Annotated in this window: 32 protein-coding genes, 3 tRNA genes and 4 pseudogenes; 15 read left to right on the top strand and 24 right to left on the bottom strand. The window is 69.2% G+C overall.

All coding sequences use genetic code 11. The features are described from left to right. Nucleotides 1-565 precede the first annotated feature (565 nt). Complete coding sequence (locus IPG61_14160; GenBank protein MBK6735191.1) at nucleotides 566-5,098, top strand: T9SS type A sorting domain-containing protein; 4,533 nt, start codon at nucleotides 566-568, stop codon at nucleotides 5,096-5,098. Nucleotides 5,099-6,361: 1,263 nt separating this feature from the next. Here IPG61_14160 and IPG61_14155 read toward each other — a convergent pair. After that, nucleotides 6,362-6,508, bottom strand: a complete 147-nt coding sequence (locus tag IPG61_14155) for a hypothetical protein (protein ID MBK6735190.1) — start codon at nucleotides 6,506-6,508, stop codon at nucleotides 6,362-6,364. Between the two features lie 508 nt (nucleotides 6,509-7,016). Between IPG61_14155 and IPG61_14150 the strand changes: the two genes are divergently transcribed. Further along, nucleotides 7,017-7,724, top strand: a complete 708-nt coding sequence (locus IPG61_14150) for a hypothetical protein (protein MBK6735189.1) — start codon at nucleotides 7,017-7,019, stop codon at nucleotides 7,722-7,724. Nucleotides 7,725-7,975: 251 nt separating this feature from the next. Here the strand turns inward: IPG61_14150 and IPG61_14145 are convergent, their stop codons facing one another. From IPG61_14145 to IPG61_14125, 5 genes are all read right to left on the bottom strand, one after another. Then, the gene (locus IPG61_14145; GenBank protein MBK6735188.1) at nucleotides 7,976-8,695 is read right to left on the bottom strand and encodes a hypothetical protein; all 720 of its coding nucleotides are present in this window, start codon (nucleotides 8,693-8,695) and stop codon (nucleotides 7,976-7,978) included. 577 nt (nucleotides 8,696-9,272) lie between these two features. Beyond that, on the bottom strand, nucleotides 9,273-11,735 hold the full coding sequence (locus IPG61_14140; protein MBK6735187.1) for an alpha-amylase: 2,463 nt from the start codon (nucleotides 11,733-11,735) through the stop codon (nucleotides 9,273-9,275). A gap of 774 nt (nucleotides 11,736-12,509) precedes the next feature. Beyond that, nucleotides 12,510-12,582: transfer RNA gene (locus tag IPG61_14135), tRNA-Glu, on the bottom strand. Nucleotides 12,583-12,632: 50 nt separating this feature from the next. Beyond that, a tRNA-Gln gene (locus tag IPG61_14130) sits at nucleotides 12,633-12,706 on the bottom strand. 109 nt (nucleotides 12,707-12,815) lie between these two features. After that, nucleotides 12,816-14,381 (bottom strand): alkaline phosphatase family protein, encoded by a 1,566-nt coding sequence (locus IPG61_14125; GenBank protein MBK6735186.1) that lies wholly within the window; start codon nucleotides 14,379-14,381, stop codon nucleotides 12,816-12,818. A gap of 299 nt (nucleotides 14,382-14,680) precedes the next feature. Here IPG61_14125 and IPG61_14120 point away from each other — a divergent pair, with 299 nt between their 5' ends. After that, on the top strand, nucleotides 14,681-14,899 hold the full coding sequence (locus IPG61_14120) for a hypothetical protein (GenBank protein MBK6735185.1): 219 nt from the start codon (nucleotides 14,681-14,683) through the stop codon (nucleotides 14,897-14,899). 69 nt (nucleotides 14,900-14,968) lie between these two features. On the opposite strand, the gene IPG61_14115 is transcribed toward IPG61_14120, so the two are convergent. From IPG61_14115 to IPG61_14105, 3 genes are all read right to left on the bottom strand, one after another. Further along, nucleotides 14,969-16,465 (bottom strand): glutamate--tRNA ligase, encoded by a 1,497-nt coding sequence (locus IPG61_14115; GenBank protein MBK6735184.1) that lies wholly within the window; start codon nucleotides 16,463-16,465, stop codon nucleotides 14,969-14,971. An 80-nt stretch (nucleotides 16,466-16,545) separates the two neighbouring features. Continuing rightward, nucleotides 16,546-17,586, bottom strand: coding sequence for a hypothetical protein (locus tag IPG61_14110; protein MBK6735183.1), 1,041 nt, complete (start codon nucleotides 17,584-17,586; stop codon nucleotides 16,546-16,548). Between the two features lie 10 nt (nucleotides 17,587-17,596). After that, entirely contained in the window at nucleotides 17,597-19,345 is a 1,749-nt protein-coding gene (locus tag IPG61_14105; GenBank protein ID MBK6735182.1) for a tetratricopeptide repeat protein, read from the bottom strand. 191 nt (nucleotides 19,346-19,536) lie between these two features. Here IPG61_14105 and IPG61_14100 point away from each other — a divergent pair, with 191 nt between their 5' ends. Together IPG61_14100 and IPG61_14095 are read left to right on the top strand one after the other, a co-directional pair. Further along, nucleotides 19,537-20,352: a ribonuclease Z gene (locus IPG61_14100; GenBank protein ID MBK6735181.1), complete on the top strand. Its 816-nt coding sequence runs from the start codon at nucleotides 19,537-19,539 to the stop codon at nucleotides 20,350-20,352. Then, on the top strand, nucleotides 20,349-21,290 hold the full coding sequence (locus IPG61_14095) for an alpha/beta hydrolase (GenBank protein MBK6735180.1): 942 nt from the start codon (nucleotides 20,349-20,351) through the stop codon (nucleotides 21,288-21,290). The genes IPG61_14100 and IPG61_14095 overlap by 4 nt, the downstream gene beginning before the upstream one ends. A gap of 16 nt (nucleotides 21,291-21,306) precedes the next feature. Here IPG61_14095 and gmd read toward each other — a convergent pair. Then, nucleotides 21,307-22,268: pseudogene (gmd, locus tag IPG61_14090) on the bottom strand (GDP-mannose 4,6-dehydratase). Between the two features lie 136 nt (nucleotides 22,269-22,404). Here gmd and IPG61_14085 point away from each other — a divergent pair. Then, nucleotides 22,405-23,943 (top strand): aromatic amino acid lyase, encoded by a 1,539-nt coding sequence (locus tag IPG61_14085; GenBank protein MBK6735179.1) that lies wholly within the window; start codon nucleotides 22,405-22,407, stop codon nucleotides 23,941-23,943. Nucleotides 23,944-23,964: 21 nt separating this feature from the next. On the opposite strand, the gene IPG61_14080 is transcribed toward IPG61_14085, so the two are convergent. From IPG61_14080 to IPG61_14065, 4 genes and pseudogenes are all read right to left on the bottom strand, one after another. Continuing rightward, nucleotides 23,965-25,674, bottom strand: coding sequence for a bifunctional diguanylate cyclase/phosphodiesterase (locus IPG61_14080; GenBank protein MBK6735178.1), 1,710 nt, complete (start codon nucleotides 25,672-25,674; stop codon nucleotides 23,965-23,967). Between the two features lie 105 nt (nucleotides 25,675-25,779). Continuing rightward, a complete protein-coding gene (locus IPG61_14075) occupies nucleotides 25,780-26,724 on the bottom strand; it encodes a methylenetetrahydrofolate reductase (GenBank protein MBK6735177.1) in 945 nt (314 codons plus the stop codon). Nucleotides 26,725-26,740: 16 nt separating this feature from the next. Further along, nucleotides 26,741-30,419: pseudogene (gene metH / locus IPG61_14070) on the bottom strand (methionine synthase). A gap of 201 nt (nucleotides 30,420-30,620) precedes the next feature. Beyond that, entirely contained in the window at nucleotides 30,621-31,214 is a 594-nt protein-coding gene (locus IPG61_14065) for a hypothetical protein (GenBank protein MBK6735176.1), read from the bottom strand. A gap of 404 nt (nucleotides 31,215-31,618) precedes the next feature. On the opposite strand from IPG61_14065, the gene IPG61_14060 reads away from it, so the two are divergent. Then, complete coding sequence (locus IPG61_14060; protein MBK6735175.1) at nucleotides 31,619-34,906, top strand: glycosyl hydrolase; 3,288 nt, start codon at nucleotides 31,619-31,621, stop codon at nucleotides 34,904-34,906. Nucleotides 34,907-34,955: 49 nt separating this feature from the next. Here the strand turns inward: IPG61_14060 and sthA are convergent. Both sthA and IPG61_14050 read right to left on the bottom strand, forming a co-directional pair. Next, nucleotides 34,956-36,390, bottom strand: a pseudogene (sthA, locus tag IPG61_14055) (Si-specific NAD(P)(+) transhydrogenase). A gap of 22 nt (nucleotides 36,391-36,412) precedes the next feature. Further along, on the bottom strand, nucleotides 36,413-37,471 hold the full coding sequence (locus IPG61_14050; protein MBK6735174.1) for a type II secretion system protein GspG: 1,059 nt from the start codon (nucleotides 37,469-37,471) through the stop codon (nucleotides 36,413-36,415). 236 nt (nucleotides 37,472-37,707) lie between these two features. Here IPG61_14050 and IPG61_14045 point away from each other — a divergent pair, with 236 nt between their 5' ends. Further along, entirely contained in the window at nucleotides 37,708-39,378 is a 1,671-nt protein-coding gene (locus tag IPG61_14045; GenBank protein ID MBK6735173.1) for a methyl-accepting chemotaxis protein, read from the top strand. A gap of 40 nt (nucleotides 39,379-39,418) precedes the next feature. On the opposite strand, the gene IPG61_14040 is transcribed toward IPG61_14045, so the two are convergent. The 5 genes from IPG61_14040 to ilvC all read right to left on the bottom strand — a co-directional run bounded on the left by IPG61_14040 (nucleotide 39,419) and on the right by ilvC (nucleotide 45,106). After that, nucleotides 39,419-40,657, bottom strand: a complete 1,239-nt coding sequence (locus tag IPG61_14040; protein ID MBK6735172.1) for an ABC transporter permease — start codon at nucleotides 40,655-40,657, stop codon at nucleotides 39,419-39,421. Continuing rightward, entirely contained in the window at nucleotides 40,650-41,879 is a 1,230-nt protein-coding gene (locus IPG61_14035; protein MBK6735171.1) for an ABC transporter permease, read from the bottom strand. The genes IPG61_14040 and IPG61_14035 overlap by 8 nt, the downstream gene beginning before the upstream one ends. Then, complete coding sequence (locus tag IPG61_14030) at nucleotides 41,876-43,204, bottom strand: efflux RND transporter periplasmic adaptor subunit (protein MBK6735170.1); 1,329 nt, start codon at nucleotides 43,202-43,204, stop codon at nucleotides 41,876-41,878. The genes IPG61_14035 and IPG61_14030 overlap by 4 nt, the downstream gene beginning before the upstream one ends. Nucleotides 43,205-43,228: 24 nt before the next feature. Beyond that, nucleotides 43,229-44,014, bottom strand: coding sequence for a YIP1 family protein (locus IPG61_14025; GenBank protein ID MBK6735169.1), 786 nt, complete (start codon nucleotides 44,012-44,014; stop codon nucleotides 43,229-43,231). 72 nt (nucleotides 44,015-44,086) lie between these two features. Further along, on the bottom strand, nucleotides 44,087-45,106 hold the full coding sequence (gene ilvC, locus IPG61_14020) for a ketol-acid reductoisomerase (protein MBK6735168.1): 1,020 nt from the start codon (nucleotides 45,104-45,106) through the stop codon (nucleotides 44,087-44,089). A 98-nt stretch (nucleotides 45,107-45,204) separates the two neighbouring features. Here ilvC and IPG61_14015 point away from each other — a divergent pair. The 5 genes from IPG61_14015 (at nucleotide 45,205) to IPG61_13995 (ending at nucleotide 50,727) form a co-directional block, all read left to right on the top strand. After that, nucleotides 45,205-45,281: transfer RNA gene (locus tag IPG61_14015), tRNA-Met, on the top strand. A gap of 104 nt (nucleotides 45,282-45,385) precedes the next feature. After that, a complete protein-coding gene (tilS, locus tag IPG61_14010; GenBank protein MBK6735167.1) occupies nucleotides 45,386-46,822 on the top strand; it encodes a tRNA lysidine(34) synthetase TilS in 1,437 nt (478 codons plus the stop codon). Continuing rightward, nucleotides 46,819-48,906, top strand: a complete 2,088-nt coding sequence (gene ftsH / locus IPG61_14005; protein MBK6735166.1) for an ATP-dependent zinc metalloprotease FtsH — start codon at nucleotides 46,819-46,821, stop codon at nucleotides 48,904-48,906. The genes tilS and ftsH overlap by 4 nt, the downstream gene beginning before the upstream one ends. 110 nt (nucleotides 48,907-49,016) lie before the next feature. Then, nucleotides 49,017-49,793, top strand: coding sequence for a dihydropteroate synthase (gene folP / locus IPG61_14000; GenBank protein MBK6735165.1), 777 nt, complete (start codon nucleotides 49,017-49,019; stop codon nucleotides 49,791-49,793). Nucleotides 49,794-49,872: 79 nt separating this feature from the next. Next, the gene (locus IPG61_13995) at nucleotides 49,873-50,727 is read left to right on the top strand and encodes a TIGR00159 family protein (GenBank protein MBK6735164.1); all 855 of its coding nucleotides are present in this window, start codon (nucleotides 49,873-49,875) and stop codon (nucleotides 50,725-50,727) included. Nucleotides 50,728-50,757: 30 nt separating this feature from the next. On the opposite strand, the pseudogene aroC reads toward IPG61_13995, so the two are convergent. Continuing rightward, nucleotides 50,758-51,836 (bottom strand): annotated as a pseudogene (aroC, locus tag IPG61_13990) (chorismate synthase). Nucleotides 51,837-51,971: 135 nt separating this feature from the next. Next, nucleotides 51,972-52,274 (bottom strand): antibiotic biosynthesis monooxygenase, encoded by a 303-nt coding sequence (locus IPG61_13985; GenBank protein MBK6735163.1) that lies wholly within the window; start codon nucleotides 52,272-52,274, stop codon nucleotides 51,972-51,974. A 260-nt stretch (nucleotides 52,275-52,534) separates the two neighbouring features. On the opposite strand from IPG61_13985, the gene IPG61_13980 reads away from it, so the two are divergent. Both IPG61_13980 and IPG61_13975 read left to right on the top strand, forming a co-directional pair. After that, the gene (locus IPG61_13980; GenBank protein MBK6735162.1) at nucleotides 52,535-53,356 is read left to right on the top strand and encodes a hypothetical protein; all 822 of its coding nucleotides are present in this window, start codon (nucleotides 52,535-52,537) and stop codon (nucleotides 53,354-53,356) included. A gap of 156 nt (nucleotides 53,357-53,512) precedes the next feature. Then, entirely contained in the window at nucleotides 53,513-55,120 is a 1,608-nt protein-coding gene (locus IPG61_13975) for a carboxypeptidase regulatory-like domain-containing protein (protein ID MBK6735161.1), read from the top strand. A gap of 93 nt (nucleotides 55,121-55,213) precedes the next feature. On the opposite strand, the gene tadA is transcribed toward IPG61_13975, so the two are convergent. Beyond that, nucleotides 55,214-57,671, bottom strand: a 2,458-nt coding sequence (tadA, locus tag IPG61_13970; GenBank protein ID MBK6735160.1) for a Flp pilus assembly complex ATPase component TadA, incomplete at its 5' end; no start/stop codon positions are given.

Raw genomic sequence — 57,671 nt, 5'->3', positions numbered from 1 at the left:
ACTCGCTCCCGACCCGATGATCGTCAGGTTGTCCGCGGTCACATTCGCGTAGGATTCAACGTCGCAATTCCACTGCGAAAGCCGCCGTGTCGTGTTCGAGATACTCCCGGCCCGATCAGAATCGAGTCGCCGTCGGCTGCGGCATCCAGGCGGGCTGGATCGCCGCGTAGTTCCTTGCGCCGTCGCTACGAAGCGGTGATCGTTGCTGCGAGGCCAGGGTGGGAGGGAATCACCAGTACGGCCAGATAGGCCAGCGCCTGGAATCTCATCGGTATCACCTTGCCGGCATCGATTGCGTCACGGTAGCTGCGCGATTCGCCTCCAATGATATCAGGGTTTCACCGACTGAAGCTCAGGTGTTTTCGGGCGCCAGGCCGAAGAAGTGCCGGCCGACATGGGCTCTGCGCAGCCTTCCCTCCAGGCGTGACGGCCGAATGACCAATTGACACAGTACATGATATCTGGATAGAATTAGTATGGTATCAAGGACCGCGCTGCCGGAATCCCGGAACGCTGGCGCAGCAACGAGCTGCGCCGACCCCTATTCCGAGAAGGTGGAGAGATCATGCCTGCCCGTTTCCATGAGATCCACGAACCGCTGCCCGCGAACGTGGCCGGCGTGGCCCGAATGCTGGTCCTCGGGCTGCTGCTGATCACCTGTCTGGCGCCGGCGATTGCCCGTGCGCAGACGGCACTGTTCCGGGTCAACGCCGGCGGCGACGCCCTGGCGCCGCTCAACGGCGGAATCGGCTGGGATGTCGACACGGCCGCCGCGCCCTCTGCCTACCATGTGGCCGGCAGCAATGTCGCCGCCTTTGCCGGCGGCACGTTCCACCCGTCCGTGCCGGCCGGAACGCCGGCGGGCATCTTCGACACCGAACGCTGGGATCCTTCCGGCGGCGACGCCATGCAGTGGAACTTCCCGGTGGGCAGCGCCGGCACCTACGAGGTGCGCCTCTATTTCAAGAATGGCTACACGGGGAACTCGACCGTCGGCACGCGCGTGTTCAACGTCCTGATCGAAGGCGTACCGGTGCTGACGAACTACGACATCATCGCCGATGTCGGCCACCAGGTGGCGGTCATGAAGTCGTTCGTGGTGACGAGTGACGCCAACCTCGATATCGATTTCCAGCACGTGGTCGAGAATCCGCTGATCAACGGCATCGAGATCGTCGCCGTGTCCACGGAGGGCTACCTGCTGGCCACGCCGTCCGCGCTCGATTTCGGCATGGTCGAGGTCGGCGCGCCGGCAGCCCTGCCGCTGACGCTGCGGAATCTCGGCAGCACGACCGGGATCGCGATCGATCCCTTCACCGTCGCGACCGACTTCCAGGCCTCGTTCGGCGGGATGGTGCTGGCGCCGGGCGCCAGCACGGTCGTCATGGTCACCTTCGACCCCGCCATCGGCTCGGGCGCCACGCAGGAATCGTTGGCCATCGCGCACGACGGCAGCAACAGCCCCCTCGGCGTGCCGCTGGGCGGGTTCTCCTTCGACCCCGGCGCCGCGCCCATCGCCTTCAACGGCCACACGCTCGGCGGCACCGGTTCGAATAACCCGACCTCGCTGGAATTCGGGCCCGACGGGCGCCTGTACGTCAGCCAGCAGGACGGCCTGATCAAGGTCTACACCATCGCGCGCAACGACAACGCGGGAACCATCTCGTACACGGTCACCGCCACCGAGACCATCAGCGTGGTGCAGGCGATCCCGAACCACAACGACGACGGCAGCGCCGCGCCCGGCATCACCACGCGCCAGGTCACCGGTCTGGCCGTCGCCGGCGACGCCGCCAACCCGGCCATCTACGTCGGCTCTTCCGATCCGCGGATCGCGGTCAACAACGACTCGGGACTGGACACCAATTCGGGCATTATCTCGCGACTGACCTGGACCGGTTCGGCCTGGGACCACGTGCAACTGGTGCGGGGCCTGCCGCGTTCGGAAGAGAACCACTCCACCAATGGCCTCGATCTCGACGAAGCGGCCAACGTCCTGTACGTCATGCAGGGCGGCAACACGAACAAGGGCGCCCCGAGCAATAATTTCTCGCGGTGTCCCGAGTACGCGCTCTCGGCGGCGCTGCTGGCCGTGGACCTGGACAGGCTCGCGGCCATGCCGGTCCTGGTCGACGGCTTCGGCAACCAGTACGTCCTGGACCTGGCCACCATCGACGATCCGACGCGTCCGGGCAGCCCCGACGCGAACGACCCCTTCGGCGGCAACAACGGGTTGAACCAGGCGATCTGGGATCCGACCGGGCCGGTGCAGGTCCATTCGCCCGGCTACCGCAATGCCTACGACGTCGTGTTGACGCAGAACGGGCGGCTGTACACGTTCGACAACGGGCCCAATGGCGGCTGGGGCGGCCTGCCGGTGAACGAAGGCACCATGAACGTGAACAATGAAGCCAACGAGGCCGGTGACACGGGTTACGGCGACCAGTTGCAGTTCATCAGCGGGCAGGGCTTCTACGGCGGCCATCCCAACCCGACGCGGGCCAACCCGACCGGCTCGGACATCTTCACCTACCAGAAGATCTCCGGCACCTGGACCCTTACCGGCACCTACGACTGGCTGGCCGATTTCCCGGCACCGCCGGTGCCGGCCGCCCTCGCCAACCCGGCCGAAGGCACCTACCTCGTACCCGGGGCCGACAGCAGCCTGTTCACCGTGGGCGCTTCGACCAACGGTATCTGCGAATACACGGCCGGCAATTTCGGCGGGCAGATGACCGGTCAATTGCTCGCGGCGTCGTTCAACGGCAACGTCATCCGCTTCAAGCTGAACGGCGCCGGCACCATGGTGCTCGAGAGCGCCAGCGTAGGAAACCTGGCCACGCCACTGGACGTGACCGCCCAGGGCGACTTCGCCGTCTTCCCGGGAACGATCTGGTCGGCCGACCACGGTTCCAGCACGATCTCGGTCTACGAACCCGTCGACTTCGGCGGCGGCGGCGGCGCCTGCACCGGTGCCAACGTCTCCAACCTGGACGAGGACAACGACGGCTTCAGCAACGCCGACGAGATCGCCAACGGCACCAATCCCTGCGCGAGCGGCAGCTTCCCGGCCGACGCCGACGGCGACCAGCTCTCCGACCTGGTCGATCCCGACGACGACAACGACGGCCTGCCCGACACCAACGATCCGTTCGCCATCGATCCGGACAACGGACTGACCACCGGCCTGCCGGTCAACTACACGTTCTCGATCAATGCCGGCGACCAGGTTCCCGGCACGTTCTTCGAGCTGGGCTTCACCGGCCTGATGAGCAACGGCGCCACCGACTACCGGGACCAGTTCGACACGGGCAAGCTGGCCGCCGGCGGCGCTGCCGGTTTCTTCACGGTCGAGGACGTGCCGACCGGCGATGCGTACCAGGCCGGCAACAGCCAGCAGTACGCGTTCCAGTTCGGGATCGCGGCGGACACGAGCAGCCCGCCGTTCACGGCCCACACGCGCCTGCAGCCGCCGTTCTTCGGCGGCGTGACGCCGACCAACTACCAGTCGTTCGGGCTGCAGCTGGGCACCGGGCACCAGGACAACTACCTGAAGATCGTGCTGACGGCCAACGGCGGCGCCGGCGGCGTGCAGGTGCTGCTGGAACAGGCCGGCGTGGCGACGGAGGCCACCTACGGCGTCGGCGTCACGGGGAACGTGCTCGCCGCCGGCACGGTCGACCTGTACGCCGACGTCAACCCGGCTGCGGCCACGGTGCAGCCGCGCCTGTCCATCGACGGCGGGACCACGGTCATCGACCTGGGCTCACCGCTGGCCATCCCCGCGACCTGGCTGGCGCCGGCCGACGACCGCGGGCTCGCGGTGGGGATCATCGCCACATCGTTCGGTTCGCCGACGCCGTTCAACGCGACCTGGGACCTGATCGAGGTCACGGGGCCGGCCAGCAACGCGTCCGCCGCGTTGACGGTCACTGCGGGCGCCGGCCTCAACGCCAGCACCTACAGCGGCAATTCGTTCCTCCTGAGCAACACCTCGCCCTCGGGGCAGAAACTCACCCGCGCGATCATCGACCTCGGCAGCGGCCTGATCAATGACATGGCCTTCGACCCGGCCGGAACGGCAGGCGACCTGACGGCCAAGCCCTTCACCGTGGATACAAACCCGGGCGTGGGCACCATCTCGCACGCCCTGTCGGTCCCGCGCGGCAGCGGCGGCTTCGAGGTCCTGACCATCGACTTCGCCGGCGGCGCCTTCGACCCCGGCGAGACCTTCGGCTTCTCCATCGACGTCGACCCGACGAGCATCCAGGGCGTCGGCGCGCCCGGCCCCGGCGACTCCGGCAGCGTGTCCGGCCTGGAGTTGGTGGGCGCCACGATCACCGCCCAGTTCAGCGACGGCTCATCGCGCACGGCCAGCCTCTGGTCCGACGGCAGCCTCGGCGGCGGCACGGCGACCCTGAACCAGGCCGTGGCCCCGGCGCCGGGCCTGGCGGTCGTGGGCCTGACGCCTCCGGTGTCGGTGGGGTCCGCCGCCCAGACCGTGCGCATCACGGGCCCCGCGGGCGCGACGGCCCGCCTGCTGCTCGTCGAAGCGGCCCTGTTCGAACAGCCGGGCGGCGGCGTCGACATCCAACCGTTCGAGGCCAACTGCGCCATTGCACGGCAGGAGATCACGGGCATCGTCCTGAACGGCAGCGGCAGCGCCGACGTGACGGTGACCATGGTGAAGTCGAATCCGGACGGCGGCCTCTTCCACCTGATCGCGGTGTTGAACGGCACTTCGGTCCTGGCCTCGCCGACGCTGGTCGTCGAAGTGGGCGCGTTCATCAGCGCGGTCGACGGCTCGGACGAGTTGCCGTCGCGCGTCGAACTGGCGGGCGCCTACCCCAACCCGTTCAACCCGGCGACGACCATCGCCTTCAGCCTGCCGGGCAACCTGCAGGTGAGCCTGGGAATCTACGACGTGCAGGGCCGCCTGGTGCGCGCGCTGGTCGACGGCGTGCTGCCGGCCGGACGCCACGACATCGCCTGGGACGGCCTCGACCGGACCGGTCGCGCGGTCGGGTCGGGCACTTACCTGTACCGGCTGCAGGCGGGGGATCTGTCGGCGACTCGCAAGATCACGCTCGTCAAGTGAGGGTGCGCGCGGGCCGGAACAAAGTAGGAACGCGCGATGTGCCAAGCGCGACAGGGTGATGCGCCCCCAGTACTCCCGGGGCTTCGCGGTATGAGCCCGAAAGACGTGACTGAGTCCCCGTGACCATCGCCAAACGGCGGACGGCCCCACCTGACAGTGCGATTCGTTGGCGGATTGGATTATCGGAATGCACAGGCGGAAAGTGGCAGCCTGGCCAGATCGTATCGGGGATTCTCCGTGATCGGCGAATTCGCGGCGCGATTTGCGCGCCGGCCCGCCGCTCCGTTACATGATGGATCGCGGCTCCCACGCCCGCCGGCCTGCTGCCGCCGACGAGCGCCTCTGGGGGGCCGGCGGGGGACGAGATGATGCCGCTTCGAGTCGGTCTGTTCGCTGTTCTGCTCGCTGCGTCCTGCTTTGCCGCCGGCGCGGATCCCGTGTCCGCGTCCTCCGTTGCGTCCGCCGGACCGGATTCGTGCCTTCAAGCTGGCCAGCGGGTGCGTGTCCGTTACGAGGAACGGGACCGCCAGAGCATCCTCCATTTCCTCCGGATCCCCCACGCGCGCCACGGCGAAGTTGTCGGCGAGCTAGTTCGCGGCGACGCGCGGAAGCTCAGCGTCCGGACCGATGCGGGCGACGGCGTCGTCGCGATCGTCGCGGCGGAGCGGGTCGTCTCGATAGAACGCTCTGTCGGCAACCGCCGCGCGACGGTGACCGGCCTGCGGACCGGTGCGCTCCTGGGACTCTGCATTACGCCGCTGGTCTGGTACGGCGAAGGCCAGGGGCGACGACGGGGTCGACTCGCTGCCGACCGCGGCTTGGACGATCGGCGGTGCAGCGGTGATCGGCGCGCTGTTGGGGACGCTCGGCCATGAGGACGTCTGGGAGCGGGTCAAGCGGGAAGCGGTGGTCTCGGTCGCGTCACGTCCTGACGAGGCGGCGGTCCGGGTGGCAATTCGGGGGCGGTTCTAGTTCGATATGGGGAGCCCAACAACCTGGTAGGGTCGGGGACAGGCACCCCACCGCGACAAGGTTCAGGTCGAAATCCCAGGTCGGGCGGCTGAGCCCGTCACTGGAGTGGACGCCCCGGAGAACGCCGCCATGGCCGCCGCTGCGGGACCACTTGTCAACGCGATGCAGCGCGGCGTTCGCGGCGTTCACGCACCACAGGACATTGTACTTCACCCGCAGGGCGTCGAGTTCGTCCCGGCTGCCGACCGACACACCCATCGAGGCGCCGTGGCCGGGGCGCACCGCGGGTAGTCATGCACGCAGGCTTCGAGCAGCTTGCCGGTCACCCGGAGCTGCTCCCGTGTCGTTGCGGTTGAGGCGCAGCATCTGGCTGATGACGGCCTGCAGGTCGCCCTCGTCGGCGATGCGAAGCCGGACCCGCGCACCGACTTCCTGCACGAAATCCTGGCGAATTTGGCGGGCGTGGTGGACGCCGTCCCCAACGCACAAAAAAAGCACCTTCTCCGATTGCTCGTGGAGAAGGTGCTCATTCGGGACAAGAGTACGTTCGAAGTCTGGTACAGACTCCCGCAGTTTCCTGCGGTTCGTACACTGTCACATTTGGTAGCCCCTGGGTGCCAGTGTGCGAACCACTTCCGGAGAGCGTTCCAGAGCATCCAAGCACGCACCGTATTTCTACTCGCCCCAGGGCACAGCAGCGGCCCCGAAAGCCAACCGGGCGCCCACGTGCGCACTATGGAGCGCGGAATTCGGCTTGGGATGGACCGATGATTCATGCGCTTCAGGCCCGACTCCGCGAGTCCGCCTTGACGGTCGGGTAGGCCTTTGCCCCCGGCAGCTGAACGGCGCAGTTCCTTCGCGGAACGCATTTTTGGGGAGACCGGTCCACTGCCCCTTCCCATCGCCCGCGGCCTGATGTATCCTTCGCAGTCAGGGAGGCGGGCCGATGCAGATCGAGAACGTCCTGGCCGAAATCAACCGAATGCAAAGCGATGGTGTGATTGCCAGCTACGCCATCGGCGGAGCCGTCGGTGCCACGTTCTACCTGGAGCCTGCGGCCACGCTGGACATCGACATCTTCGTCGGATTCGCAACGCAACCCGGCAGCCTTCTGATCAGCCCGCAGCCCATCTACGACTACCTGACCGGGCGCGGGCACGCCGTTCGTGGCGAGTACATCGAGATCGCCAGTTGGCCCGTGCAGTTCCTGCCCCCGACCGGCCCGCTGGCCGAAGAAGCACTGGCCGAGGCCCGACCGGCGGACGTGGACGGCGAACCGACCCGGGTCTTTTCCGCCGAGCACCTCGTTGCCATTGCGCTGGAAACCGGCCGGGGGCAAGGACATGGCGCGCATCCTCCAGTTCCTCGACGCCGGCGTGCTCGAAGTCGACAAACTGGAGGCGATCCTGGCCCGCCATGGTCTCGCAGCACGCTGGGCATCGTTCGAGAGAAAGTTCCTGGGGGATGCACCGTGAACGATAGCATGCGCCGCATCATCGAAGGAAAACGAGCGGAACGCGAACGCCTGGCCGCGCTGCCCTTTGCCCGCAAGCTCGAGATACTTGAGCAACTACGGTCGCGGAGCGTGGAGTTGGGCAGGAATTCGTTGCGGGATGCCCCGGCGCGACGCGCTGAGCCCACCGACCCAAACTGAGCGACACGGCAGGAACCATCCCCGCCCGACAATATGAGAAGCCCCTTCCTGCCCGACAGAAAAATCCCCATCCCAACCCGGAAAGGGGATTTCTCCAATTGGTAGCCCCTGGGTGCAAGTGTACAAACCAATCCATGAGAGTCAGGCGAGGCCCTCAGGTGCGCGCCGTGTTCGCGCTCGGCACCATATCCGGCAACAAATCCAAGAACCACCCAAGCGCCCAAATGTACAATGTTGCCATCTGGTGCGGATCACCTGAACAGCGCCTTCACCTGCCCCCAACTCGTCGTCGCCACAGGTACCACGCCGGCGGCCTCCCCCAGCGCCAGCTTGTCGACCACCATCCCGTCGAAATGGGTGTCCGCGGTGAAAACGATGGAATCGATGGCGTCGAACGTGACCAGCAGATAGCGGTTCCGGTTGGACACCGTCGATACCCAGCCTGGCAGGTCTTCAAGACGGCCCTGGGAAACGCCATTCACCCACAGGGTGTGGGATGTGAACGCGGACCCGGCGTCAGTCTGGACGTTTGACAAGCCGAACCCGACAGTGGTCCGGGGCGGATCAAACTGGAGTTCCACGGATGCGGCAAACGGGTAGGCCCACATGTGGCCGTTCCCGTTAACGAGCGCGCGCGTTCCGTCCCAGGGGTTGGAAGGGAAACCCGCCACCGACGCCGTCCATACACCCGGCAGCGTACCCGTGTAGGTTACCGGCGGGTTTGCGGTGACCTGGTTTGCTGAGTTGCGCCAGACCGAGAACGTGATGGACAACCCCGGCACCAGGTTCACGTCCTCGAAGCTCTCGACGAGCATGCCGGCGATCGCACCGTCTTCGCTGCCCGGGGCGATGGACGTCACGGTGATCGGGATTGCAGTGGCGGAACCAGGGACGCTCCAACTCGCGGCGGCGATTGGCGCCATGAACATCAGGAGGCGGGTAAGTACAGGGGACATTTTCCTTATGCGCATCGCGCACCTCCGCGGATGCCGAATGCCCAGCCTGACACTCGCAGAGCACGACGTCATGGCATGTGGCTAATATTGGACCACATTTGTCGTGCTTCGTCAAGATGTTCGACCGGAGGCTTTAACCGTGCCAGGAGGGATCACTTAATGCCGACATCTTGTCGGACACGAGAACCCCCTCCCAGCCGAGAGGGGGATCTCTGTAACGTTGGTAGCCTCTGGGTGCCAGTGTGCGAACCAACATCGGAGAGCCGTCCAGGGCCTGCTGACGCGGGCCGTGTTCCTGCTCGACCCTCGCCCTCGGTGCGTCTGCGGCCGAGAAAGCCTCACAGGGTCGCGCGTGCGCGTTGTGGGGCGCGGGGCCGTGACAGTGCCCGATCCGGGGATTTGCGCGCCACGATCCCGCCCCGACGGCCTCGCGGCGGTAGTCCGGTAGGCCCGTCTTCCCGACGAGCGAGCCCCTGCAATCCCGCCGCCCTGGCCGCCTTCATCTTCCCGCCGCAGCTGACCAAGGTGCGCCCTTCGCAGATCAGTCCGATTCCTTGCCACATTGGATCATTGGGAGGGACACCGCCACCGGTCACTTCAGGAGCACCATCCGCTCCGTCGCCGCGAAGGCGCCGGCCTCGATCCGGCCGAAATAGACTCCCGAGGTCAACGGCCGCGCCTGGTCGTCGCGCCCGTCCCAGACGACGCTGTGCCGGCCGGCCTCCCTCGGTTCGTCGAGCAGGTTGCGCACGAGATGCCCGCGGACATCGAAGATGCGCAGGCGCGCGTGGCCGGGGACCGGCAGCGAGAACGACAGCGTGGTCTCCGGGTTGAAGGGGTTCGGCACGGCAAGGTGCAGGACAACGCGCGCAGGGCTGGGCGCCTGGTCCACGGCGGAGGTCGTCCCGGTCAGGACCGTGACGCTGGCACCGTCGGCGTGGCCGTTCCGGTCGTCGACGATCGCCTTGAAGCGCAGGGAGGTCCCGGTCGGGTGCACGCTCGCATCGTAGTAAACGCGGTAGGGGGCGGCGTCATCGGTGCCGATCACGGTGAAGGGCCCGCCGCCCACGGAAACGGCGAAGGTGACCTCGGCGAACATCGTGCGGCTGAGCTCGGCCCGGACCGCGAGGCGGCCGTCGGCCGGCGCCCCGGCGGTCGAGGCGCTGATCGTGATGCCCGGCGCGGCCGGGCTCGCGGGGATCGCCGACTGCGCCCGGTACACAGCGAAACCGAGGCCGGCGAGAGTCACACTCAGTTGGCCGGCGCCGTCGGACACGATCGTCGGGCTCGCTCCCGGATACACGTTGGCAAACGTGGTCGACGGCGACACCGTCGGCACGGTGGCGCCGGCCGGGCCGGTCGCGTTATTCGCCACGACCACGTACTCGACGCGTTCGCCGCGGTCGATGCGGGAGAAGGCGTACAGGCCCGCGGCGGCGGCGCCGCTTGCGCGGTGGGTGTGGGCGCCCGACCGCAGGCCGGGGTACAGGCTGCGGATCTGGTTCATGTCGCCGATGTCTGAATACAGCGGATGCGTCGCGTCGAAGTTGTCGTCGGCGGTCGTGCTGCCCGAGGCGATGAGCACGTCGTTGTTGTACGACGCGACCTGGCTCGGGAACATGTCCTGGTGCGCGTCGGCGCCGCCGCCGTCGCCAACGAAGCCCTGTTCGTCGCCGTAGGTCAGCAGCGGTACGCCGCGGCTGAAGATCCGCAGCGCGTGCGCCAGCCGCGCGCGCGCATAGCGCTCGGAATCGGGCGCCCCCGGCCGCGCCTGGTCGATGCTCCAGCCCACCCGGCCGAGGTCATCGTCGCTGATCAGGGTGATCAGGTCGTGCGCGTTGCCGTTGGCGTCGGTGTAGAGATCGTCGGCGAGGAAGAGGTCCCGCAGGACATCCCCGCCGCCCGCGCCGCCCGCGAACTGGCGCACCGCGGTCTCGAATCCGCGATCGACCAGGGCCGGCATCGCGACGCTGGTCACGAAGCGACTGGCCGCGCCCGGGTCGGCGGCAGACACCGCCCCGATGACGGCGAAGTCCGCCTTGCCCAGCGAAGCCGCGTGTGCGCGCACCGCGGGGACGAAGGCCGTCCAGAACTCGTCGTTCACGCGGTCGGCGTCCAGGAGACGCACGCCGTCGATCCCGAACGTCGTGATCAGGCCCTGGCAGACGGTGATCAGCCCCGCCACCACGTCGGGATGCTCGGTGAACAGGTCATCGCACCCGGCAAGATCGCCGTAACGCGCGCTCTCGCCGGCCAGCGTCGAGGCGCCGCGGTTGTGGTAGAGCGTCCGGTTGTTCAGCCAGGCCGGGGACTTGGCCGTCGCATCACCCGGCAGGCCGAACGTGGGCTGGTAGGGAAAACTCACATCGACAGCCAGCGCGGGGAATGTGCCCAGGCCGATGTAGTCGCGGTCGTCGAAGACTGTGCCGGCGGCGTTGCGGTACGGGAAGGACGCCTTGTCGCGGTAGCCGAGGCCGCCCCCGGCGTAGTCGATGATGTCGGCCGTATGGTTCACGACGACGTCGAAGTAGACCTTCAGGCCGGAGGCGTGCGCGGCGTCGATGAAGGCCACCATCTCAGAGTTGGATCCGAAGTGGGGGTCGATCTGACCGAAGTTGACCGGCCACCCGCCGTGGTAGCCGGCCGACGACCCGCCCAGCGTTCCGTTGCCCTGGACGGCTTGATGGGTCAGGGGCGGGCTGACGCAGATCGCGGTCACGCCAAGCCCGTCGATGTAGTCCAATTTCGAGGTGAGGCCAAGGAGATCTCCGCCGTGGTGGTACGCGGCCCGGGTCGGCTCGAAGCCGTGGCTGAGCGGACCGCCCGCGATGCCGCCCTGGTCGTTGGACGGATCGCCGTTCGCGAAGCGATCGACCATCACATGGTAGATCGACCCTTGCGAGTACCCGTTCCGGACCGGCGGCGTGATGAGGCCGAGGTCGCCCGGTTCGATGGTGCGGGCGCCTTCGGCGAGGGCCGGCAACGGCAGGAGCGACAGGGCGGCAAAGAGGGCGACGGCGGCTGCCCTCGACTGCAGTTCGGCTGCCATTCTCATGTGTCTTCCTCGGATTCGGGGACGGCGCGCACGGCCACTTGGCGCGGAGCCCCGGGGGCGATCCGAGCCTGACCAGTATAGCAGACAGGAATAGTTGGGAATAATCTGATCAGCAACGGGCGGGAACAGCCGCGCGACGTAGGTGCCACTGGCGGCTCCCTGTTCCTCCCCCAATGACCCCGTCGGCGTTGCACCCATTGCGCTTACCGTGAGGCGAGCATAGCATACCCAGACGCTTGGAATCGACTTTCCCGGGATGTCGCCCTCCTTGCAGTTGTAAAATCCCCCCCCGGGCGCCCCCCTTCCTCGGGGAAGGGGGCCCGGGCCCCCCGGGGGGGGCGGGGTTGTGCCCCGCGCCCCCCGGGGCCCGCGGGGGGCCCCGCGGGGGCCGGCGGCCCGGGGGCCGGGGGGGGGGCCGGGGGGGGGCGCCGGGGCCGCCCGCCCCCGCCCGCCCGGGCCGCCCCCCGCGGGCCCCCCCCGGGCGGCCCCCCCGGGGCCCGCCCCAACCCCCCCGCCCCCCGCCCCCCCCCCCCCCCCCCCCCCTCCCCCCCCGCGCCCCCCCCCCCCCCGCCGCCCGGCCGCCCCGGAGCGCCACCAGGGCGCCGGGGCGGCCCGGCGGGCGGCGCGCCCCCCCCCCCCCCCCCCCGCCCACACCGCCCAAAAACTCCAGCCCTGCCCAATCCGAGCAAACCCGGCCGGCGCCCTCCCCCTGTGGGCCGGCGCTTGCCTCACACACAGAAACCCTCCCCCCCCCCGCGGGGGACCCGCCCCGAGTAGCCCCTAGGGGACTCGAACCCCTGTTACCGCCGTGAGAGGGCAGCGTCCTAGGCCACTAGACGAAGGGGCCACTAAAATCGACGCCGGGAATATATCCCGGACCGAATTCATTGGCAAGTTTGGTTGCCCGGGGAGGATTCGAACCCCCATCGACTGATCCAGAGTCAGCTGTCCTACCATTGGACGACCAGGCAACCGAGCCGCAAATATAGAATGCCTCCCGGCCCGATGCAAGAAGGTGATACGCCTTCCCGTTACCCGCGGAGAACCGCCCGAGCGGTCCCCGCAAAGGCCCCGGATCGTTCAGCCCCGCCCCCCGCGCCCGGCCGTGCCGGAACCCGGCAGTCCCTGGCCCGGCATCCCCCCCTGCCGGTACCGCTCCAGCTCCCGGTTCACCAGCCGGTACAGGTCCTCGGGCGACTCCAGGTCCTTCCGGGTCACGCCCCAGGCCGCCGGCAGCACCACGAACGGCTCCGTCTGGCGCCCCCCCAGCCCGCCGTGGCTGCTGGCCTGCTCTTCCATCACCACGATGCGCCCCTGATCGGCCAGCCAGGCGCCGTTGATGACCAGGTCGCCGCTGTCGGGGTAGCCCAGCAGGCGTGCCAGTTCACCGGCCCACAGTTCGCGGCGGGCGTAGGGCGCCAGGGGGTCGTTGCGCTCGCCGCGCTGGCCGGTCACCAGGTTGCGGATGCCGTCCTCGCAGATCGCCACCGCGTCGCCGAAGCGCCGCCGGGCGGCCACGAAGCCGATGCCGGGGTGCCGCGCCAGCTTCTCCACCAGCCCCGGGTAGAGCGCGATCACGTCTTCCAGGAACAGCGGCTCGCGGCTGCCGGTGAAGTAGATGTGGGCCAGCGAGCCCGACACGCAGACCACGACCTTGGCGCCCGCGGCGGCCTCGTCGGCGCCGCCGGGCTGCCCCGGCGCCAGGCGTACCAGGGCGCGACGGCTGCGGCGGGCCAGCCAGCCCAGCTGGCTGTCGTCGATGTCCTCCATGCCGGCCAGCAGCGAGAGCGTGTAGCTGGAGTCCGGGCTGAACACCCGGCGCGGCGCGCCCGGCCCATCGCCTTCGCCCAGCATGTCGGCCAGCGTCGCTTCCAGCGTGCTGCCGTAGAGGATGCGGAAGGGCACGCTCGGCGTCTGACCGTGGTCCGACATCAGCATGATGTCGTAGTTGATCGGCGACTGCCGGCGCGCGCGCCGCCCGAGGATGCGCAGCTTGCGGTCGAACGCGGCCAGCGTCAGCTGCGCCTCCACCGTGTCGGGACCCGAGTAGTGGGCCACCTCGTCGTAGCCCACGAAATTCGAGTAGATGACCGGCACGCTGCGCACCATGTCCTGCTTCAGCCAGAAGAACGAGAGTTCGCGCAGGAAGGCGTTGGCCAGCGCGCGCTGGCCCGCGCGGCGCGGCGAGAACCGCAGGCGCGGCCGCTTCTTGTCGAAGCGCCCGGCCACCGCGAACGACAGGCCCGCCAGGTAGTCCCACACGAACGCAAGCACGGCCTTCGTCAGTTCACTGGGGCTGAGGAAGAACAGGTTGAAGTCGGCCTGCTCGCCCAGGCGGCGCGTGGCGGCGTCCTCGCCCAGCGTGCTGACGGCCATCAACCGCTTTGCCGCACCGCCCGACATGAACGTGTTGATGCACGAGCCGCCTTCCAGCAGCGGCCGGTTGCCCACCGCCACCATGCGCTCGAGCAGGCGCAGGTCCTCGGGCTGGCTCACGACGCGCACGCGTTGTTCGTGGCGGTCGAACCAGCGGTAGCCCGGCACGTTGCCGCGATCGCCGTAGAAGAAGCCGGCCTGCACCGCCGGCGTGTTCGAGGGAATGCCGCAGTGCCAGGAATCCAGCTTGTGCGTGCCGCGGGCCAGCATGGCCGACACCGCCGGCATGCGTCCGCGGGGCCAGCGCGCGGCGAAGGCTCGCGCGCGACAGGCCGTCGATCTGCAGGATCAGCAGCCCGCGCGCCGGGCGTCGTTCCGGGCGCGGCCCGAAGCGCCTGCCCAGCCGGAAGATCAGCGACTGGTAGAAGGGATACGCCTCGTCCACGCCCAGCCAGCCGGTGATCGAGGCCGAGATCGCCGTGATGATCACCGCGCCCAGCAGCGCCTCGCCGAAGCTGGTGATGACCAGCGTGCGCGAGGCCATGGCGCTGAAGTAGAGGATGATGCCGTTGAAGAACAGGGTGGGCAGGCCCAGCGTGAGGCTGTTCAGCGGGAAGGTCAGCAGCAGCAGCACCGGGCGCATGACGATCATCATGGCGCTGAACAGCAGCGGCAGCAGGAGCACGCCCGCCCACCAGCGCGGATGCGAGCGGTCCAGGCTGAATCCCGGCAGGATCCACGTGGCCAGCAGCAGGGCCAGGGTGGTCACGCCCCAGACCAGCAGGTAGCGCCCGAGGATGCCGGCTTCCTTCTTCGCGGCCCGCCTCCCCGTTCGGGAACCCCACAGTCACGGGCTCCTAGCCCGCAGCCGCCCGCCGCAACCGCGCCAGCGCGCGCGGCGCCCCCACCAGTTCCAGGACCTCGAAGATGCCGGCGCTGCGCGTCTGCCCCGTCAGCGCCACGCGGCAGGGATGGATCAGGTCGCCGGCCTGCACGCCCAGCTTCTCGGCCGTGGTGCGCACCACCTGCTCGAACGCGGCGGCGGCGTGCGCCTGCCCTTCGGGCAGCGCCGCCTGCAGCGCGTCGGCGAGTGCGGCCAGGCGCTCGCGCGCGACATTCGTGGCCACGTGCTCGTCCCAGTCGGCCTGCTCGATCGCGAAATCCTCGGCGTAGAAGAAGCCGACGCGCTCGGGCAGCGTCACCAGGCTGCTGAACCGGTTGCCGAGCGTGGCCAGCACGCGCGCCAGGTAGGCGTCGGCGCTGTCGATGCCGTGCACCTGCCAGGCCGCATCCCAGGCCCAGCCATGCTCGGCCACGATCGGCCGGGCCAGGTCGAGCCGCTGCACGGGCGACAGGCGCTTGATGTGCTCGGAGTTGATGTGCGCCAGCTTGTCGTAATCGAAGGCCGCCGGCGCGCTGTTGACCTTCTTCAGGCTGAACTTCTTGACCAGTGCGGCCGTCTCCAGCACGTCATCGCCGCCGGCGCCGATCGACCAGCCCAGCAACGCCAGGTAGTTGACCATGGCCGCAGGCAGCACGCCCATCTTCGCGAACTCGTCCACGGATGTTGCGCCGTGGCGCTTGCTCAGGCGCTTGCGGTCCGAGCCCAGGATCATCGGCATGTGCCCGAACTTCGGCGGCGTCCACTCGAAGGCCGCGTAGATGAGCAGCTGGAACGGCGTGTTGCTGACGTGGTCATCGCCGCGCAGCACATGCGTGATGCCCATCAGGTGGTCGTCCACCACGCAGGCGAACTGGTAGGTCGGGAAGCCGTCGGCCTTGACAATCACGCGGTCGACCAGCACCGAATTCTGGAACTCGCGCTTGCCCACCACCAGGTCGTACCAGAACGTGACGCCCTCGGCCGGCGTGTGCAGGCGCCAGGCGTGCGGCTTGCCTGCGGCGGCCAGTGCCGCCGACTCTTCCTTCGACAGCGCGCGGCACTTGCCGTCGTAGCCTTCCCACTGGCCACCGGCGTCGGTGACAGCCTTCTCGCGCGCGCCCAGGTCATCGCCCGTGCAGAAGCAGCGGTAGGTCAGGCCGCGGTCGGCCAGCTGCTGCAGGTGGTCGCGGTAGGTGTCGAGCCGCTCCGACTGCAGGTACGGCGCGCAGGGGCCGCCCTTGCCCGGACCCTCGTCCCACTCCAGGCCGAGCCACTCCAGGCCGCGCAGGATGGCGGCGTAGGAAGCCTCGGTGCTGCGTTCCTGGTCCGTATCCTCGATGCGCAGGATGAACGTGCCACCCTGGCTGCGCGCATAGAGCCAGTTGAACAGGGCGGTGCGGGCCCCGCCCACGTGCAGGTAGCCCGTGGGGCTGGGTGCGAAACGGACACGCGGCGCGGCGGGCGCATTCATGGCGTCGTCAGACCTCGGGATCGGGTGTGCGTCGGGTTGCGACCCTTATCAGTGGCGCTTCCGGGCGCCGCCCGCAAGCCCTAGGGCTGACGGTGCGGAGCGGCATTGAAGACCTTCCCGCCGGCCGGCTCACCGGTCGCCAGCGGGTCGAGCATCGCGGCCAGCCCGGCCAGGTCCAGACCGTACACGCTGCGCGCGGCCTGGTCGAGCGGGATTCCCGCAGCGGCCTGGCCCAGGAAGTCGCGCAGGGCGATTACGCCGCCCTCGTACTCCACCAGCTGCCAGGTCATCAGGAAGGCGTTGTAGCAGGCCTTGCGGAACCGTTCACGGTCGCGCCCCTGGTCCGGGTCCACGCCGGCGGTGAGGATCGCGTCGATCTCCGCCGGCGCCATCGTCACCGGCCCGTGCTGCCGGAACTCGGCCATGTAGTCGGCCAGGTGGATGCCGTCATCGCCCAGGTACTCGACCAGCCCCTGGTGCAGCCACGGCGGCAACGGCTGGCTCACGTTCTGGCGCAGGATCCAGTCGATGGCCAGCATGAACGTACCGTGCCCGTCGAGCTGCCGTGCCTGCAGCACCGCGAACGGCTCGAGGATGGCGCGATTGCCCTCCAGCTTGTAGAGCCGCCACACGCCCTGCCCGGACAGTTCCAGGTAATGCGCCGACGTATTCGGGTTCTCGATGACCAGCGTATCGCGGGGCGCGAAGCCGAGCAGCACCTGCATGCGCGCCTGCGCCCAGTTCAGCAGCTCGATGCACGGCAGCATGTCGCAGGCCGCGTAGCCCGGGTTGTGGTGCAGCACCCACGGCCCGTACCGCTTCACGTCGGGTTCGATGACAAGTCCCGGTCGCGGTATCGGCTGCCGGGCCTGGCACAACGAGCCCGGCCCGACCGGCAGGCCGTCCGGCCCGGTTTCCGGCGTCCAGCCGCCCCAATGGTATTCGTGCAGGTGGTCGGGAAAGCCCGTGACGCCGATCACCGGCTCGGAGGCGCGCGGGTACGGCCCCTCGAGGGTCAGTTGCGGCAATTGGCTCGCATGCGTCTGCGCGGCGGCCGGCGCGGCGGGCAGCGACATCGCGATCGCCAGGAATGCGGTCGCTGCCGTCATCATTGTCGCCATCGGCGCTGTCCTACTTCTTCCTGCCACCTTCGAAGTCCTTCGCTTTCTGGTACCAGGCAACGGCTTCCTTCTTGTCGCCCAGCTTGTCCAGCGTCATGCCGATGTTGTTCATCACGGCTGCCGACTTCTCGAGGTCGAGCGCCATCTCGAAGCCCTCGAGAGCCTGGTCGTACTTGCCGAGGTAGAAGTACGACAGCCCCTGGTTGTTGTAGGCGCGGTAGGTCGGGCCTTCCAGCTTGAGCAGTTCGTCGAAGGCGGCGACCGCTTCCTTGTACTTCTTGGTGTCCATGTAGACCAGCGCCAGGTTGTACTGCGCCTTCACGTACTTCGGGTCCAGGACCAGCGCCTGCTGGTAGGCCGCGACGGCCTTGTCGTTGTTACCGGCCTTCTGCGCCACGCTGCCGAGCAGGAAGGCGGTCTTCGCGTCCGGCTGCAGCAGCAGCGCCTGCTCGAACGGCTCGATGGCCTCGCTGAACTTGCCGGTCGCCTGCAGGCACTGCGCCAGCGCCTGCCAGCCCTGCGGCATATCGGGCAGTTCGCGCGTCACCGTGCGCAGCGGCGGGATGGCCGCCAGGTACTTCTCCCCGCGCATCAGGCTGACCGCGTAGTTGTAGACGACCTCGGGCTTGGTGTCCGCCGTCACGCCGGCCCGCAGCCATTCCGAAGCCTCCTTGTCGTGCCCGAGGCGGATGTGCAGGTTGCCGATGGCCACGCGCAGGTCCTCGAGATGCTCGATCTCCCAGGCCTTGTTGTAGGCGCCCAGCGCGTCGTCGAGCCGGTCGGACTTCTCGTACACCTTGCCGGTGGCGATCCAGGTGCCGGTCCAGTCCGCATGATCGGCACGCGCCCGCGCGGCGGCGGCCTCGGCTTCGTCGTTGCGCCCCAGCTTCAGGTAGACGTCGACCAGGCGCGGCAGCACGTCGGGCCGTTCCGGCGCCAGCAGGTAGGCGTCCTGGTACAGGCCGATGGCCTCGGCCTCCAGGCCCGACTGCTCCATCAGCTTGCCGTCCTCCACCAGCAATGCCACGCGGTGGTTGACGATGGCCGAGGCTTCACGCCAGCCGTCCTCGGCCTCCACGTTCTCCTTGCCCGCGAGCCCGGCCAGGAAGGCGCGAGCGGCCGGCGTCTGCTCGGCCAGCAGGTCGCGCACGGCCTGCTCGTCGGCCGCCTCGTTCGCCATCTCGTACAGCGCCTGAACCAGGCGGAACGTCTCGGCCACGGGCGGCTGCAGGCTGGCCAGGCCGTCGCGGTAGGTCTGCCGTGCCTCTTCCAGCTGGCCGGCCTTGCGCTGCGCACTGCCGATCAGGCGCCAGTAGTCGCGGCCGCCGAACTGGTCGTTCTTGCGGTACTCGGCGAATTCGGCCACGGCCATTTCCGGCATGTCCAGGCGCGAGAAGACGAGTCCCAGGTTGCGGTGGTAGTCGCCGTTCGACCTTTCGCACTGGATGGCGTGGATGAACGCGTCGCGCGCCGCCGGGTAGTCTTCCTGGCTGGCCAGGAGCACGCCCAAGTCGTTCCAGCTGCGCCCATCGGCCGGGTTCTTCAGCAGCTTGTCGTTCAGGATCGCGATCTTCTCCTGGGGCGACATCTGCTCGGTCAACTGCTCGTAGTGGAAGGTGCGCGTGCCGTCTGCCAGCGTGTCGACGCGGGCGGGCGCCTGGGCCAGTGCCGGCCGGGCTGGCAGGCCCGCCAGAACGACCAGACCCGCCGCCAGGGCCAGATGGGTCACGTAATCCACGGTGGGCCGACGCAGGGTCATAAATTCCTCGGGGCCGCGGCGGCGGCCGGTCGTAAGCCGGAAATCTGCAGGGAGCCCGGCCATGATAAGGACCGCGCCGGATGGTGTCCAGCGCAGCCGGACCCTATACACCGGGGCCGGCCGGAGATTCCCGCCGTCCGTCCGGGCCCGCCGCGCTTGACGGGCCGGGCGATTGCTGTTGCTTTACCCCCATGATCCGACTCCGCATCCTGGGCGCCGGCGGCGCCGTCCCCACCCCCACGCACACCCCCGCCGCCTACTGGGTGACGGTGGACGGGTTCAGCCTGCTGCTCGACATCGGGCCCGGCGCCCTGGTGCGCCTGGTGCGCTCGGGCGACGCGCCCGGGGGCGTGGACGACATCCACACCGTGCTGCTGTCGCACCTGCATCCCGACCACACCGGCGACCTCGTGGCCCTGCTCTTCGCGCTGCACTCGCCGCTGCCGGCCTCGACGGCGCCCCTGCGCCTGTTCGGCCCGCCGGGCCTGCGCAGGCTGCTCGAGCAGTTGGGCGCGATCTACGGTTCCTGGCTGGTGCCGCGCCAGCGCGCACTGGAGGTGACGGAGGTGCGCCCGGGCGACGGGATCCCGATCGGCAATGGCGGCGCCATCGCCCGCCCCTTCGCCGTGGACCACCCCCAGGACCGCCTGTCGGAACTGCAGCTGGGCTGGAGCTTCACCAACGCGGCGGGCGGCCGCCTGGTCTTCTCCGGCGACACCGGCGACTGCCCGACCCTGCGCGAGGCCGCCCGGGACTGCGACCTGCTGCTCATCGAGTGCTCGACCACCGACGCCTGGGACGTGCCCGGGCACCTGAACCCGACCCAGGTCGGCGCCGTCTGCGCGGCAGCCCTGCCGCGCCGCGTGGTCCTGACGCACCAGTACCCGAATGCGGCGGCGCTCGACCTGCCGCCCCTGGTCGCCCGCTCTTTCGCCGGCCCGGTGGAACAGGCGCGCGACGGCGATGTATACCTGGTTTCGGCCCCGCCGCGAAAGGAACCTGCATGAACGCCCGCCGCCTCACCTTGTCGCCCACGCCGGCGGCGCTGCGCGCCTGCCTGCCTGGCGTGCTGCTCGGCGCCCTGCTCGTCGTCCTGGCGGCGACCGCGACCCCGCTGCCGGCGGCGGCCCAGTCCGCCTCGGCGCCGCCACCCGCGCCCGCGCCCCACGCCAAGGGCCGGTTGCCCGAGTTCCGGCCCGGCGTGACGCCGCAGTTCGAGATGGTGCTCATCCACGGCCTGGGCGGCGCGGCCTCCGAATGGGGCGCGCTGGCACCGTACCTGAAGGGCACCTTCAAGGTCGCGGTCTTCGAGATGGCGGGCCACGGCGCCACGCAACCGGTCATGGACCCGACCATCATCAGCGAGGCAAAGCGCCTGGAGGAGTTCATCCGCACCAGCGGCATGTCCTACCCGACGCTGGTCGGCCACGGGCTCGGCGGCATGGTGGCCCTGCAGTACGCCCTCGACCACCCGGGCGATACCCACCGGCTCATCCTGCTGGACACGGCACCGCGGCAGCTGGCGGACAAGGAACAGAAGCAGCAGATCGGGCAGAAGCTGATCGAGGATTACGACCGCTTCGTGGGCGAACGCTACGCGATGATGAGCCCGGACGACGAGGTCACCGAGCAGATCCTCGACATGGCGCTGCGCACGCACGCGCCCACGTTTGTCTCGCTGCTGATGTCGAGCTTCGATTTCGACCTGACCGACCGGCTGCGCACGCTGACGGTCCCGCTGCTGGTGGTGGGCAGCGAGATGATGTTCCCGCGCCCGGAGGAATCGCAGAATATCCTGGCGGCCATCGGCTTCGACAAGGCACGCTCACTGAGCTTCAAGCGCTTCGGGCGCACCGGGCACTACATCATGCTGGAGCAACCGGTCATGCTGGCCAGCGTGCTGATGGCGTTCGGAGTGACGGCTGGTTACGAGTTCGAGCCGTAGCCGGCGCGCGGCGGCTTCAGCCGCGCAGATGGCCCATGTCGGCATCGACCATCATGCGAACCAGTTCCGGGAAACCGACGGTCGGCTCCCAGCCGAGGACGCTGCGCGCCTTGCCGGCATCGCCGCGCAGGTGGTCCACCTCGGCGGGCCTCAGGAAGCGCGGATCCAGCTTCACGTACTGCCGCCAATCCAGGTCCACGTGCCCGAAGGCGATCTCCACGAATTCCTGCACCGAATGGTTCTCGCCGGTAGCCACGACGAAATCGTCGGGCACGTCGTGCTGCATCATCAGCCACATCGCGCGCACATAGTCACCGGCGTATCCCCAGTCGCGATGGGCGTCGAGGTTGCCCAGGCACAGCTCGGTGGCGCGGCCGGTCTTGATGGCGGCCACGCCGTGGGAGATCTTGCGGGTGACGAACTCCAGCCCGCGACGCGGGCTCTCGTGGTTGAAGAGGATGCCCGAGGCGGCGAACAGCCCGTAGCTCTCGCGGTAGTTCACGGTGATGTGGTGGCCGTAGGTCTTGGCCACCGCGTAGGGGCTGCGCGGATGGAACGGCGTCAGTTCGGTCTGCGGCACCTCGCGCACCTTGCCGAACATCTCGCTGCTGCTGGCCTGGTAGAAGCGTGCCTTCGGGGCCACCTGCCGCAGGGCCTCCAGCAGCCGGGTCACCCCCAGGCCGGTGAACTGGCCCGTCAGCGTCGGCTGGGCCCAGCTGGTGGGCACGAACGACTGGGCGGCCAGGTTGTAGACCTCGTCCGGGGCCGCCTCCTCCATCGCCTTGGTCAGCGAGGCTGGTCCAGCAGGTCGGCCTGCAGAAACGTGATGCGGTCCTTGAGGTGGTCGATGCGCTCGGACGTCTCGGTGCTGGAACGGCGGACCATCCCCCACACGCCATAGCCCTTTTCCAGCAGGAGTTCCGCCAGGTACGACCCGTCCTGGCCGGTAATACCGGTGATCAGCGCTCTCTTAGCCATGTTTTCTCCCGGACGCGGACCCAGCGGGGATGACTGCCGTCCCCATTCTACACCGGGGCTGGCGGCTGGACAAGTTCGCCGGACGGCTGCACTTTGGGGGGGTGCTTCCGAACCGTTCTTTTCCGGAGGGACTCACATGTCGATCGTGCTGGACGGCCGCCACCTGACCATCGAGAACCTGGCCCGCATCGCGCGCGACGGCGAGGCCGTTGCGCTGGCGCCCGAGGCCCTGGAGCGCATCAAGGCCTGCCGCGCCCTCGTCGAGCGCAAGATCGAGGCGCGCGAGGTGATGTACGGCATCAACACCGGCATCGGCGAGTTCAGCGAGATCATCCTCAACGACGACCAGGTCCGCGACTTCCAGCGCTACCTGATCTACAACCATGCCGCCGGCATCGGCGAGCCCGCGCCGGCCGAGTACGTGCGCGGCGCCATGGCCGGCCGCATCAACGTGCATGCGCACGGCCGCTCCGGCTGCCGTCCCGAGATCACGCTCTGCCTGCTCGAGATGCTCAACCGCGGCGTCACGCCGTACGTGTGCCAGAAGGGCTCGGTCGGCGCCTGCGGCGACCTGGCGCCGATGTCGCAGGTCGCGCTGCTGCTGATGGGCGAGGGCCAGGCCTGGTACAAGGGCGAACTGCTGCCCGGCGCCGAGGCGCTCAAGCGCGCCGGCATCGAGGTGCCCGGGCTCCACGCACGCGACGGCCTCGCGACGATCAACGGCTCGAACCTGCTGACGGCGATGAGCGCGCTGCACATCCACGACATGGAGCGCTGGCTGAAGCAGGCCGAGATCGCCGCCGCCATGTCGCTCGAGGCGCTGCTCGCGAACCTGAAGCCGTACCAGTCGCCGCTGCACGTGGTGCGCGGCTTCCGCGGCGCCATCCGCAGCGCTTCGGCCATCCGCCGCTGCATGGAAGGCAGCGACCTGGCCACGGGCAAGGTGAAGACCCGCGTGCAGGACGCCTACTCCATGCGCTCGACGCCCCAGGTGATCGGCGCCGCGCACGACGCCGTGGCCTACGCGCGCAGCCAGGTCGAGATCGAGCTGAACGGCGTCGGCGACAATCCCATCTTCTTCCCCGAGACGGGCGTCACCCAGACCGGGGCCAACTTCCAGGGCTCGCCGGTCTCGCTGCCGATGGAGATGGCCGGCCAGGCCATCACCATGGTCAGCGTGCTATCCGAGCGCCGGCTGAACCGCCTGCTCAACCCGGCACTGAGCGCCGGCCTGCCGGCCTTCCTGACCCGGGGCGCCGGCATGTACAGCGGCATGATGCTCAGCCAGTACACGGCCGACAGCCTCATCGTCGAGCAGCGCATGTACTGCACGCCGGCCTCGGTGGCCTCGATCCCGGCCGCGGCCGACCAGGAGGACTTCGTCTCCATGGGCATGAACACCGCGATCAAGAACGGGCACATCCTCGAGAACGCCTGCGGCGTGCTGGGCATCGAGATGATGGCCGCCGCGCAGGCGCTGGACCTGCGCGACTTCACGCCGGGCAAGGGCACCGGCGCGGCGAGGGCCTGCGTGCGCGAGCACGTGGCGTTCCTCGACGTCGACCGCCCGCTCCATCCCGACCACACGGCCATGCGTGAACTGGTGCGCAGCCACCGGGCGCTGGCGGCGGTGGAACAGGTCGTGGGCGATCTCGCGGAGTTCGACCCGGCCTAGCCGGTCGCGGGACGAGGGCGTTCAGGCAGTCGCTTCGGCGGCGTCGGGGAGACCCGGCGCCGCTTTGCACAGCGCCGGCCGCCCGAACAGGTAGCCCTGCCCGAAGCGGACCCCCATGTCGACCAGCACCTGGAAGTCGTCGGTGGTCTCGATGCCCTCGGCCACGACCTCGGCCTCCAGCACGTCGGCCACGCGCAGCAGCCGCGACAGCGCGCGCCGCATCTCGGGGTCCACGGCCAGCCCGCGCACCAGCCGCTTGTCGATCTTGATCACCTGCGGATGCAGCATGATCAACCCCTCGAGGCAACTGTTGCCGAATCCCACGTCGTCGATGGCGATGCGTACGCCCGCCTTCTGCAGTTCGCGCACGTGCGGCACCAGCACGCAGGGATCGCCGAGCAACTGCTGCTCACTGATCTCCAGGCAGCACGTCACGTCGGTGCGCCCGTCCGTCAGCGCGCGCAGCAGCTCGGCGGACTCGGTCTGCAGCAGCGTGGCCGGCATGATGTTCACGTGGTAGTCCGGGTGCGGGCCCAGTTCCCGCGCATGCGAGGCGCACAGCCGCAGGCAGCGCAGGTCCACCGCGGCAAGGATGTCGTTCTCCTGGCAGAACCGGAACAGGTTGTCCGGCCTGCGCAGCGGCCCCTCGGGGCCGCGCACCAGCATTTCCCGCGAGACGATGCGACCGTCGTCGAGGTTGACGATGGGCTGGCTGGCGGCCTCCAGCACGTCGTCCTCCAGCAGCGCGCGCACCATCTGCGGCCCCGCCAGGACGGGCAGGATCGGCCCGCCGAACTCGACCGCCGCCGCGTGCGAGACGCGGTTCTTGCCGTTCAGCTTGCCGTGCTGCAGCACGAAATGGGCACGGGCCATCACCTCGTCCCAGGAGAGGTCGGCGTCGCCCACCGTGGTCAGCGACAGGCTGGCGGTGGTCTGCAGCGACTGCCCGCCGGCGCTGATCACGTCGCGGCTCACGGCCAGCCGGATCTTCTCGGCGATGATCTCGCCCTCGCCCGCCGCCGCCTCCGGCAGCAGCACGACGAAGCGGTCCGTACCGCAGCGCCCCACCTTGTCCTGCTCGCGCACCGATTCCCGGATGCGCCGCGAGGCGCCCACCAGCACCAGGTCGCCCACGCCGTGGCCCAGCGTCGCGTTCACCCGCGAGAAGTCGTCCAGGTCGACCAGCAGCACCGTCAGGTCGCGCCCGCTGCGCCGGCAGGCGGCCAGTTCGTCGCGCAGGGCCCGCTCCATGCCCTTGCGGTTGAGCAGCCCGGTCAGGCCGTCCATGTGGACCAGCCAGTCCAGGCGCGCCGTGACCTCGGCCAGTTCGCGGCTGATGGCCGCCTCGCGCAGGCAGAAATCGATGGTCCGCAGCCAGGAGGGCAGGTCGGCCTCGTCCAGCGGCAGGCTTTCGCGGGCGCCGGCGCCCCGCACGGCCGCGGTCTGCCCCGGGTCGGGCGACACCATCAGCGCCAGTTGCGGCGTTTCGGGGCGCGCCGCGCCCAGCTGCTGGACGGCCTGCACCTGGTCGGCGTCGGCCGGGTCGGGGCCCACCAGCACCAGGTCCACGTCGTCGATCTGCAGGCAGGTCAGGGCGTCGGCAAGGTGGGTGAAGTGGGCGATGCGGTGGCGGGCCTCGGTGACCGGCTCCAGAAGCGTCCGCACCCGGCGGGCCAGCGCCGGGTCGCGATGCAGCAGCAGGAGTCGGCGGAGCGGGGCCTCGTCGGGCATGCGGATGTCCTGAATCCCTTCACGTACGCGGCCGCGTCCTTGCGGCCGGTTTGGGGCGGACGCTACAACGCGCCGCCGGATCCTGCAAGCCCCGGGTTCCGGGGGTCAGCCCTGCTCCCGGATGATGCTGACGGCCGCCGCCGCGTCGCTCATCACGTAGAAATGGATGCACTCCACGCCCTCGGACAGCAGCCCCTGCACCTGGCGCCGGGCCCAGTTGCGACCGATCTCCCGCACATGCTTGGGCGCGGCGTGGATCTCGTCGACCAGCTCGTCGGGAATCGACACGTGGAAGTGCTTGGGCAGCGAACTCAGGTGCCGCACGCTGTCGATCAGCTTGATGCCGGGAATGATGGGCACGGTGATGCCCGCCTCGCGGCAGCGCCGGCGGTACTCCAGGAACGAGGCGTTGTCGAAGAACATCTGCGTGACCACGTAGTCGGCGCCTGCCTCGACCTTCGCCTTGAGGTGGGCGATGTCGGTCTTCATGTTGGGCGCCTCGACATGCTTCTCGGGGTAGCCGCCCACGCCGATGCAGAAGTCGATCGGCCGCGTGTTGGCCAGGTCGTCGAGGAACTTGGCGCCGCGCAGGTCGATCAGCTGCTTCACCAGGTCGGTGGCGTACACGTTCCGCGTGCGGCCCTGGCTGATGACCTTGCTGTAGTTCGACTCGTCGCCGCGGATGGCCAGCACGTTCTCGATACCCAGGTAGTTGAGCTCGATCACCGCATCCTCGGTCTCTTCCCGCGTGAACCCGGTGCACAGCAGGTGCGGCACGGTGTCGATGCGATAGCGGTTCTGGATGATGCCGCAGATCGAGATGGTGCCCGGCCGCTTCTTGCGCACACGGCGGCGGATGGTGCCGTCGGGCTGCTCCTCGTAGATCGCCTCGGCCGAGTGGCTCGTGACGTCGATGAACGGCGGCGACACCGGCGCGATCTGGTCCATGATCTGGATGATGTCGCCGACGTTCTGGCCGCGCGGCGGCGGGATGATCTCGAAGCTGAACAGGGTCTGCGAAGACTTGGCCAGGTGTTCGGTCACGCGCATCGGTTACTCGCTTTTCTCAGTCCAGGTTCGCCGCCAGCCAGGCGGTCGCTTCCTCGTTCGTAAGCCCCGTCCGGGCCGCGTAGTCCGCCACCTGGTCGGCACCGATCCGGCCCACGCCGAAATAGCGCGCCTCCGGATGCCCGAAATACCAGCCGGCGACCGAGGCTGCCGGGTCGATGGCGCAGGATTCGGTCAACCGCGCGCCGGTGGCCGCCTCGGCCCCCAGCAGCGCGAACAGGGCCTTCTTCGCGACATGGTCCGGGCAGGCCGGGTACCCTGGCGCCGGCCGGATGCCACGGTACTTCTCCTCGACCAGGCCCTCGCTGTCGAGGTTCTCGTCGGCGGCATAGCCCCACCACTCGCGACGCAGGCGCAGGTGCAGGTATTCGGCGAAGGCCTCGGCCAGGCGATCGGCCACCGATTTGGCCAGGATGGCGCGGTAGTCGTCGCCATCCAGTTCGAAGCGCTTCACCAGGTCGTTCACGCCGAGCCCCGCCGTCACCACGAAGGCGCCGGCCCAGTCCGCCACGCCCGAACCCACGGGCGCCACGAAGTCGGTCAGGCACAGGTTGGGGCGGCCGGCGGCGCTCTTGCGCTGCTGCCGCAGGAACGGCACGCGAAGGTGCTCGCTCGTGCGCGACTCGTCGGTGTAGAAGACCAGGTCGTCGCCGTCGGCGGCCGCCGGCAGCAGGCCCCAGACGCCGCGGCAGCGGAGCGAGCCGGCGCTGATCACCTCGTCGAGCATGACCTGCGCGTCGTCGAACAGGCGCCGGGCCTCGACACCCAGGCGCGCGTCGTCAAGGATACGCGGGTATTTGCCCGGCAGGCGCCAGGTCTGGAAGAACGGGGTCCAGTCGATCAGGGCGCGGAGGGCCGCCAGGTCCGGCGTCTCCAGCGCATGGACACCGGTCACTCGCGGCGTCTCGGGGCGGTGCGCGGCCCAGTCCAGGCGCAGGCCGTTGGCGCGGGCGGCCGTCAACGGCAGCTGCTCCCGCGACTCGTCGGCGATGCCGCGGTCATGCCGCACCTTCGCGTACTCGGCGCTGACGCCGGCCAGGACTTCCACCCGCGTGCGCTCGCTGATCAGGCTTCCCACCACACCCACGGCACGCGAGGCGTCCAGCACGTGCACGACGCCGGGCGCATAGTGCGGGTCGATCTTCACCGCGGTGTGCACGCGACTGGTCGTGGCCCCGCCGATCAGCAGCGGCACGGTCAGGCCCTGCCGCGTCATCTCCTTCGCCACCTGGACCATCTCGCCCAGCGACGGCGTGATCAGGCCGCTCAGGCCGACGATGTCGACCTTCCGCTCGATCGCCGTGGCGATGATGCGGTCGGCCGGCACCATTACACCCAGGTCGATGATCTCGTAGTTGTTGCAGCCTAGGACCACGCCCACGATGTTCTTGCCGATGTCGTGCACGTCGCCCTTGACCGTCGCCAGCAGCACGCGGCCGTTGTTGGTGACGCCCTCGGCCTTGCCGGCCTGCAGGTACGGGTCCAGCACGGCTACCGCGCGCTTCATGACGCGGGCCGAGCGGATCACCTGCGGCAGGAACATCTTGCCCGCGCCGAACAGTTCGCCCACCCGGTTCATGCCGGCCATGAGCGGACCCTCGATCACCGCCAGCGGCTGTCCCAGTTCCTGCAGCGCGGCCAGCGTGTCGTCCTCGACGAACTCCGCGTCGCCGCTCAGCAGCGCATGGGCCAGGCGTTCGGCCACCGGCAGGGCACGCCAGGCCGCGGCCTCGTGCTGGTGTCCCTTCGAATCCTCGGTCGCGGCCGCCACGGCCAGCAGGCGTTCGGCGGCGTCGGGCCGGCGGGCCAGGATCACGTCCTCGACGGCCTCCAGCAGCGAAGGCTCGATGTCCTCGTACACCGCCAGCTGGCCGGCGTTGACGATGCCCATGTCCAGCCCGGCCTTGATGGCGTGGTACAGGAACACCGAATGCATCGCCTCGCGCACGTGGTCGTTGCCGCGGAAGGCGAAGCTCAGGTTGCTGATGCCGCCGCTCACGCGGGCGCCGGGCATCGTCGCCTTGATCTGGCGGCAGGCCTCGATGTAGTCGACGGCATAGCGGTCGTGCTCGGGCAACCCGGTGGCCACGGCGAACACGTTCGGGTCGAAAATGATGTCCTCGGGTGGGAACCCGACCTCCCGCGTGAGGATGTCCCAGGCCCGCCGGCAGACCGACAGGCGCCGCTCAAGGGTGTCGGCCTGGCCCTGTTCGTCGAAGGCCATGATCACGGCGGCGGCGCCGTAGCTGCGCACCAGGCGGGCGCGGCGGCGGAACTCGTCCTCGCCGTCCTTCAGGCTCAGGGAATTGACGACGCCCTTGCCCTGCAGGCAGCGCAGGCCCGCCTCGAGCACGTTCCAGTCGCTGCTGTCGACCATCACCGGCACGCGCGAGATCTCGGGATCGGAGGCCACCATGTTCAGGAACGACGTCATCGCCGCCGGCGCTTCCAGCATCGCGTCGTCCATGTTCACGTCGATGATCTGCGCCCCGCCCTGCACCTGCTGGCGGGCGACCTCCAACGCCTCCTCGTTGCGTCCCTCGCGGATCAGCCGCGCGAATTTCTTGCTGCCGGCCACGTTCGTGCGCTCGCCGATGTTCACGAACAGCGAGGTCTCGTCGAGCCGGAGCGCCTCGAGACCCCGCCAGGAACGTGCCGCGCCGCGGCTCGGGAATGCGCCGGGGCGGCCGGCCCTTCATCGCTTCGTCGATGGCCTTGATGTAGGCCGGCGTCGTGCCGCAGCACCCGCCGACGATGTTGACCAGCCCGTCGGCCGCGAATTCGCTGAGGATCGCCGCCATCTGCGCCGGCGTCTCGTCGTACCCGCCCAGCTCGTTGGGCAGGCCGGCATTCGGATGCACCGAGACGAGCGTGTCGACCAGCTGGGACACCTCGGCCAGGAACGGCCGCAGGGCCCGCGCGCCCAGTGCGCAATTCAGCCCGAATGCCGCGGCATCGGCATGCCGCAGCGAGATGCAGAACGCCTCGGCCGTCTGGCCGGTGAGCGTGCGGCCGCTGGTGTCGACGATGGTGCCCGAGATCCACACCGGCAGGTCGGGCGTGCCGCGGCGCTCGAGCAGCTCACGCACGGCGAAGACGGCCGCCTTCGAGTTCAGCGGGTCGAAGATCGTCTCGATCAGCAGCAGGTCGGCGCCGCCGTCGAGCAGCGCCTCGGCCTCTTCGGAATACGACGTCACCAGCTCCATGAAGGTGATGTTGCGCAGGCCCGGGTCGTTCACGTCGGGCGAGATGGAGCAGGTGCGGTTGGTGGGCGCCAGCGAGCCGGCCACGAAGCGCGGGCGGTCGGGCTGCTTGCGCGTGTACTCGTCGGCCGCCTCGCGCGCCAGGCGCGCCGAGGCCAGGTTGATGTCGCGCACCAGGTGATCGGTGTGGTAGTCCGACTGCGAGATCGACGTCCCGTTGAAGGTGTTGGTCGTGATGATGTCGGCGCCGGCCTCGAGGTAGGCGCGGTAGATCTCGCTGATGACCTGCGGCTGCGTCAGGTTGAGGATGTCGTTGTTGCCCTTGAGGTCGTGCGGGTGGTGCTTGAGCAGCGCGCCGCGGAAGGCCGCCTCATCCAGGCCGTAGGACTGGATCATGGTGCCCATGGCGCCGTCCAGGATCAGGATCCGGTCGGCAGCCAGTCGGCCCAGGAGCTGTCGCGTCAGTCGGCTCATCGCAGCGGTCACCCTTCCAGGGAATGGACGGCAGCCGGGGCACGGCCGCAGGTCCGGCCGGGTCCAGGCGCTTCACGGCCCGAGGATAAGGATAATCGGCAGGAATGGCGACACTTGGAGATCAAAAAGGCCGGAATAAAGGCGGCGCCCCGCGCCCGGGGGGATTGGGCGCGGGGCGTCGTTGTGGCCCGAAGGCCTCAGCTACCTGTGGGCGACTTCCAGGCGTTCCCAGTGCGCAGCGACCCAGACCCGGTTGCCGCGGCCGTGGCGGCCCATCTCGCGCTCATAGTGTCCGGCCACCCAGGTTAGCCCGCGGTGATCGCGGCAGCCGCCGACTTCGATGGTGCCGCAGTCACGGCAGCGGTCGGAGTGTTCGCAGCGGTCGCCGCGGCTGCTGAACCCATCGCGCCCACCGCGGTCGTCGCAGGCGTGGCGGTCGTCACGGCGGTCGTCGCGGCGGTCGCGACGCTCGCACTTGTCGCAGCGCCCGTCCCGGTTGCGGTCGTGGCGGTCGCAGCGGTCCACGACGCGGACCAGGCACCCGGGGCGGTCAGGACCGCAGGCCGGCCGGCCGACCAGCACCCGTGCCGCCACCGGCTCGAGATACACGGCCGCTTTCGCGTCATAGCCGGGACCCCGGTCGCGATAGTCGACGGCCACCGGGCCGACCTGCGCCACGACGCGGACGCCGGCTTCGGCGCGGGCGGGCAGCAGATAGGCGATCAGACTGAGGGCGGCCAGGATATAGAAGGTGCCCCGCAGCAGGGACCGGTGAACGATGACGCGGGTCTTCATGGCTGGTCCTTTCGATTCGGTCTGGGGCTCGGTCGGGATGTTCAGCTTCATGGGTTCTATTGCATTGGCGGTGCCGCGGCGCGGGTAAGATGCCATCCCAGGCGAGGCATTTTCTAAATTATTACCGGACAGCCTGTTAGCTTGCATCTGGCGAATCCAGTCGCGGCCACGGCTGCACCGTCCACCGTCCCCCCGCGTACAGGGCGGGCTGTGACTGACTGCCGCCGTGGTCGGCGCGTCTCCGGAAAGGGACATCCGGGCGTCGTGGCGGCGGCGAGCCCGAACTTGGCCCTGCGGCCGGCATCTGTTATAACTCCGGCGTCCGCCCCGACCTTGCCGCGGCCCCGCGGCCCCCGTCACCTGCAAATCCCCAAAGAAGGACCTCCATGTCCCGCAATGCCCTGATGCTGACGCTGGCTGCGGCGTGCCTCTGCGCCCTGGCCGCAGGATCCGCCCTGGCCGCCCCGAAGGCGAAGGACAAGTCCGGCAAGGATGACGCCCCGTGGAGCAGCGGTGATTTCTCGGCGCTGAAGTGGCGCGGCCTCGGGCCGGCGCTCGCTTCCGGTCGCGTCGGCGACTTCGCGGTCGACCCGCGCGACAAGTCCCACTACTACGTCGCCGTCTGTTCGGGCGGCGTGTGGGAGACGCGGAACGCAGGCATCACCTTCGACCCCATCTTCGACGGCGAGGGCAGCTACTCGATCGGGTGCGTGACCCTGGCCCCCAGCCGGCCGGGCACCGTGTGGGTGGGCACCGGCGAGAACAACAGCCAGCGCAGCGTGTCGTACGGCGACGGCGTCTACCGTTCGCTGGACGGCGGACGCAACTGGCAGAACATGGGATTGAAGCGGTCGCTGCACATCGGGAAGATCATCGTGCACCCGACCGATCCCGATGTGGTGTACGTGGCGGCGATGGGCCCGCTCTGGGGACCTGGCGGCGACCGCGGCGTGTACAAGACCACCGACGGCGGAACCACCTGGCAGCAGGTGCTCGCCATCGACGAGAACACGGGCGTGGTCGACCTCGAAATCGACCCGCGCGATCCGGACGTTCTCTACGCGGCCAGCTACCAGCGCCGGCGGCACACCTGGACGCTGATCAACGGCGGACCCGGCTCGGGCATCCACAAGACCACCGACGGCGGCAAGACCTGGACGAAGCTGGCGGGCGGCCTGCCCTCGGTGGACATGGGCCGCATCGGCCTGGCCCTGGCCGGCCCGGATCCCGACGTCGTCTACGCCATCGTCGAGGCGGCCGACGGCAAGGGCGGCTTCTTCCGCTCGGTCGACGCCGGCCTGAACTGGGAGAAGCGCGACGGCTACATGTCCAGCAGCCCCCAGTACTACAACGAGATCATCGCCGACCCCCTGGACACCGACCGCGTGTACAGCATGGACACGTTCATGATGGTCACCGAGGACGGCGGCAGTAACTGGAGCCGTGTCGGCTGGGAAGCCAAGCACGTGGACGAGCACGCGCTGTGGATCGACCCCGACAACACGAAGCACATGCTGACCGGCAACGACGGCGGCATGTACGAGACCTGGGACCGCGGCGACAACTGGGCCTTCATGGCCAACCTGCCGGTCACCCAGTACTATCGCGTGGCTGTCGACAACGACGAGCCGTTCTACAACATCTACGGCGGCACGCAGGACAACAACACGCAGGGCGGTCCCTCGCAGACGCACTACGTCCACGGGATCAGCAACCGCGAGTGGTTCATGCTGATCGGGGGCGACGGCTTCGAGCCGGCGCCCGACCCGACGAACCCCGACATCATCTACTGCCAGTCGCAGTACGGCGGCCTGTGCCGCTTCGATCGCCGCAGCGGCGAGGCGCTGGACATCCAGCCGCAGCCGGCCGAGGGCGAAGCGCTGCGCTGGAACTGGGACAGCCCGCTGATCGTCAGCCCGCACGACCCGAAGCGGCTGTACTTCGCCGCCCAGCGGGTCTTCCGCTCGGACGACCAGGGCAGCGGCTGGAAGCCGGTCAGCGGCGACCTTTCCCGCCAGACCGACCGCAACCGGCTCGAGGTGATGGGCCGTGTGTGGAGCGTCGACGCGGTGGCCAAGAACAACTCGACGAGCTTCTACGGGAACATCGTCACCCTGGCGGAATCGCCGCAGAAGGAAGGCCTGTTGCTGGCCGGCACCGATGACGGGCTGATCCAGGTGACCGTTGACGGCGGCGCCAGCTGGACGCGCATCGACGGCATCAAGGGCGTGCCCGAAGGCAGCTACGTGAGCGACCTCGAGCCTTCGCCGTTCGACCAGAACGTCATCTACGCCAGCTTCGAGAACCACAAGCGCGACGACTTCAAGCCCTACGTGCTGCGCAGCGGCGACCAGGGCCGCACCTGGACGATGATCAGCGGCAACCTGCCGGCCAACGGCCCGGTGCACACCATCGCGCTGGACCACGTGGACCCCGAACTGGTCTTCGTGGGCACGGAATTCGGCGTGTTCTTCACGCGCGACAACGGGTCGCACTGGACGCAGCTCAAGAGCGGCCTGCCGACCATCGCCTGCCGCGACCTGGAGATCCAGCGGCGCGAAGGCGATCTGGTCGTGGCCACGTTCGGCCGCGGCTTCTACGTGCTGGACGACTACTCGCCGCTGCGCGGGCTGGCACCGGCCACGCTGGAGAAGGCCGCCGTGGTCTTCCCGGTGAAGACGGCGAGGATCCACAGCTTCACCTCGGAGCTCGGCTATCGCGGCCGCGGCTTCCAGGGCGCCGGCTTCTACACTGCGGAGAATCCGCCCTACGGCGCCGTTTTCACCTACCACCTGAAGGAGGGCCTGGAGACGCTGAAAGACCAGCGCCAGGCCGCCGAGAAGGACAAGGAGAAGGCCGGCCAGCCGGTGTACTACCCGAGCTGGGACGACCTTCGCGCCGAGGAGCGCGAGGTGGAGCCGGAACTGGTCATCACCGTGCGTGACCAGGCGGGCAACGTGGTGCGACGCCTGAAGGGCGACGGCGGCAAGGGCCTGCATCGCGTGGCGTGGGACCTGCGCCACCCCTACACCGGCCCGGTCAGCCTGGGCGGCGGCGGGCCGCGATCGCCTTGGGACGGCGAGGACCGCGGGCCGCAGGCTGCACCCGGCACGTACTCGGTGAGCCTTTCGCAGCGCGTGCGCGGCGTGGAAACCGAACTGGCCGGTCCCGTCACGTTCACGACCGAGTTGCTGGGCACGCACTCGACGCCCGACCGCGACCCGCAGGGCACGCTTGCCTTCGCGGCGGAAGCGGCCGAGATGTACCGCGCCGTGCAGGGCGCCGGCCACGTCCACGCGGACGCCGTCGAGAAGGTCGGCTACCTGCGCCAGGCCGTGCTGGTGACCCCGGCCGCCGATCGTGCGCTGCTCGGCCGCATCGACGCGCTGGCCGCCAGGCTGGCCGACCTGGGCGTGCAGATGGACGGCGACGACACCGTGGCGCGGCGGCAGGAGCCGACCACCCCGGGCATCAGTTCGCGCGTGGGCCAGGTGGTCGCGGGCCTGGACGGCAACCTGTCGGGCGCCACGACGACGATGCGCGAGAGCCTGGCGGTCGCGAAGCGGCAGTTCGGGCCGGTGCTGGCGGGGCTCGAGGCGGCGACGGCGGAGATCCGTGCGCTCGAGGCCGAACTGGAGAAGGTGAAGGCGCCGTACACGCCGGGTCGATTGCCGGCGTGGGACGGCCGTTGACCTCCGGACTGCGCTGTTAGCAACGAAAGAGGGGCCCACCGGGCCCCTCTTACGTTGTGCGCCTAGCCCTTCTCGTCGTAATCCTGTAGGGCAGGCGCAGTTTGTTCAGCCCGTTGAGCGCCGCCACCCGGTAGCATTCGGCCAGCGTCGGGTAGTTGAAGGCGCTCTCGACGAAGTAGTCCACGGTGCCGCCCAGCGACATGACCGCCTGCCCGATATGGATGAGTTCGGTGGCTCCGGTCCCGATGATGTGCACGCCCAGCAGGAAATGCGTCTGGGGATGGAAGATGATCTTGAGCATGCCGACGTCGTCGCCCAGCAACTGGCCGCGCGCGGTCTCGGTGTAGCGGGCGCTGCCCGTCTCGTAGGGCACGCCCTCCTCGGTCAGCTGCTCCTCGCTGCGCCCCACCGTGCTGATCTCCGGGATGGAATAGATGCCGATCGGGAAGTCGCGGGAGCGGTCCTGGATCTCGACGCCGAACATGTGGCAGACGGCCGTGCGGCCCTGGTTCATCGAGGTCGAGGCCAGCGCCGGGAAGCCGATCACGTCGCCCACCGCATAGATCGCAGGGTTGGCGGTGCGGTAGTGCGGGTCGACCGTCAGCCGGCCGCGGTCGTCGACGTCGAGGCCGACTGCCGGCAGGTTCAGGCGCGCGGTGGCGCCGTGCCGGCCCAGGCACCAGAGCACGGCCTGCGCCCGCAGCACCTTGCCGCTGCGGAGGCTGACCTCCACGCCTGCGGTATCCGATTCCGATTCGGCCACGTGGTGCACGCCGGTGACTTCCTCGCCCAGCCGCAGCGTCAGTCCGCGCGACCGCAGGTGGTACTGCAGCGCCTCGCCGATCTGCAGGTCGAGGAAGCCGAGCACGCGGGCACCGCGCTCGACCAGGGTCACGCGGACGCCCAGGCGCGCGAACATCGACGCGAACTCGGTGCCGATGACGCCGCCGCCACACGATCAGCGTCTCGGGCAGGCAGGTCAGCCGCAACAGGTCGTCGGAAGTCAGGACACATTCGTCGTCGAAGGGCACGCTGTCCGGGCGCGCAGGCTCGGAACCTGTTGCGATGAGGAAGCGGTCGGCGGTGATGGTGCGCTCGCTACCGGCGCCGCGGACCACCAGGCTGCCGGGACCGGTGAACGAAGCCTCGCCGGCGACCAGCACGACGCCGTTGCGGCGCAACTGCGTCTGCACGATCTCCATCTCGGTGGCGATGATGCGCTGGCAGGAGCTGAGCAGCTCGCCGATGGTGAGCTTCCCGGTGCGCAGTTCGCCGCGGGCGTTCAGGTGGTCCTTGCCGGAGGTGGCGCGCAGGATCGCCTCGCGCAGCGCCTTGGACGGGATGGTGCCCGTGTGGACGGCCACACCTCCCACCTGCTCCATGCGCTCGATGACGCACACACGGTGGCCGAGCTTGGCCGCCTGGATGGCGGCCTTCTGGCCGCCGGGGCCGCTGCCGATCACGCAGAGTTCGAAATCCGCCACGCCTGCAGGTCCTTTCCGGCGCTTAACCGCCGTCGGGAACGACGCCGGCGGGCAGATTGTCCGCCGGTGTCAGGGTATCGCCATCGGGGCCGCCCGAGACCACCGTGCGGGTGGAGACACGCACCGCGTAGGGCACGCCCCAGCCGTCGGCCGCCAATATATCGTCCAGAACCAGATTCGCCCGATCGGAATTCCAGTCGCCGGTCAGTTCCACCGAGCCCTGGGCATCGACCCGTGCCTGGGCGATGGCCAGCTCGTAGAGCGTGGCGCGGCGGCCGGCCGCGGCGCTGCTGACGGACAACTGCACGTCGTCGCCGTTGCCCGCCAGGCCGTCGGCGCCGCGACTGGTCACCAGCGCCGTGGGCGGGCGCGCGGCGGCGTTGACCGTGAACGCCAGCGGCATTCCCCAGCCGTCGACGAGGGCCTCGGCACCCACGGCGGGCGGCAGCCAGGCGCCGTTCAGCTCGGTCAGGATCGCCGGGAAGCTCCCGTTGACCTGGAAATACTCCTGCGCAGCGCGGCTGATCGCCTCCAGGCGCACGCGCGTGAGGGCTTCCATCTCGGACAGGGCTCCGTCGACGTCGACGAGGATCTGGAGGTCATCATGGCCGTCGGTGCCCTCGGCGGTGCCGCCCACGGTCCAGGTGGCACCGACAGTGCCTGAGCCCAGCCGGCGGTCGGCACCGCTGCTGGCGATGATCGCCGCCGCGGCGCCGGTGTTCAGCAGGGGCGTGCGGTCGTAGGCCAGCGGGCGGCCCCAGGCGTCGAGGTTCACGGTGGCGGCCGCCGCCTCGCGCGCCGAGCCCAGGTAGGGGCCGCGCCAGCCGCCCAGCCCGGGGTCCGTCACGAGGGCCGCCAGGCCCTCGGCCTCTGTGGGCAGGCGGCCGACGTCGCGGTAGAACGCGACCAGCGCCTGGTCCAGCGCTTCCAGATGCGTGCGCGTTGCCGCTTCGCGGGCGGCCAGGGCCTCGCGGAACAGGAGCGGCCCGACCGTCCCGGCCAGGATCGCCAGGACGGCCAGCAGGACGATCAGGCCCAGGAGGCCGAATCCGGAACGCTTTGCCGGGGCAGGCTGTTGCACAGGATTTGGGCACCTCCGCTGGGGTCGGGGCCGCAGGCAGCGCGGCCAACCGCCATCGTCGCCATCACCAGCGGCCCGGTCAACCTCCATTTGGGCGCCGGACGCCGCTCTCACCCCTAAAGAAGTCGCGCACGCGGCCGAAATCCTCGTCGGGAGGTGGCCGTTCATCGGGACGGCCAACCGGGTTGCCGTGCCGGGCATATTTCCTTCGTGGGGGCCTTCGCATGAAATTGAAGATGAAGATCCTGTCAGGGTTCGGCGTCGTCTGCGTGCTGCTTCTGGCCAGCGGATCGTTCTCCCTGCTGCGGGTCGGGACCATCCGCCATGCCATGACGCAGTCGCTCGGCCAGGGCGAGGAACTCGCGTCCCTCATCGAGATGCAGGAGATGACCACGCGCAAGCCGCTGGCCCTGATGGAAATGCTGGCCGCCACCGGTCCGGCCGACCTCGCGGCACAGTTCTCCACCTATGAGCGCACGAAGCTCGACATGGATAAGCAGATCGCGACCTTCCTCGAGAACCCCGCCACGACCGAGGAGGAGCGGAAACTGATCAGGGCGATGGATGACATCGACGAGAACCAGGTGCACCCGCGCTTCATCGAGGTGGAGCGCATGATGCGCCTGAAGCTGGCCGGGGGCGCCGTCAGCGATCGCCAGATCCAGCAGGTGGACGAGGAACTCGACGACATGTTCAATCGCCAGCTGGCACAGCTGGAAGAATCGATCGAAGTGGTTCGCGGAGAGGTCGCCGAGATGAGCCGCGACGCCGACCGCACCGTGGCTTCGACCCGCACGGCGCTGGTGACGGTGATGGTGGCCGGATTGCTGTTGAGCGCTGTCATCGGCATCGCGGTGACGCGCGCCGTTGCGCGGCCCGTCGGCCAGCTCGAGCAGGCCGCAGCCCGCATTGCACAGGGCGACCTGACCGCAAGCATCGACGCCGGACTGCTGGCCCAGAAGGACGAGATCGGCTCGCTGAGCCGCTCGTTCGCGGGCATGGCCGACTTCCTGCGTTCGTTCGTGGGCGAGATCGTGACCAACGTGGAGACCCTGAACCGGGCCTCGCAGGAACTCTCGGTGACGGCCACGCAGATCGAGACCAACTCACGCGCCATGGCCGACAGCTCGCGCACCGTGACGGGCAACGCCGAGAACGTCTCGCACGCCTCGGGAGCCGTCGCCGCCGGCGCCAACGAGATCTCCGATCGCATCAGCACGGCCGCCGCCGCCGTGGAAGAGATGAGCGCCAGCATCAACGAGGTTTCGAGCAGCTGCAATCGCGAGCTGCAGATCGCCGCGCAGTCCAACGAGCGCACGCTGGCGGCACGCGAGAACGTGGGCCGCCTCCACGAGTCGGCGCAGCACATCGACCGCATCAGCCAGCTGATCCGCGACATCGCCGACCAGACGAACCTGCTGGCCCTGAACGCCACCATCGAGGCTGCTTCCGCCGGCGACGCCGGGCGCGGCTTCGCCGTCGTGGCCCACGAGGTCAAGGAACTGGCCCGGCAGACCGCCAAGGCCACGACCGACATCGAGTCGAGCATCCGCGAGATCCAGCAGGCCACGCTGCTGTCCATCCGCGAGATCGACGAGGTGGCCGGCTTCACCCAGCAGCTGAACGACGTTTCGCAGACCATCGCCGCGGCGGTGGAGCAGCAGGCCGCGGCCGCCAACGAGATCTCGAGCAGCCTGCAGCAGGTGAGCGCCGGCTCGTCGGAGATCGCCATGAGCGTGGGCGACTCGACCGCCAACCTCGAGGACATCTCGCGCAACGTGCGCGGGCTCGACGGCGCCATCCGCGACACGGTAACCGGCGTGGGCCGCATCAACGGCAGCGTGGACAACCTCACCGCGGTGGGCAAGCGGCTGCAGGAGCAGACGGCGCGGGTCAAGCTGGCCTGAGCCAGGGACTCAGCGGGAAGATCGGGGCTGGGCCGCGGGGTTACTCGCGGCCCAGCGCCACGATGGGGTCCATGCGGGCGGCCTTGTTGGCCGGATAGAGGCCGAAGAAGACGCCGATGGAGACGGAGAAGGCCGCGGCCCCCAGGGTCACCCACGGCGAGACGGCGAACGGGAAGCGCAGAAAGTGCGTCATGCCCCACGAGACGAAGTAGCCGATCACGATGCCGATGATGCCGCCGATGCCCGTAAGCGTGGCCGCCTCGATCAGCACCTGCAGGAGGATGTCCTGCCGCCGCGCGCCCACCGCCATCCGCACGCCGATCTCGCGCGTGCGCTCGGCCACCGAGATCAGCATGATGTTCATCACGCCGATGCCGCCCACGAGCAGGCCGATCGACGACAACACGACCAGGACCAGCGCCACGCCGCCGGTGACCTTGTCGATCAACTCGCCGTAGGTCTCGGAGGAAATCACGTCGAAGTCGTTGGGCTCGTCCGGCCGCAGGCGCCGTTCGGCGCGCAGGGTGCCGGTGAGGTTGGACATGACCTCGTCGGAGGTGAAGCCGTCGGCCACGGTCAGGGCCAGGTTGCGGTCCTCGAAGCCTGTTCCGAGCGCATCCTTCTCGAAGGACGTCCAGGGTGTGCAGACGAAGTTGTCGCCCATGGCGCCGACGATGTGGCGGCGCGCGGCCATCGTCCCCACGATCACGTACGGCTTGCCGTAGATGCGCACGGTGCGCCCGACCGGGTCGCGGCCGGGGAACAGGTCCTCGCGCGGGCCGTAGCCCAGCACCGCCACGCGCGCGCTGGAACTCACTTCCTCGGCCGTGAAGAAGCGGCCCTCCTCCACGCCGATGGAGAACAGGAACGGGAAGTTCTGCGAGCAGCCGAACCCCTGCACGAAGTTCGTGCGCTCCTTGCCGTAATCCAGCACCATGCCGCGGCCATTGGAAACCTGGTAGTCGATCAGGCCCACGCCCTCGGTCGTCTCGAGCGGCGCGATCAGTTCCGACATGAGCTGCGGCCGCTTGAGCTTCTCCTCGGCCTCGCCGCCGCCGGTGCCGCTGTCGCGCGAGACGTAGAGATAGGGCCGGCTCGACGACACGACGTCGTCGCGGATGCGCCCGCTCAGGCCGTTGACGATGGTGTAGATGGCCAGCAGCGTGGTGACGCCGATGGCCACGCCGAGGATCAGCAGCGCCGAGCGCATGCGGTGCCCGACGATGGTCCGCAGGGCCTGCGCCACGGCGTCGCGGACGATGAAGTGGCCGCTATTCATGGCGCAGCGCCTCCACGGGATCCAGTCCCGCGGCCTTCCAGGCCGGGTAGGTGCCGAAGCCGGCGCCGATGAGGAACGTGGTGCCCAGGCCCAGCAGGATGGACCAGCCGGCCACCGCGAACGGCAGCGGCGAGGCCAGCGAGATGACCCAGGCCAGCACGAGGCCGATGATGATGCCGGCGATGCCGCCGATGACCGACAGCGTGACCGCCTCGACCAGGAACTGCCACATGACGGCCAGGCGGCGGGCGCCGAGAGCCTTGCGCACACCCACCTCGCGCGTGCGTTCGGTGACCGAGACCAGCATGATGTTCATCAGCACGATGCCGCCGATCACCAGGCTGATGCCCACCAGGGGCACCAGGGCGCCGTAGATGGCCTTGGAGATGCCGCCCCAGATGGCCAGCATCTGGTCGCTGGACGACAGCGCGAAATCGTTGCGTTCGAGCGGGCGCAGGCGGTGGCGCTGCCGCATCAGGAAGGTGGCCTCGTCCTTCGTCTCCTGCAGTCCGTCGAGCGTTGCGGCCTGCACCTTGAGATCGATCGACCGCGCGGCGCCGAACAGCTTGAACCAGGCCGTGATCGGCACCACCGCGAACTGGTTGCGGTTGTTGCCCATCACGGTGCCGCGGTCGTCCACCACGCCGATCACCGTGAAGTGCCGCCCGCCGATCTTGACCTGGCGGCCGAGCGGGTCGGCGTGGCGCGGGAACAGGTCGCGGGCGGCATCGAAGCCGACCACGGTCACCTGCCGCGCCATCTCGACGTCGGTGCGCGTCAGGTGCCGGCCCAGCAGCAGGGGCATGTCCTCGAGGATGGAATAGTCCTCGGTCATGCCGCGGATGCGGGCGTTGCGGAAGACATTGCCCTCGGCCCGGAGGTCGCCGTTGGACGATGCGTAGGCGCCGATGGCCCCGGCGGTGGTCAAGCGCTCGGCCAGCCAGTCGCGGTCAGCCAGCGTCAGGTTGGGGTTGTTGAGCGATTCGAGGAAGGCGTCGAAGTCGGTCAGGAACTGGATATCGTCCACGCGCGTGAGCGTGAACACCGAAGTGCCCTCGTCCAGCACGACCTGCGAGACATAGCGGTCCGTGCCGTAGATCAGCGAGACCACGGCAATGACCGACATGGTGCCGACGATGTTGCCCAGCAGCGTCAGGAACGTGCGCAGCTTGTGGCCGCGCAGGCTCTCGATCGCGATGCTGACGCCTTCCAGCAGGTTCATCGGGCGCCCTTGCCGCTCTTGCCGCGGTCCTTGCCCTTCTTCATCAACTCGACCTGGGCGCCTTCCTTCAGCTCGCGCAGGATACGGAACGGCCCGGTGACGACCGTCTGGCCGGCGGTGATGCCGCCGAGCACCTCGAAGTCGTCCTCGCCGGCGATACCGATGGTGACGGGCACGAACTTGACGAAGCCGTCCTTGAGCACGAACACGCCCTCGGTCTCCTTGCGCTTCACCTTCGACTCGGCGGCGGTGTCGGCCTTTGCCGTGCGCGGGACGAAGCCGAGGTCCTTCAGCGCCGCCGCCTGCGCCTTGGCGCGACGGCCCGAGTAGCGGCGGACATCGACTTCCTTCAGCGGCCAGTCGCGCACCGTCACCGCGCCGAGGGGCACGGCCAGCGACTGCGTGCGTTCGGCGACCGTGATCTCGGCCTTGGCCGAGAGGCCCGGGCGGATGTTGGGCAGGCTGCCGTCGAGCGTGATCTTCACCTCGAAGTCGATGGCTTCCTGGTTGCCGCCCGTGCGCGTGCGGATGGGGCTGTTGCCGATCTCCGTCACGTGGCCGGTGAAGGTGCTGTCCGGGAACGCGTCGATCGTGATCTTCGCCGGCTGGCCCAGGGCCACGGACACGACCTCGGTCTCGTCGACCTCGACCCAGGCTTCCATGGTGCCCAGGTCGGCGATGACCAGCAGCACCGTGCCGGGGTTGTTGAGCGTTCCCATGATGGCGTTCTCGCCCTCTTCCACGTTCAGGCGGGTAATGACGCCGGTCATGGGGGCGGTGATCGTTACCTTGTTCAGGTCGTGCCGTGCGGCCGCCAGGTTCGCTTCGAGCTGCTGGACGCGGTTGCGCGACGCGTCGAGCCGGGCCTTCTCGATGCGCACGTTGGTGCGGGCGTTCGCCAGCTGTTCGTCGCTGGCCAGGCCTTCGGCATGCAGCTTCTCGGCGCGATCACGGTCGAGCTCGGCCTTCTCCAGCGAGGCGGCGGCAAGCTCGAGGTCGGCCCGCGACGAGCGGATGCTCGCCTGAAGCGCGTCGACCGCCGAGCGGTACGACGACGGGTCGATCTCCATGAGCAGGTCGCCTTCCTGCACCTGCTGGCCCTCGACGACCGCCAGCTTGACGATGGTGCCCATGGCGTTGGCGCTGACGTCGACCTTGCGCTTGGGCTCGATGGTGCCCGAGCAGTCGACGATGGCGGTCAGGTCCTTCGCGGCGACCTTCCCGGTCTCGACGCGGGCCTCGGCCTTGTCACGCCCCTTGAGGATGGACGCGACCACTGCCCCCAGCACGAGCACGATCGCCACGATGATCAGGATCCGTTTCACGATGCTACTCCCCGGTTCAAGCGACTACATGAAGAGCATGGACAGGCCCAGCGGGATGAGGCTGAGCAGCGCCCACGGAAGCACGACCGACGTGATGGCGGCATTGCGGGTCAACCCGAACACGCGCGAAAAGCCGATGACCAGCACGAACAGGCCCCACCAGGTCAGGAAATCACCGTAGGCGAGCAGGGCCTGGAACACGGGTGAACCGGGCTCGCCGCCGGGCATGAGGGCCGCCAGGCCGATGTTGACCCGGAACACCGATTCGGTGGCCAGGATCAGCGGGGCCTTGATGATCGGTCCGAGCGCGAACGGCAGCAGCGCCGCCCACGAGGTGACGCCCAGCGCCTGCCGGAACGTTCCCTTGCCCCCGCTCATGCGCACGAAGAAGCCGAGGATGAAGCCGAAGACGATGACCGACAACCAGCCCATGAAGCCGGCGGTCACCGCCTGGATCGCGCGCTTGGCCGGCGTCACGTTGAGGGCGGCATCGTACTGCGCCTGCCACTGCTCCTCGGGCATCATGCTCATGAGCTTGGAATCGCGCATCATCTCCATCTGCTCCGGGCCCGAAATGGGCGCCGTGACCCAGGCGAAGACAACCATGACCACGAAGATGATGAGCCCGGGCACCCACCACTGCGGCCGCGCACCGACATTGTCCATCAACCGGCCCGGCTTGGCGACCAGGTCCCGCAGGCGGCCCACCAGGTTGTCGCCCCCGGACGGCGGCGTGGCCGGCCCGGCAGGTTGCCCGGCGAGTGGCCCGGTCGGGTGGAAGCGCGAGTCCAGCGTCGGCTCATCGGTCATGTCGGGCTCACTTTCGGTTCGCGCACCGGCGGTGCACGGTTCACGGTGCGGCGGCGCCTGCAGGGCAATCCGCTACGTGTGGTCTTCCGGGTGCAGTCGGGCGAGCATCGGGCCCGCGGCACGGGCCAGGGGGCCGGCGGCCTCGGCGGCCGCGAGCGCTGCAGTACCCCCGTGCCGGGCCAACAATTCACGGGCGAAGCGGCCATCCTCGATCTCCGCCAGCACCTCGCGCATCCGTTCCTTCACCGTCGCATCGATCACGCGCGGCCCGCGGGTCAATCCCCCGTAAGCTGCCGTACCGCTGATCCGCGATCGGAGCCCGGCCACGCCGTGACGGTGGAGCAGGTCCGTGATCAGCTTCAATTCGTGCACGCACTCGAAGTAGGCGTTCTCCGGCCCGTAGCCGGACTCGACCATCACGTCGTAGGCCGCCTTGAGCAGCTCGATGACGCCGCCGCAGAGCACCGTCTGTTCGCCGAACTGGTCGCTGATGCACTCGTCACGGAAGGTCGTGACGAAAGCGCCGCCGGACAGGCAGCCCACAGCCAGGGCATACGCAGCCGCGAGGTCCCAGGTTTCGGGTGGCGACGTTTCCGTCGCTGCGAGCAGGCCCGGCACGCCCCCGCCTGCGGCATGCATTTCCTGGAGCAGGTCGCCCTGCGCCTTGGGCGCGACGAGGAAACAGGGCCTGCCCGGCCCCGGCTCGACCTGGCCGAAGGCGATGGCGAACCCGTGCGCGAAGCCCACGGCCGCGCCCGGCCGCAGGTTGGGCGCCACATCGACGGCCCAGGCGGAGGCCATCGCCGTGTCCGGGAGCATGAGCATCACCACGTCGGCGCCGGCCACGGCCTCGGCTACAGGCAACGGCGCCAGCCCGTCGGCGCGGGCGCGCTCGGCAGCCGACGACCCCGCGCGCACGCCGATCAGGACCTCGAATCCGCTGCGACGCAGGTTCCGGGCCTGCGCCCGACCCATGGTGCCGTAGCCGACTATGGCCACGGCGCGACCGAGCAGCGGCCCGGTCGTGACAGCCGCCGCCTCGAGCACGGTGCCCGGCAGCGGCGGATATTGTGCAAAGAAGCGATGTTCCATGGCGCCACGATAGCCCGGCCGGGGCTGTCTTGACAACCCCGGGAACAGCGGATAAATTGCGTGATTGCCCGCGCAAGCGGGCGCCAAGGATGTTGGGTGGCGGTTTAGCTCAGTTGGTTAGAGCAACGGAATCATAATCCGTGTGTCGGGGGTTCGAATCCCTGAGCCGCTACCAACATTTCACCGGCCGTGAGGGGGAACTGGCCCGGACGCGCGCGTCGGGGTCTTTGTTTTTCCCGTCGGGATCTCTTTTGCCGCCTCCCGTTGCCGGAGGGCCCCATGTCCCGCTCGATTGCCCGCCCCCTTCCACGCCCCATGGACCTGGCCGCCGCCGCCGCCCGCCTGGGCGAGCTTGTCGCGCTGGCCGTGCCTGCGGCCGCCCCGGCGCGACCGGGCGTGGTGGTGGCGCTGTCAGGCGGCCCCGATTCGGTGGCGCTGCTGCTGGTGGCCTGCCGTTGGTCCGCCGTGAGTGGTGCGCCGCTGGCCGCCGCCCACCTGCACCACGGCCTGCGCGCGGGCGACGCCGACCAGGACCTCCTGTTCTGCCGTGACCTGTGCGCCCGCCTGGGCGTGGAACTGCTCGAGGGCGCCGCCGATCCCCGCGCCGCGGCCCGCGAGCGCGGCCTTGGCCTCGAGGAAGCCGCCCGCCACCTGCGCCGCCGGTTCCTTCTCGATGCGGCGGCCGCGCGCCCGTGGCCCGCGTGCGTGGCCACCGGACATCACCGAGACGACCAGGCCGAGACCGTGCTGATGCGCCTGCTGCGGGGCACGGGGCCGGAAGGGCTGCGCGGCATCCGCCCGGTTTCCGGCGCCTTCATCCATCCGCTCCTGGACTGGGACCGGGGCGCCATCGTCGCCTTCCTGCAGGAGCAGGGGCAGCCGTGGCGCCTGGATGCCACCAATCTCGACGGTGACAACCTGCGGGCACGCCTGCGGCGCGAAGTGGTGCCCGTGCTCCGCAGCGTGTTCGGCGAAGGCTGCCTGGACAGCCCGGCCCGCCTGGCGGGGCTGCTCGAGGACGACCTGGCGCTGCTGGACGAGCTCGCGCGACAGGCGCAGCCGGGGGTCACCGACGGCCCCGCGCTGCGCATCGCCGCCCTGCTGGAACTCCCGCCGGCGCTGGCGGGGCGCGTCCTGCGCGCCTGGCTGGGGACGCCGGACCTGGTGGAAGCCGTCCATGTGGCCACCATCCTCGGCTGGCTGCGCGACGGCATCTCGGGCAGCGGTCTGGACCTGCCGGGCGGCCGGCGCCTGACCCGTGAATTCGACCGCCTCCTGCCGGGTACGGTGACTGGGCCCGGAAACGACGACGGCGGCCCCGAGGACTGGCGGCCCGAAGTGCGCCGACTGCCGGACGGAACCGACCCTGGACGGCCCCAAGTGGGCGATCCGGAGAATCCGGACACCTGGCATCTGGTCTGTCCGGCATCAGCGTTGCGCGGCAACCTCCGGGTGCGCGGATGGCGACGCGGCGACCGCCTGCGCCCCCTCGGGCTGGGCGGCGGCAAGAAGGTGAGCGACCTCCTGCGCGAAGCGCGTGTGCCGGTGTCGCGGCGCGCGGGCGTGCTGGTGGTCGTGGACGACGACGGCATCCTGTGGGTGGTCGGTCTGGCCCGTGACGAGCGTACGCGGCTGTTGCCGGACTCCACGGGGATGGTTACTATCTCCATCATCCGCAGGAATTACCCTACGACGCGAGGAACGCGCCCTTCATGAGTCAACTACCCGGCCGTCCAGGCCACGGGAACGACGGACGCAGCCCCAAAGGCCAGGGTCCCAAAGGTCCGAACAAGGGCCCCGGCGTGAAGCCCCCCCACATTCCCGGCAAGACGGCCGGCTTCTGGGTCCTGTTGCTGTTCCTGGTCTTCCTGGTCTACCAGATGATCGCGCTGGACCACACCACGATCCAGGAACTGACCTATTCGTCGTTCCGCGAGCAGGTTGAAAAGGGCAACATCGGGAACGCCTCGAAGACCAACCTGATCGTCAATGGACAGCTGAAGGAAAAGACGTCGCTGACGGTGAAGGACGGCTCGCTGCGCGAAGTCGACAAGTTCACGACGCGCCTGCTGTCCGATCGCGACGATTTCGCCGAGTGGGTCCAGGAAAAGAACCCCGAGGCCGTGCTGGTCGGCGAGCCGCAGAAGACCAACTGGTGGGTCCACTTCATGACCTACTACCTGCCGTTCCTGCTGATCCTCGGGCTGTGGCTGTTCTTCCTGCGGCAGATGCAGGGCGGCGGCAACAAGGCGTTCAGCTTCGGCAAGAGTCGCGCCAAGATGTTCAACATGGACAAGCCCGAGATCACGTTCGAGGACGTGGCGGGCTGCGACGAGGCGAAGTACGAACTGCAGGAGATCATCGACTTCCTGCGCGCGCCGCAGAAGTTCCAGCGCCTGGGCGGGCGCATCCCGAAGGGCGCGCTGCTGGTCGGCTCGCCGGGCACGGGCAAGACGCTTCTCGGCCGCGCCGTGGCCGGCGAGGCGGGCGTGCCGTTCTTCAGCATGAGCGGTTCGGACTTCGTCGAGATGTTCGTCGGCGTGGGCGCCAGCCGCGTGCGCGACCTGTTCGAGCAGGGCAAGAAGAACGCGCCCTGCATCATCTTCATCGACGAGATCGACGCCGTGGGCCGGCATCGCGGCGCCGGGATGGGCGGCGGCCACGACGAGCGCGAACAGACGCTGAACCAGCTGCTGGTCGAGATGGACGGCTTCGAGACGAACGAGGGCGTGATCCTGCTCGCGGCCACGAACCGGCCCGACGTGCTGGATCCGGCGCTGCTGCGCCCGGGTCGCTTCGACCGGCAGATCGTCGTCGACATGCCCGACCTGGTCGGGCGCGAGGCGATCCTCAAGGTGCATATCCGCAAGGTCAAGATCGCGCCGGACGTCTCGGCCGCGAGGATCGCCGCCGGCACGCCGGGCATGGCGGGCGCCGACCTGGAGAACCTGGTGAACGAGGCGGCCCTGCTGGCCGCGCGCAAGAACCACGAACAGGTCAACATGGACGACTTCGAGGACGCGAAGGAGAAGGTCATGCTGGGGCCCGAGCGCCGCAGCCGGGTCTTCACCGACGCGGTCAAGCGCGAGGTCGCCTACCACGAGGCCGGGCACGCGGTGGTGGCCTGGGCCTGCGCCGATTCCGATCCGGTGCACAAGGTGACCATCATCCCGCGCGGACAGGCGCTGGGACTGACGGCCATGCTGCCGGTGGAGGACCAGTACACGATCACCGAGCAGAAGTACCTGGACCAGATCTGCGTGGCGCTGGGCGGCCGCGTGGCCGAGGACATGTTCCTGGGCAAGATCGGCTCGGGCGCCTACGGCGACATCAAGGCCGTCACGAGCTACGCGCGCACGATGGTCACGCGCCTGGGCATGAGCCGCAAGCTGGGCCCCATCGCCTACGAGGAGGGCTCCGAGCAGGTGTTCCTGGGCCGGGACTTCGGGCGGACGCACGTGTTCAGCGAGAAGACGCTGCAGGAGATCGACGCCGAGATCAAGCGTATCGTCGACGAACAGTTCGAGCGGGCGCGCACGATCCTCGGCGCCAACCGCGAGAAGGTCGAGACGTTGAAGGACGCCCTGCTCGAGCGCGAGTCCATCGACGCCGAGGAGTTCAAGCTGCTGATGAAGGGCCAGACCCTGCCCGAGCGCGTGCTGAACGTCGACCACTCGGTGGACGGCACGACCGTGGCGGCGGCGGTGACGTCGACGGCTGCGGCCGGCGACAACGACAGCGGCGGCGGCGGGAACGGCGACGGCGGCGGCGAGACGCCGGGCGCCGACCACCCGGCTTGAGCGTGGACGGCAGCGGCAATCGGAAGGAAGGGGACCGGCAGGTCCCCTTCCGCGCTCCGGCCTGGGACCTGGGGCGCGTACGACTGCAGGCCACGACGCGCCCGCTCCTGATGGGCATCGTCAACCTGACGCCGGACAGCTTCTGGGCCGGTTCACGCGGCGACGGGCCCGAGGCGGCGGTGGACCTGGCCCTGCGCCTGATCGCCGAGGGCGGCGACCTGCTCGACCTGGGCGCCGAGTCGTCGCGGCCCGGCGCCGAGCCGATCGGTGAAGAGGCCGAGAGGGCACGCCTGCTGCCCGTGCTCCGTCTGCTGAGGCGGCAGACCGACCTGCCGTTGACCGTCGACACGGTGCGCGCGGGCACGGCCGCCGCGGCGCTGGCCGAGGGCGCCGACGCCATCAACGACATCAGCGCCGGCTGCTTCGACGCGGGCATGCTGCCGCTCGTCGCCAATGCCGGGTGCGGACTGGTGCTCATGCACATGCGCGGCACGCCCGCAACGATGCAGGACGATCCGTCGTATCGCGATGTGGTGCCGGAGGTGGCGGACTGGCTCGCGACGCGCGTGACGGCCGCCGAAGCGGCCGGCGTGGCGCCGGGATCGATCGCAGTGGACCCCGGCATCGGCTTCGGCAAGACCCCCGGGCACAACCTGGCCCTGTTGCGGCACGCGGCCGACACGGCCCGGGGACGCGTCCTGCTGGTGGGTGCCTCGCGCAAGAGCTTCATCGGCGCCGTGAGCGGAGCCCCGACGGCCGACCGGTTGCCCGGCAGCCTGGCGGCGCTGGCGGCGGCGTGGCACGCGGGCGCCGCCGTGGTGCGGGTGCACGATGTGGCCGCATCGCGGCAGTTCCTGGACGTGCTGGCTGCGATCGGCCGCGACTAGGCGTTCGGCAGCGCGATGTTCGCGCGCGCCGGCCAGATTCACCGTTGAGTGCGCCGCGGACCGGTGCTAGGTTGTCGACATGTGGGAAAAAGTCTCCGGCAGCATCTTCATCGACGTCCTCGATATCCTCATCGTGGCCTACCTGCTCTACCGCCTGATCGTGTTCATCAAGGACACGCGGGTGATCCAGATGTTCGTGGGACTGGGACTGCTGCTGGTGCTGTCGTTCCTGGCGCAATTGCTGGGCATGATGGTGGTCGGTCGCATCATCGGCACGTTGCAGACGGTGTGGGTGGTGGCGTTCATCATCATCTTCCAGCCGGAATTGCGGGCGGCGCTGACCACGCTGGGGCTCGGACGCGGCCTGTTCGGGAGGGTACGTGAGATCCCGGCCGAGCAGGAGTTGCTGAAGGCGGTCACGCGACTTTCCAAGCGCGGCCTGGGCGCCATCATCGTGATCGAGCGTGAGGTGCGCCTGAGCGACTGGATCCAGAAGGGCGTGCCCCTGGACGCCGAGATCACGGCCGCCACGATCGAGGCGATCTTCACGGTACCGGGCCCGTTGCACGACGGCGCCGTCATCATCAGCGGCAGCAAGATCGCGGCGGCGGCAGTGATCCTGCCCATCACCGAGCGCGAGGAACTGGGCTACGTGCTGGGCACGCGGCACCGTGCGGCCATCGGCATCAGTGAGCAGTCCGATGCGATCTTGCTGGTGGTTTCCGAGGAGACGCGCGCGATCAGCCTCGTCTTCGGCGGGCATATCCGCCGCGGGTTGTCGATGGACGATCTCATGCACGAACTGGAGCGCGTCTACCGCCGCCAGACCGGCCCGCGCGTTCGCAATCGCCGGGCGAGCGACCGCGCCGCCGAGGCCGAGGCCGCGGCCGAGTCGGCCCGCGTGAACCGCACTGCCCCCGATTCCCGCAACTGAGCCCGCAGCCGGGCCCGCTCCGGCCCGCCACTATCCCCGTGAACGCTGGATGAGCGCGAGATCCGCCAGGACGAGTGCCGCCATCGCCTCGACGATGGGCACGGCCCGCGGCAGCACGCAGGGATCGTGGCGTCCATGGCCGACCAGGTCGAGCGGCTCGCCGTCGTAGCCTGCGGTGCGCTGGGCACGCGCGATCGTCGCCGGCGGCTTGAAGGCGACGCGGAACGTGACGGGCTCGCCGTTGCTGATGCCGCCCTGCACGCCGCCGCTGCGGTTGGTGGCGGTGCCGAGTCCGCCCTCACGGGCGACGAAGGCGTCGTTGTGCTGCGAGCCGCGCAGGTTCGCGCCGGCAAAACCGGAGCCGATCTCGAAGCCCTTGGTGGCCGGGAGCGACAGGAAGGCGTGCGCCAGCATCGCTTCGAGCTTGTCGAAGACCGGCTCGCCCCAGCCCGCCGGCAGCCCGCGGCAGACACCGGCGATGACGCCGCCGACCGAGTCCCCGTCGGCCCGGGCGGCGATGATCGCCTGTTCCAGCGAGGCGGCCAGTGCGGGATCGGGGCAGCGGGTGGGATGGGCATCCACCTGGGCCCGCGTCAGCGCCGCCGCGTCGACCTGTGCCGGGCCCTGGCCGGCCACCTGTTCCACCCACGCCACCACTTCCACCCCATGGGTTGCCTGCAGCCAATGGGCGCCACGGCGCCGGCGGCAACGCGACCGACGGTCTCGCGCGCGCTGGCGCGGCCGCCGCCCGAGACCGGGCGCAGGCCGTACTTGCGCTCGACGGTGAGGTCCGCATGTGAAGGACGGGGGGCGGCCGCCAGGTCCGCGTAGTCGCCGGGCCGCTGGTCCAGGTTGCGCACCAGCAGGGCGATCGGCGTGCCGAGCGTGAGCCCGCCCTCCACGCCGGAAAGGATCTCGACCCGGTCGGCTTCCTGCCGGGCGGTGGTCAGGGCACCCTGGCCGGGGCGCCGGCGGTCGAGCTCGCGCTGGATCACGTCGCTGACGAGGGCCAGCCCGGGCGGGCAGCCGTCGATGACCGCGCCGACGCCGGGACCGTGCGATTCGCCGAAGGTCGTGACGCGGAACAGGCGGCCGAAGGTGCTGGACATGATTCTCCTGCCGGAGGCTGGTGCCTCGTGCCGGAACTGAGGTATGCGGTTCGCCGTGCGGGACAGCCGGGATGCCGCAGCGATGATCGCAGAGGCGACGCGGCGGCGCAATGGTCGGCGCGCCGTGACCGTTCGCTAGAGCGCCACTTCGTAGCCCTCGAACTGCGGCGGACCCAGGTAGGTGCCTTCCGGGGCGCGGGCCTTCGCGTGCGCCTGCTTGAAGGCGTCGGACTCGGTCCAGTCGAGGAACGCCTGGCGCGACTCCCAGGTCGAATGCGAGATGAAGATCGTCGCCTCGGGGCGCGATTCGCCGCGCAGCAGGTTGAACTGGCGGAAGCCGGGGACGTCCTGCAGGCGGGAATCGCGCTCGCGCCACATCTGCACGAAGGTATCCTCGAATCCGGGGGCGATGCGGAAGCGGTTCATGGCGATGAACATGCGGGGCCTTTCGGTTGCGGCCGCCCGGGCCGACAATGAGGATCGAATTCATCTGCCATGGTCGCCCGCCGGCGTCCGGTTCGCCAGTTCGGAACCTCCCGATCTGCCCTGTGACCATATAAATTTGAAGCAGATAACTCATTTTGTGACAGATCCGTGAGCGGGGTGCATTATCATGAGCTAGGTCATTTGCGTCTTTTTGTCCGGCGCGCCCGACACGGCCCTGCCGCACGGGCCACCGCCACCTGGCAGTTTGCGCGATGAATCGCAACCGTCGCCCCGTTCTGTCATTGGTTTGGACCTGTGCCCTGCTGCTTGCCGCCGTGGCCGCGTCGTCGGCCCTGGCTGCTGCGAGCGGGCCCATCACCCCTGAAGCCCTGGCCACCGCCCGCGCCCTGCCGCAGTGGCAGCCGGCTGTCTGGACCGACCATCCCGTGCGCATCGAGTTGCGCGACCGCGACGAACTGGACGCGCTGCTGCGCGCCGTGCCGCTGAGCCGCTTCTCGCGCGAGGATGTCGAACTGTCCTACGAAGGAGCCGACCGCAAGGTCGAGAAGGTGGCGCTCGAAGTGCGCGTCACCGACCGCGAGCACGCCGACCTGCTGGCAGCCGGCTGGGCGCCGGTCGCCGTGCGCGACCTCGACCGCGAAGGCCGCGAGGCGGCCGAGAAGATGTGGGCGAGCCGCGAATTGCAGCCCGCGTCCGAGAAGGTGTTTACGTTCCCGCTGACGGTCTACCCGACGCACGCCGAAATCGGCCAGATCCTAGCCGACCTCGCCGCCGCCCACCCCACCCGCGCCCGCACGTTCCAGTGGGGCACCAGCATCCAGGGCCGCGCCCTGTGGGGCCTGGTCATCAGCGACGACGTGAACAACTCGGAGGCCGAGCCCGAGATCCGGCTGAGCTCGACCATGCATGGCGACGAGGTGACGGGCATGATCCTGACGCTCGATTTCGCCAACTACCTGCTGACCAACTACGGCGTCGCCGGCCGCGAGGACGTGACGAATCTCGTGGACAATTACGAGATCCACCTCATGCCCGACCACAACCCCGACGGCACCTATCTCACGCAGCGCTAAATGCGAACGGCGCCGACCTCAACCGCAATTTCCGCTGCCGGCCGGCGAGGACCCCGTGACCGAGAGCGAGAACCTCTCCTTCATGGCCTACGCCAACTCGCATCATTTCGTGATCAGCGCCAACTACCACGGCGGCGCGCTGCTGATGAACTACCTGTGGACTGGACCTACACGCTGACTTCCGACGATGCCGCCCTGCGCAAGTTGAGCCTCGAGTACTCGACCTACAACCTGCCCATGTACAACGGCGATTTCCCCCAGGGGATCACGAACGGCGCCGCTTGGTACGTGGCGCTCGGCACCCTGCAGGACTGGAGCTACGACCAGACGGGGTGCATCGATACGACCATCGAGGTCTCCAACACGAAGTGGCCTGCCGCCAGCACCCTGGCGACGTTCTGGAACGAGAACCGCGAAAGCATGATGCACTACGTCAAGTCCGCCCGGTACGGCGTCAACGGCGTGGTCACCTCGGCCGAGACGGGCGACCCGGTGAACGCAACCGTCACCGTGACCGGCAACACCAAGACCGTGCGCACCGACCCGACACACGGCGACTACTACAAGCTGCTCGCCACGGGCACCTACCAGTTGACGTTCAGTTCGCCGGGGTACATCACGCAGACGGTCAGCAATGTGGCCGTGACCTGGGGCACGCCGACGGTGCTCAACGTCCAGATGCAGCCGACCGCCAACGGCGACCTGAGCGGCCAGGTGCTGGCCGTGGGCGGCGCGCCGCTGGCCGCGCAGGTGCAGGTCTTCACCCACCCGCTGAACTCGCTCGCGGCGAGCGTGACGGCCAATGCGGCCGGCGTCTTCACCGTGAACAACCTCGAGTACGGCGACTACCGGCTGGCCTACACCTTCAGCGGCTACGCTGCGGAAGACCAGATCGTGACCGTCAACGCGGCCACGGTGAACGCGCCGACCGTCTACATGGCCCACTCGATCACCATCACGCCGTTCTCCGCGAACTTCGACGACGGGCAGGCCACCGGCTGGACCGGTACCTGGGGCGTGCTCGCGCCGGGCGCCGACGCCACGGCCTACGAGATGACCGACAGCCCGGTCGGCAGCTATGTCAGCAATTCGACGAAGTACTGCACGATGGCTGCCGGCGCCGACCTCTCGGACCTGTTGTCGGGCAACCTGACCTACCGCGCCAAGTGGAACCTCGAGGCGAACTGGGACGGCGTGCAGCTGCAGGTGTCGGTGGGCGGCGGCGCCTGGACACCGGTGGCCGCCACGCGCACCCAGACGGCCAGCGGGCAGGGCGTGCAGCTGACCGGCACCTGGTACGAAGGCGCGCAGGCCGCCTGGGTGACCGAGACCGTGAGCCTGGCGCCCTGGTTGGGCCAGAGCGATGTGCGCTTCCAGTTCGTGCTGCGCTCGGACACGTCGCTCAACTACGACGGCTTCCACTTCGACTCGTTCCTGATCCAGGGCGTGGGCACCGACCCCTACAGCGGCACCGGCAACCTGCCGGCGATGACGCAGCTCACGGGCGTGCAGCCGAACCCGTTCAACCCGGCCGCCACGGTCCGCTTCGAGCTGGCGCGCGCCGGCCGGGCCCTGGTCCGTGTCTACGACCTGTCGGGCCGCCTGGTGCGCACCCTGGCGGACGAAGCCCGTCCGGCCGGGGCGCAGTCGGTGGTCTGGAACGGCCTGGACGATGCGGGACAGCCCGCCGCCAGCGGCGTCTACCTGGTGAGGCTCTCGGCCGACGGCGTCGAGCAGTCGCTGAAGGCTTCGCTCGTCAAGTAGGACCGGGAAGCCGGAGATGAAGAGGGACCGCGGCTACGCGGTCCCTCTCCCGTTCCGGCAGTCATGAATCAGGCATCGCGAAGGCCTGCCCGGTCAGCGGGCAGCCCCCTCGGGATCCGCGCATTCCGCCTGTACGTCCTCCAGGGCCACGAGCAGCTGCGCCAGGACGATATCGCCGGCGCCGAGCGTTGCCGCCTCGTCGGTCACCGCGAGCACCAGCGACGGCTCACTGTCGATACCCAGGCCGAGGCGTCGGCAGGCCTTGTCGGAAAGCGCGACCAGGTTGATGAGCGTGCCGCCCTGGCTCAGGTCGTCCCGATGGTGGTCGCGGATGATGCGGCCGTATTCCTCGGGAAGTCCCCAGCTCCTGGCCAATTCGAATCCGCACGTGACGTGGGCCGACTCGAGGATCTCGCGTATCAGCTGGTCGGTCAGGCCGCCGTCGATCTGTTCTGCCGAGAAGACATCGTCGATGACCATGACGAGCAGCAGCTTGCCCACATCGTGCAGGAGTCCGGCGACGAATGCCGTCTGCTCCAGGTCCCGGTAGCCGAGCTTCCGCGCCAGCCAGGCCGAACCGTGCGCCACTCCCACCGCGTGCTGCCAGAGCGGCTCCATGAAGCGGTTCAGCACCGGCGCGCAGGCATGGTACTGTTCCTTCTCGCACGTCTGCATCGCGAGCCGGAAGACCTGGGCCGACCCCAGGCGCACGACGGCCTCTCTCACCGTGGCAACCTTCGACAGGCCCGTGTAAAGGGCGCTGTTGGCCACCCTCAGGATCTCGCCGGTGAGGGCGGCATCACCCGTTACCAGTCCGATGACCCTGGTCATCTCGAAGTCCGGGTCTGCGGTCAGCGTGTGGAGCTCCGCGGCAACGCTGCTCCGCGCGGGCAGGCGGTAGTCGCCGGCGGCGATGCGTTCCTCGATCATGGCAAGCAGCGAACGTCCCCCGCTCATCGCAGCACCCCCTGCAACCGGTGCAGTTCCTGCAGCGGCCGCGGCTTCGCCAGCCGGGGCAGCGTGCGGATGATCTCCTCGAACGAGGTCTGTCCCTCGCTCGCCTTGTAGATGCCGTCTTCCAGGAGCGACACGAGGCCGGTGCTCTCGACGCTGATGCGACGGATCTCGTAGCTGGTGCGCCGCTGGATGAGCGCATCCTTGACCGGCTCGTTGAGGATCAGCAGTTCGAAGACGGCGATGCGCCCGCGGTAGCCCAGGTAGCGGCAGTCGGCGCAGCCGGTGCCGCGCGCGAAGGTCATGCGGGTGACATCCTTGGGCTGGTAGCCGAGCCGCCGCACCTCGTCCGGCGTCAGCACGTGGTCCTGCCGGCAGCTGGGGCACACGCGCCGCAACAGCCTCTGGGCCAGGACGCTGACCACCGTGGACGAGATCAGGAACGCCTCGATGTCCATGTGCAACAGGCGCAGGAGGCCGCCGATGGAATCCTCGGTGTGGAACGTCGTCAGCACCTTGTGTCCGGTGAGCGCCGCCTGGATCGCCGTGTCGGCCGAGAACCGGTCGCGGATCTCGCCGATGACGATGACGTCGGGATCCTGACGCACGATATGGCGCAGGGTCTCTTCGCGGCGCCATGCCGATGTCATTGATGTCCAGAAGCTTGCTGCGGTTGTTGAGGAGTCGCAGCACGATCTTCTCGCCGTGGATGGTCGAATAGAACGAGACGCGCAGGTCGAGGTTCGCGCCCTCGTGCTCGAACAGCATGCGACCGTCCTGGTGCCTGCGGCGCTCGGCAATGTCCGCACCGGCCAGCACCTTGATGCGGCTGGTGAGCGCCCGCGCCGATTCCAGCGGCAGGTCCGCATGTTGCACGAGCACGCCGTCCTGCCGGAAGCGGATGCGGAGGCGGTCGCTCATCGGTTCGATGTGGATGTCGCTGGCCTTCTGCTCGATGGCCTCGGCAATGATCCGCTGGACAGCCTGGACCTGCACGCCTTCGTTCTCGAGCCTGGCCACGGAATCCGGCACCGGCGCCATGGCGCGCACGGCCTGCTCCAGCACGTGGCGGCGGACCAGGCAGGGCACCACCGACTGGCCGAGGATGCGGGTGGCTTCGTTGGGCGGCTCGCTCACCAGCGGGTCGGCCACGGCCAGCATCAGCGCCCCGTCGGGACCGCGGAACGGCAAGGCCTGGTTGCGCGTGAACCAGCCCGACTTGAACGGTGCCAGCAGCGCCCGGTCGACGGGAATCCGGTCCATGTCGAGGTACGGGAAGCCGACCTGTGCCGACAGCACCTTCAACAGCTCGTCTTCGGTCAGGAAGTGGTTCTCGACGAGCACCTCGCCGAGCTTGCGCCCGCGCGAGTCCTTCTGCAGCGCGATGGCGGCCTGCAGGTCGGGTTCGCTGATCACCCCGAGTTCGAGCAGGAGGGTTCCCAGGCGCAGCTTGACGCGGTTGCGCGTCAGGGTCTCACGCAGGATCTCCGGAGTCACCAGGCCGAGGTCCTGCAGTACCGAGACGAGGGGCCGCGGATTCGCCAGCTTGGTGTGCACCCTCAGTGCGTAGTCGAGATCGGCGGGTGCGAGCACCCCC

This window comes from bacterium (assembly GCA_016703265.1).
Taxonomy (GTDB): Bacteria; Krumholzibacteriota; Krumholzibacteriia; order LZORAL124-64-63; family LZORAL124-64-63; genus CAINDZ01.
The sequence above is the reverse complement of the archived record's forward strand: the minus strand, read 5'-3'. Positions and strand labels throughout refer to the sequence as shown.

Coding starts and splice junctions, on each gene's coding strand:
- IPG61_13995 (MBK6735164.1), top strand. CDS start 49,873: ATGTGGGAAAAAGTCTCCGGCAGCATCTTCATCGACGTCCTCGATATC.
- IPG61_14115 (MBK6735184.1), bottom strand. CDS start 16,465: ATGAATGCGCCCGCCGCGCCGCGTGTCCGTTTCGCACCCAGCCCCACG.
- IPG61_14160 (MBK6735191.1), top strand. CDS start 566: ATGCCTGCCCGTTTCCATGAGATCCACGAACCGCTGCCCGCGAACGTG.
- IPG61_14110 (MBK6735183.1), bottom strand. CDS start 17,586: ATGGCGACAATGATGACGGCAGCGACCGCATTCCTGGCGATCGCGATG.
- IPG61_14040 (MBK6735172.1), bottom strand. CDS start 40,657: ATGAATAGCGGCCACTTCATCGTCCGCGACGCCGTGGCGCAGGCCCTG.
- IPG61_14025 (MBK6735169.1), bottom strand. CDS start 44,014: ATGACCGATGAGCCGACGCTGGACTCGCGCTTCCACCCGACCGGGCCA.
- IPG61_14150 (MBK6735189.1), top strand. CDS start 7,017: ATGCAGATCGAGAACGTCCTGGCCGAAATCAACCGAATGCAAAGCGAT.
- IPG61_13980 (MBK6735162.1), top strand. CDS start 52,535: ATGAATCGCAACCGTCGCCCCGTTCTGTCATTGGTTTGGACCTGTGCC.
- IPG61_14100 (MBK6735181.1), top strand. CDS start 19,537: ATGATCCGACTCCGCATCCTGGGCGCCGGCGGCGCCGTCCCCACCCCC.
- IPG61_14080 (MBK6735178.1), bottom strand. CDS start 25,674: ATGCCCGACGAGGCCCCGCTCCGCCGACTCCTGCTGCTGCATCGCGAC.
- IPG61_14060 (MBK6735175.1), top strand. CDS start 31,619: ATGCTGACGCTGGCTGCGGCGTGCCTCTGCGCCCTGGCCGCAGGATCC.
- IPG61_14085 (MBK6735179.1), top strand. CDS start 22,405: ATGTCGATCGTGCTGGACGGCCGCCACCTGACCATCGAGAACCTGGCC.
- ftsH (MBK6735166.1), top strand. CDS start 46,819: ATGAGTCAACTACCCGGCCGTCCAGGCCACGGGAACGACGGACGCAGC.
- ilvC (MBK6735168.1), bottom strand. CDS start 45,106: ATGGAACATCGCTTCTTTGCACAATATCCGCCGCTGCCGGGCACCGTG.
- IPG61_14105 (MBK6735182.1), bottom strand. CDS start 19,345: ATGACCCTGCGTCGGCCCACCGTGGATTACGTGACCCATCTGGCCCTG.
- IPG61_14065 (MBK6735176.1), bottom strand. CDS start 31,214: ATGAAGACCCGCGTCATCGTTCACCGGTCCCTGCTGCGGGGCACCTTC.
- IPG61_13985 (MBK6735163.1), bottom strand. CDS start 52,274: ATGTTCATCGCCATGAACCGCTTCCGCATCGCCCCCGGATTCGAGGAT.
- IPG61_14140 (MBK6735187.1), bottom strand. CDS start 11,735: ATGAGAATGGCAGCCGAACTGCAGTCGAGGGCAGCCGCCGTCGCCCTC.
- IPG61_14125 (MBK6735186.1), bottom strand. CDS start 14,381: ATGCTGGCCCGCGGCACGCACAAGCTGGATTCCTGGCACTGCGGCATT.
- tilS (MBK6735167.1), top strand. CDS start 45,386: ATGTCCCGCTCGATTGCCCGCCCCCTTCCACGCCCCATGGACCTGGCC.
- IPG61_14075 (MBK6735177.1), bottom strand. CDS start 26,724: ATGCGCGTGACCGAACACCTGGCCAAGTCTTCGCAGACCCTGTTCAGC.
- folP (MBK6735165.1), top strand. CDS start 49,017: ATGGGCATCGTCAACCTGACGCCGGACAGCTTCTGGGCCGGTTCACGC.
- IPG61_14145 (MBK6735188.1), bottom strand. CDS start 8,695: ATGCGCATAAGGAAAATGTCCCCTGTACTTACCCGCCTCCTGATGTTC.
- IPG61_14045 (MBK6735173.1), top strand. CDS start 37,708: ATGAAGATCCTGTCAGGGTTCGGCGTCGTCTGCGTGCTGCTTCTGGCC.
- IPG61_14035 (MBK6735171.1), bottom strand. CDS start 41,879: ATGAACCTGCTGGAAGGCGTCAGCATCGCGATCGAGAGCCTGCGCGGC.
- IPG61_14095 (MBK6735180.1), top strand. CDS start 20,349: ATGAACGCCCGCCGCCTCACCTTGTCGCCCACGCCGGCGGCGCTGCGC.